The sequence below is a fragment of the Bilifractor sp. HCP3S3_D3 genome, assembly GCF_052063915.1.
Taxonomy (GTDB): Bacteria; Bacillota; Clostridia; order Lachnospirales; family Lachnospiraceae; genus Bilifractor.
The window spans coordinates 57,672-115,342 of the sequence record NZ_JBQHWP010000008.1 but is presented as its reverse complement, the minus strand read 5'-3'; the positions used below and the strand labels follow the sequence as shown (position 1 = coordinate 115,342).

General features: G+C 49.9%; 45 protein-coding genes (2 of these 45 cut by a window edge). 5 read left to right on the top strand and 40 right to left on the bottom strand.

Annotation, left to right across the window (positions count from 1 at the left end; translation table 11 throughout):
- Both ACTNDI_RS06630 and ACTNDI_RS06625 read right to left on the bottom strand, forming a co-directional pair.
- Nucleotides 1-469 carry the start of an NAD(P)H-hydrate dehydratase gene (locus ACTNDI_RS06630; RefSeq protein ID WP_441100082.1) on the bottom strand. It extends 1,052 nt beyond the left edge of the window, so 469 of the gene's 1,521 nt are visible here — the first part of the coding sequence; the start codon lies at nucleotides 467-469; the stop codon falls past the left edge of the window.
- Nucleotides 470-672: 203 nt separating this feature from the next.
- Nucleotides 673-1,314 carry a redox-sensing transcriptional repressor Rex gene (locus ACTNDI_RS06625; RefSeq protein ID WP_441100081.1) on the bottom strand — a complete coding sequence of 214 codons (642 nt, stop codon included), beginning with the start codon at nucleotides 1,312-1,314 and terminating at the stop codon, nucleotides 673-675.
- A gap of 186 nt (nucleotides 1,315-1,500) precedes the next feature.
- Between ACTNDI_RS06625 and ACTNDI_RS06620 the strand changes: the two genes are divergently transcribed.
- On the top strand, nucleotides 1,501-3,537 hold the full coding sequence (locus tag ACTNDI_RS06620) for an ABC-F family ATP-binding cassette domain-containing protein (protein ID WP_441100079.1): 2,037 nt from the start codon (nucleotides 1,501-1,503) through the stop codon (nucleotides 3,535-3,537).
- 107 nt (nucleotides 3,538-3,644) lie between these two features.
- Here the strand turns inward: ACTNDI_RS06620 and ACTNDI_RS06615 are convergent, their stop codons facing one another.
- From ACTNDI_RS06615 to ACTNDI_RS06560, 12 genes are all read right to left on the bottom strand, one after another.
- Entirely contained in the window at nucleotides 3,645-4,856 is a 1,212-nt protein-coding gene (locus ACTNDI_RS06615) for an NADP-dependent isocitrate dehydrogenase (protein ID WP_441100078.1), read from the bottom strand.
- 219 nt (nucleotides 4,857-5,075) lie between these two features.
- Nucleotides 5,076-6,290 carry an LL-diaminopimelate aminotransferase gene (locus ACTNDI_RS06610; protein WP_441100077.1) on the bottom strand — a complete coding sequence of 405 codons (1,215 nt, stop codon included), beginning with the start codon at nucleotides 6,288-6,290 and terminating at the stop codon, nucleotides 5,076-5,078.
- A gap of 3 nt (nucleotides 6,291-6,293) precedes the next feature.
- A complete protein-coding gene (locus ACTNDI_RS06605) occupies nucleotides 6,294-7,910 on the bottom strand; it encodes a CTP synthase (RefSeq protein WP_441100075.1) in 1,617 nt (538 codons plus the stop codon).
- 142 nt (nucleotides 7,911-8,052) lie between these two features.
- Nucleotides 8,053-9,486, bottom strand: coding sequence for an amidophosphoribosyltransferase (gene purF / locus ACTNDI_RS06600; RefSeq protein ID WP_441100073.1), 1,434 nt, complete (start codon nucleotides 9,484-9,486; stop codon nucleotides 8,053-8,055).
- A 202-nt stretch (nucleotides 9,487-9,688) separates the two neighbouring features.
- On the bottom strand, nucleotides 9,689-10,348 hold the full coding sequence (locus ACTNDI_RS06595) for a CinA family protein (RefSeq protein WP_441100072.1): 660 nt from the start codon (nucleotides 10,346-10,348) through the stop codon (nucleotides 9,689-9,691).
- A gap of 102 nt (nucleotides 10,349-10,450) precedes the next feature.
- On the bottom strand, nucleotides 10,451-10,981 hold the full coding sequence (gene pgsA, locus ACTNDI_RS06590; protein ID WP_441100070.1) for a CDP-diacylglycerol--glycerol-3-phosphate 3-phosphatidyltransferase: 531 nt from the start codon (nucleotides 10,979-10,981) through the stop codon (nucleotides 10,451-10,453).
- A gap of 14 nt (nucleotides 10,982-10,995) precedes the next feature.
- Entirely contained in the window at nucleotides 10,996-12,357 is a 1,362-nt protein-coding gene (rimO, locus tag ACTNDI_RS06585) for a 30S ribosomal protein S12 methylthiotransferase RimO (protein ID WP_441100068.1), read from the bottom strand.
- A gap of 4 nt (nucleotides 12,358-12,361) precedes the next feature.
- Nucleotides 12,362-12,631, bottom strand: a complete 270-nt coding sequence (gene rpoZ / locus ACTNDI_RS06580; protein ID WP_441100066.1) for a DNA-directed RNA polymerase subunit omega — start codon at nucleotides 12,629-12,631, stop codon at nucleotides 12,362-12,364.
- Entirely contained in the window at nucleotides 12,628-13,260 is a 633-nt protein-coding gene (gene gmk / locus ACTNDI_RS06575; protein ID WP_441100065.1) for a guanylate kinase, read from the bottom strand. The genes rpoZ and gmk overlap by 4 nt, the downstream gene beginning before the upstream one ends.
- Nucleotides 13,257-13,544, bottom strand: a complete 288-nt coding sequence (locus ACTNDI_RS06570) for a DUF370 domain-containing protein (protein WP_441100063.1) — start codon at nucleotides 13,542-13,544, stop codon at nucleotides 13,257-13,259. Before ACTNDI_RS06570 ends, gmk begins: the two co-directional genes overlap by 4 nt.
- Nucleotides 13,545-13,647: 103 nt before the next feature.
- Entirely contained in the window at nucleotides 13,648-14,535 is an 888-nt protein-coding gene (locus ACTNDI_RS06565) for a YicC/YloC family endoribonuclease (RefSeq protein WP_441100061.1), read from the bottom strand.
- 271 nt (nucleotides 14,536-14,806) lie between these two features.
- Nucleotides 14,807-15,706 (bottom strand): TIGR01212 family radical SAM protein, encoded by a 900-nt coding sequence (locus tag ACTNDI_RS06560; RefSeq protein ID WP_441100059.1) that lies wholly within the window; start codon nucleotides 15,704-15,706, stop codon nucleotides 14,807-14,809.
- Between the two features lie 380 nt (nucleotides 15,707-16,086).
- Between ACTNDI_RS06560 and ACTNDI_RS06555 the strand changes: the two genes are divergently transcribed.
- Complete coding sequence (locus tag ACTNDI_RS06555; RefSeq protein ID WP_441100058.1) at nucleotides 16,087-17,826, top strand: Rqc2 family fibronectin-binding protein; 1,740 nt, start codon at nucleotides 16,087-16,089, stop codon at nucleotides 17,824-17,826.
- A gap of 167 nt (nucleotides 17,827-17,993) precedes the next feature.
- On the top strand, nucleotides 17,994-20,480 hold the full coding sequence (locus ACTNDI_RS06550) for a cation-translocating P-type ATPase (protein WP_441100056.1): 2,487 nt from the start codon (nucleotides 17,994-17,996) through the stop codon (nucleotides 20,478-20,480).
- A 378-nt stretch (nucleotides 20,481-20,858) separates the two neighbouring features.
- On the opposite strand, the gene ACTNDI_RS06545 is transcribed toward ACTNDI_RS06550, so the two are convergent.
- From ACTNDI_RS06545 to ACTNDI_RS06425, 25 genes are all read right to left on the bottom strand, one after another.
- Nucleotides 20,859-22,274 (bottom strand): oxaloacetate decarboxylase subunit alpha, encoded by a 1,416-nt coding sequence (locus tag ACTNDI_RS06545; protein ID WP_441100054.1) that lies wholly within the window; start codon nucleotides 22,272-22,274, stop codon nucleotides 20,859-20,861.
- 276 nt (nucleotides 22,275-22,550) lie between these two features.
- On the bottom strand, nucleotides 22,551-23,705 hold the full coding sequence (locus tag ACTNDI_RS06540) for a sodium ion-translocating decarboxylase subunit beta (RefSeq protein WP_441100052.1): 1,155 nt from the start codon (nucleotides 23,703-23,705) through the stop codon (nucleotides 22,551-22,553).
- Nucleotides 23,706-23,745: 40 nt separating this feature from the next.
- On the bottom strand, nucleotides 23,746-24,150 hold the full coding sequence (locus tag ACTNDI_RS06535; protein ID WP_441100051.1) for a biotin/lipoyl-containing protein: 405 nt from the start codon (nucleotides 24,148-24,150) through the stop codon (nucleotides 23,746-23,748).
- 85 nt (nucleotides 24,151-24,235) lie between these two features.
- Nucleotides 24,236-25,057, bottom strand: coding sequence for an OadG family transporter subunit (locus ACTNDI_RS06530; protein ID WP_441100050.1), 822 nt, complete (start codon nucleotides 25,055-25,057; stop codon nucleotides 24,236-24,238).
- A gap of 14 nt (nucleotides 25,058-25,071) precedes the next feature.
- Complete coding sequence (locus ACTNDI_RS06525; RefSeq protein ID WP_441100048.1) at nucleotides 25,072-26,505, bottom strand: acyl-CoA carboxylase subunit beta; 1,434 nt, start codon at nucleotides 26,503-26,505, stop codon at nucleotides 25,072-25,074.
- A gap of 596 nt (nucleotides 26,506-27,101) precedes the next feature.
- A complete protein-coding gene (locus tag ACTNDI_RS06520; protein ID WP_441100047.1) occupies nucleotides 27,102-29,225 on the bottom strand; it encodes an S-layer homology domain-containing protein in 2,124 nt (707 codons plus the stop codon).
- A 26-nt stretch (nucleotides 29,226-29,251) separates the two neighbouring features.
- Entirely contained in the window at nucleotides 29,252-29,521 is a 270-nt protein-coding gene (locus tag ACTNDI_RS06515) for a kinase to dihydroxyacetone kinase (RefSeq protein ID WP_441100046.1), read from the bottom strand.
- A 506-nt stretch (nucleotides 29,522-30,027) separates the two neighbouring features.
- Nucleotides 30,028-31,596 carry an ABC transporter substrate-binding protein gene (locus ACTNDI_RS06510; protein ID WP_441100045.1) on the bottom strand — a complete coding sequence of 523 codons (1,569 nt, stop codon included), beginning with the start codon at nucleotides 31,594-31,596 and terminating at the stop codon, nucleotides 30,028-30,030.
- Nucleotides 31,593-32,354: an ABC transporter permease gene (locus tag ACTNDI_RS06505; protein ID WP_441100117.1), complete on the bottom strand. Its 762-nt coding sequence runs from the start codon at nucleotides 32,352-32,354 to the stop codon at nucleotides 31,593-31,595. The genes ACTNDI_RS06510 and ACTNDI_RS06505 overlap by 4 nt, the downstream gene beginning before the upstream one ends.
- A gap of 35 nt (nucleotides 32,355-32,389) precedes the next feature.
- Nucleotides 32,390-33,175, bottom strand: coding sequence for an ABC transporter permease (locus tag ACTNDI_RS06500; protein ID WP_441100043.1), 786 nt, complete (start codon nucleotides 33,173-33,175; stop codon nucleotides 32,390-32,392).
- 101 nt (nucleotides 33,176-33,276) lie between these two features.
- Entirely contained in the window at nucleotides 33,277-34,719 is a 1,443-nt protein-coding gene (potA, locus tag ACTNDI_RS06495) for a polyamine ABC transporter ATP-binding protein (protein ID WP_441100042.1), read from the bottom strand.
- Nucleotides 34,720-34,758: 39 nt separating this feature from the next.
- Nucleotides 34,759-35,316, bottom strand: coding sequence for a cupin domain-containing protein (locus ACTNDI_RS06490; protein WP_441100040.1), 558 nt, complete (start codon nucleotides 35,314-35,316; stop codon nucleotides 34,759-34,761).
- A 442-nt stretch (nucleotides 35,317-35,758) separates the two neighbouring features.
- Complete coding sequence (gene secA, locus ACTNDI_RS06485) at nucleotides 35,759-38,080, bottom strand: preprotein translocase subunit SecA (RefSeq protein ID WP_441100039.1); 2,322 nt, start codon at nucleotides 38,078-38,080, stop codon at nucleotides 35,759-35,761.
- Nucleotides 38,081-38,188: 108 nt separating this feature from the next.
- Nucleotides 38,189-38,665, bottom strand: a complete 477-nt coding sequence (gene asp3, locus ACTNDI_RS06480) for an accessory Sec system protein Asp3 (RefSeq protein ID WP_441100037.1) — start codon at nucleotides 38,663-38,665, stop codon at nucleotides 38,189-38,191.
- A gap of 3 nt (nucleotides 38,666-38,668) precedes the next feature.
- Nucleotides 38,669-40,168: an accessory Sec system protein Asp2 gene (asp2, locus tag ACTNDI_RS06475; RefSeq protein WP_441100035.1), complete on the bottom strand. Its 1,500-nt coding sequence runs from the start codon at nucleotides 40,166-40,168 to the stop codon at nucleotides 38,669-38,671.
- A complete protein-coding gene (gene asp1 / locus ACTNDI_RS06470; RefSeq protein ID WP_441100033.1) occupies nucleotides 40,158-41,765 on the bottom strand; it encodes an accessory Sec system protein Asp1 in 1,608 nt (535 codons plus the stop codon). The genes asp2 and asp1 overlap by 11 nt, the downstream gene beginning before the upstream one ends.
- A gap of 25 nt (nucleotides 41,766-41,790) precedes the next feature.
- Nucleotides 41,791-42,990, bottom strand: coding sequence for a hypothetical protein (locus ACTNDI_RS06465; RefSeq protein ID WP_441100031.1), 1,200 nt, complete (start codon nucleotides 42,988-42,990; stop codon nucleotides 41,791-41,793).
- A 93-nt stretch (nucleotides 42,991-43,083) separates the two neighbouring features.
- The gene (locus ACTNDI_RS06460) at nucleotides 43,084-47,379 is read right to left on the bottom strand and encodes a hypothetical protein (RefSeq protein WP_441100029.1); all 4,296 of its coding nucleotides are present in this window, start codon (nucleotides 47,377-47,379) and stop codon (nucleotides 43,084-43,086) included.
- A gap of 376 nt (nucleotides 47,380-47,755) precedes the next feature.
- Complete coding sequence (gene gtfB, locus ACTNDI_RS06455; protein ID WP_441100027.1) at nucleotides 47,756-49,393, bottom strand: accessory Sec system glycosylation chaperone GtfB; 1,638 nt, start codon at nucleotides 49,391-49,393, stop codon at nucleotides 47,756-47,758.
- A complete protein-coding gene (gtfA, locus tag ACTNDI_RS06450) occupies nucleotides 49,366-50,859 on the bottom strand; it encodes an accessory Sec system glycosyltransferase GtfA (RefSeq protein ID WP_441100025.1) in 1,494 nt (497 codons plus the stop codon). Before gtfA ends, gtfB begins: the two co-directional genes overlap by 28 nt.
- A gap of 21 nt (nucleotides 50,860-50,880) precedes the next feature.
- Entirely contained in the window at nucleotides 50,881-52,047 is a 1,167-nt protein-coding gene (locus tag ACTNDI_RS06445; RefSeq protein ID WP_441100024.1) for an acyltransferase family protein, read from the bottom strand.
- Between the two features lie 108 nt (nucleotides 52,048-52,155).
- Complete coding sequence (locus tag ACTNDI_RS06440) at nucleotides 52,156-53,541, bottom strand: APC family permease (protein ID WP_441100116.1); 1,386 nt, start codon at nucleotides 53,539-53,541, stop codon at nucleotides 52,156-52,158.
- Nucleotides 53,542-53,584: 43 nt separating this feature from the next.
- Nucleotides 53,585-54,181 (bottom strand): VanZ family protein, encoded by a 597-nt coding sequence (locus ACTNDI_RS06435; protein WP_441100022.1) that lies wholly within the window; start codon nucleotides 54,179-54,181, stop codon nucleotides 53,585-53,587.
- 107 nt (nucleotides 54,182-54,288) lie between these two features.
- The gene (locus ACTNDI_RS06430) at nucleotides 54,289-54,615 is read right to left on the bottom strand and encodes a type II toxin-antitoxin system RelB/DinJ family antitoxin (RefSeq protein ID WP_441100020.1); all 327 of its coding nucleotides are present in this window, start codon (nucleotides 54,613-54,615) and stop codon (nucleotides 54,289-54,291) included.
- Between the two features lie 66 nt (nucleotides 54,616-54,681).
- A complete protein-coding gene (locus tag ACTNDI_RS06425; RefSeq protein ID WP_441100018.1) occupies nucleotides 54,682-54,912 on the bottom strand; it encodes an HNH endonuclease signature motif containing protein in 231 nt (76 codons plus the stop codon).
- Here ACTNDI_RS06425 and ACTNDI_RS06420 point away from each other — a divergent pair.
- Both ACTNDI_RS06420 and ACTNDI_RS06415 read left to right on the top strand, forming a co-directional pair.
- Nucleotides 54,834-55,184 (top strand): S24 family peptidase, encoded by a 351-nt coding sequence (locus ACTNDI_RS06420; RefSeq protein ID WP_441100016.1) that lies wholly within the window; start codon nucleotides 54,834-54,836, stop codon nucleotides 55,182-55,184. The two genes, ACTNDI_RS06425 and ACTNDI_RS06420, sit on opposite strands and share 79 nt — an antisense overlap.
- 710 nt (nucleotides 55,185-55,894) lie before the next feature.
- Nucleotides 55,895-56,497 carry a hypothetical protein gene (locus tag ACTNDI_RS06415; protein ID WP_441100014.1) on the top strand — a complete coding sequence of 201 codons (603 nt, stop codon included), beginning with the start codon at nucleotides 55,895-55,897 and terminating at the stop codon, nucleotides 56,495-56,497.
- Nucleotides 56,498-56,541: 44 nt separating this feature from the next.
- On the opposite strand, the gene ACTNDI_RS06410 is transcribed toward ACTNDI_RS06415, so the two are convergent.
- A protein-coding gene (locus ACTNDI_RS06410) for a DNA/RNA helicase domain-containing protein (protein ID WP_441100012.1) crosses the window boundary here: on the bottom strand, nucleotides 56,542-57,671 show its 3' portion. It continues 748 nt past the right edge of the window; the window shows 1,130 of its 1,878 coding nt (coding positions 749-1,878); the start codon falls outside the window, past its right edge; it ends in the stop codon at nucleotides 56,542-56,544.

Genomic DNA, 57,671 nt, shown 5'->3' with positions numbered 1-57,671 from the left:
GAAGCTCGGAATGATTGATTCGGTCAATAAGTTCGGCATATATTCCGGTGATGTCCCGTTTCAGCCCGATCCCGAAAAGAGCGTCTATAATAAGAGAATAATCCTCCGGATGGAAATCCTCCAGTTCCGCGCCCGGTGTGCTGCGGGCGCGGATGACCGGGATCGGAAAACCCTCGATGATATGAAGCTGCTGTTTCAGCTGGTCACTGAATTTTTCCTCCGGTCCGGCAAGAAAAACCGTGCAGCTGTATCCTTCCTCGCAGAGAACGCGGGCCACAGCGACTCCGTCTCCGCCATTGTTTCCCGTTCCGCAGACGACGAGGATCCGATCCATGTCATACTGCCGTTTTTCAATTTCTGATGCACAGGCAAGTGCCGCCCGCTCCATGAGGACCATGGAAGGCATTCCAGCCGCGACAGCGCTTCGATCCGCGTCCTGATGCTGCCTTGCACTCAAGATCAGTTTCATTCTGTATCCTCCCTTTCTGCTGAAGAACAGCGCAATTCATGAGATCCGATAAACGTTCTCTTCACTGCTCCAATTCATGAGATCCGATAAACGTTCTCTTCTCTGCTCCAATTGATGAGATCCGATAACAATTTTCTTTTCCGTTCCAAAAAGAGCCCCCATCTACGCGAGGGGCTCTTATATCGTCTTGTATCGGCAGGTGTCTACTTCTCTTCGAGTGTCTTGAGGTTGTAGGACAGCCGCATCAGACTTTCGGACAGATGAACATTCTGAACAGCCACATTCTTCGGTACCACAAGGTTCAGATCGGTGTGCGCAAAATTCCAGATGGCGTGAATGCCGTTTTCGATCAGCATCTTGCTTACCTCAATGGCGTATTCCTTTGGGAGAGTCAGCGTCGCGATTTCGACATCATTCTCCCGGAGAAAGGATGGAATCTCGTCCGTCATACGGATTGGAACACCCCGGATGACCTTGCCCTTTAATTCGGGATTATTGTCGAAAAGTCCGATGATACGGAAACTGTTCTTCTCAAAGTTCGTATAATTCGCGAGAGCCTGTCCCAGATGTCCGACACCGATAATGATAATATTGTGTATGCGGTCCAGTCCGAGAATTTTGGCGATCTCCTCTCGAAGATACTGCACATTATAACCGTAGCCCTGCTGCCCGAAACCGCCGAAATTATTCAGATCCTGCCGGATCTGAGAGGCGGTCACCTTCATCTGCTGACTGAGTTCACCGGAAGAAATCCGCTCAACGCCGGCCTCCTGAAGTTCACCGAGATACCGGTAATAACGGGGCAGCCTCTTGATAACGGCTTTCGAAATTTCTTTCTGACTCATAATAAGAAAACCTCCTTGAAGCTACTACCATTATATGTAATTGTCTAATTTTTGTCAAAGTATTTCTCTTTTTCCCGGTGCCCTTGCTTTGTTGTTTTTTTTCGGTATAATTGGAAGGTAAATGCTCCGCCAGAGAAGCGGCGGGACGCAAACAGGAAAAGCTACGAATGTGTGAGGTGGACAGATATGATTCTCTCCTGTCAGAATATCAGCAAGACATTTGGATCAGAGGAAATCCTGAAGGATATTTCCTTTCATATTGAAGAAAGGGACAAGGCCGCTCTGATCGGCGTGAACGGAGCGGGCAAATCGACGCTCCTCCGGATCATTACCGGAGCTCTCAGCCCGGATACCGGAGAAGTCACCGTCACACACGGCAAGACCATGGGATATCTGGCACAGTACCAGGACATGGAATCCGATGAGACGATCTATCAGGAGGTCCGGAAGGCAAAGCAGGATATCCTCGATATGGAGCAGCGTCTGCGGGAAATGGAGCGCCGGATGGACACGGTCACGGGCGAAGAGGCCGTTTCGCTGATGAACCGCTATACAGAGCTGATGCATGAGTTTGAGCTCCAGAACGGATATGCGGCGGAGAGCGAGATCACAGGCGTCCTGAAGGGACTCGGATTTGAGGAAAAAGATTTTGACCGCCGTCTGCGCTCCCTCTCCGGCGGCCAGAAGACACGGGTCGTTCTGGGAAAGCTCCTGCTGACAAAGCCGGATATCCTGCTTCTCGATGAGCCGACCAACCACCTGGATCTCTCCTCCATCGAGTGGCTGGAGAATTTTCTTATCAATTATCCGGGAACTGTGCTCATTGTCTCTCATGACCGGTATTTCCTGAACCGCATCGTCACGCGGGTTATCGAGATCGAAAACGGAAGATCCATGAGCTTCGAGGGAAACTACAACGAATACAGCCGGAAGAAATCAATCGTGCGCAAGGCACAGTACAACGCATGGGCGAAGCAGCAGGCAGAAATCCGTCATCAGGAAGCGGTCATCACCAAGCTGAAGCAGTTTAACCGGGAGAAGTCAATCAAGCGCGCGGAATCCAGAGAAAAAATGCTCGATAAAATGGAGGTTCTGGAGAAGCCGCAGGAAGTCAGCGCGGATATGCGCATTGAGCTGAAGCCGAGGACGGAAAGCGGCAAGGATGTGCTCACCGTGGCCGGTCTGTCCAAGGCATTCCCGGGGCTTCTTCTCTTCCGTAATCAGTCCTTTGAGATCAAGCGTGGAGAGCGGGTCGCGATCATCGGTGACAACGGAACCGGAAAGTCCACCATACTGAAAATGATCAACGGTCTTCTGACGCCGGATGAGGGAAAAATCGTCCTCGGTTCCAAGGTCCATATCGGGTACTACGATCAGGAGCAGCAGCTGCTTGACCCGGAGAAAACAATCTTTCAGCAGATCGCCGACGACTATCCTACGCTGACCGAAACAGAGATCCGGAATGTTCTCGCTGCCTTTCTGTTTACCGGCGATGATGTATACAAAAAGATCTCTTCCATCAGCGGCGGCGAGCGCGGGCGTGTATCCCTGGCAAGACTGATGCTCTCGGAGGCAAATTTTCTGATCCTTGACGAGCCGACGAACCACCTGGACATCATCTCCAAGGAGATTCTGGAAGATGCCTTGAATGAGTATACCGGAACGGTGCTTTATGTGAGCCACGACCGTTATTTTATCAATCAGACGGCGACCCGCATTCTGGAGCTGACCAATCACACTCTGGTCAACTATATCGGCAACTACGATTATTACATGGAGAAAAAAGAAGAGCTGACGCGTGCCTATGCCTCCTCTCCCGCGTCTGACGGCGCGGGCGGAAAAGGCCCCGGCGGCGCAGGAACAGCTTCCCTCTCCTCTTCCGGCTCCGAATCAGGAGACTCCGGATCAGCGCCGGCCGGACAGACTGCCGCAGATGGAATTCCTGCGGCAGCCACGGATTCCTCCGGCTCCGGAAAACTGGACTGGAAAGCGCAGAAGGAGGAACAGGCGAGACTTCGGAAAAAGGAAAACCGGATCCGTAAAATTGAAGAGGAAATCGAGAAACTGGAGGCGAGGAACAAAGAGATCGACGAAGAATTTCTGAAACCGGAGACCGGAACGGACCTGCAGAAATGCCAGGAGCTCGCGAAGGAACAGAACGCGAACAACGACAGGCTTCAGGAACTCTATGAAGACTGGGAGACAGCTTCCGACGAGGAATGACCGGAATGAATTCTATAATGGCCCGAATGAAAAGATGATTGTGGAATACAGGAACAGCCGCTGTTCAGAACTCTGCACAGCGGCTGTTCCTGTTTCCGTGTAAGTATTTACAGCATGGAGTCCAGTGTGTCGCGGATGGCGAGGATGAAATCCTCGGAATTCAGCGTCTTCACATTCGGAAGTGTTGTGATTCTCGCGAGATCTCCGGTCATTTTTCCGGACTCAATGGTGGTGATGGTTGCCTTCTCAAGCTTATTCGCGAAATCGACAAGCTCCGGGAGCTTGTCCAGCTCTCCCCGTTTGCGAAGAGCGCCGCTCCATGCGAAAATAGTGGCCACAGAGTTCGTCGAAGTCTCCTCGCCGCGCAGATGCTTGTAATAATGTCTCTGAACGGTTCCGTGAGCAGCCTCGTACTCAAAATATCCGTGCGGGGATACCAGAACAGAGGTCATCATCGCGAGGGAACCGAAGGCGGAGGACAGCATATCACTCATGACATCTCCGTCGTAGTTTTTGCAGGCCCAGATGAATCCGCCCTCCGATTTCATGATCCGGGCAACCGCGTCATCGATCAATGTATAGAAGTAGGTGATGCCGCAGGACTCAAATTTTTCCTTGTAGTCGTTGTCATAGATCTCCTGGAAGATATCCTTGAAGCGGTGATCATAGGTCTTGGAAATCGTGTCCTTTGTGGCAAACCAGAGATCTTCCTTTCTGGAGAGCGCAAAATCAAAGCAGCTTCTGGCAAAGCTTGTGATGGAATCATCCAGGTTATGTGTGCCCTGTACGACACCCGGTCCGTCAAACTTGTGAACCAGCTCTGTCTTCGTGATTTCACCGTCGTCGGAGGTATACACCAGTTCAACCTTACCTGCCTTCGGAACACGGATCTCTACGTTGCGGTAGACATCTCCGTAAGCGTGACGGGCGATGGTGATCGGCTTTTTCCAGCAGCGGACTACCGGTTCAATTCCCTTTACGATAATCGGTGTGCGGAACACGGTGCCGTCCAGCATGGCACGGATGGTTCCGTTCGGGCTCTTCCACATCTCCTTGAGATTGTATTCCTTAACGCGCGCGGCATTCGGTGTGATGGTCGCGCACTTTACGGCGACGCCGTATTTTTTTGTCGCCTCGGCGGAATCTCTGGTGACCTGGTCGTTCGTCTCATCGCGGTGCTTCAGCCCGAGGTCATAGTACTCGGTCTTGAGATCAATATACGGAGTGAGCAGATCATCTTTGATCATCTGCCACAGGATCCGGGTCATCTCATCTCCGTCCATTTCAACGAGAGGCGTCTTCATCTGAATTTTTCCCATTATATTGTACCTGCCTTCTATTTCGGATTCTTTCGCGATATTCTGCGGGGTGCATCCTGCGCGTTCCGTTTACACGGCATGTCGCAGGATGCGTATTCTGTGCGTTCCGTTCATGCGGTATCCGGAGAGATGCGTGCGCTGAATCCGGTTTCGCATCCCTCTTGCCTGTGTCTGTCCCGGAATCATCGTCCGTGAAGATTCCTGACGGATCCTTCGTTATTACATGGACTTGATACGATCAATCGCCTCCACGGTCTTCTCATAGGTGCCGAATGCCGTCAGACGGAAGAAGTGTTCGCCGCTCGGACCGAATCCGGAACCTGGTGTTCCGACGACATGAACATCTTCGAGAAGATGATCGAAGAAATCCCAGGAGGTCATGTTGTCCGGTGTCTTAAGCCAGATATACGGAGCGTTCACTCCGCCGTATACAGTGTATCCGGCATCCTTCAGTCCGTCATAGATGACACGGGCGTTCTTCTGATAATAGCTCACCTGCTCGCGGATTTCCTTCTGCCCTTCCGGTGTGAAGACGACTGCGCCCGCCTTCTGAATGATGTAGGGAGCGCCGTTGTACTTGGTGCCGTGGCGTCTTGCCCAGAGATCGTGGAGAGAAACGCCGTCCGCATCACGGAGATCCTTCGGAACAACAGTGAAGCCGAGACGGACACCGGTGAAACCGGCATTTTTGGAGAAGCTGCGGATTTCGATGGCACAGGTCCTCGCTCCGTCACACTCATAGATCGAATGGGGAACATCCTTCTCTGTAATGTATGCCTCATAGGCGGCATCGTAGAGGATGACGGCTCCGATCCGGTTTGCGTAATCCACCCACTCCTGAAGCTGAGCCTTGCTGATGGTCATTCCGGTGGGGTTGTTCGGATAGCAGAGGTAGATGATATCCGGATTTTCCTTCGGAAATTCCGGTGTGAAATTGTTGGCTTCGGTACAGGGCATATAGATGAAATTGGAGTATCTCTGCTCGGAAGGAATCCACTCGCCGGAGCGGCCTGCCATGACGTTGGAATCCACATATACCGGGTAAACCGGATCGCAGACGGCAACCTTCGCGTCCTCACTGAAAATTTCCTGAATGTTGCCGGAATCGCTCTTGGCTCCGTCCGAAACAAAGATTTCATCTGCGCTGATCTCACAGCCTCTTCCCTTGTACTCACCTGCAATGGCGTCCCTGAGGAAAGCATATCCGAGATCCGGAGCGTAACCGTGGAAGGTCTCCTTCCTGCCCATCTCATCTACAGCCTTGTGAAGCTCGTCGATAATGACCGGAGCAAGCGGCTGTGTGACATCGCCGATCCCGAGACGGATGATATTCGCATCCGGGTTGGCCTCGGTATAAGCCGCGACCTTCTTCGCGATGGTGGAAAAAAGATAGCTTCCCTGAAGTCGGAGGTAATTCTGATTTGCTTTAAACATCGGTTATTTCTCCTCTCTGTATTTTAATGCGGCGGCTACAAATCCGCGGAACAGCGGATGCGGGCGGTTTGGACGGCTCTTGAACTCAGGATGTGCCTGGGTTCCGATATAGAACGGATGATCCTCTTTCTTAAGCTCGATCATTTCCACAATGTGGCCGTCCGGTGAAATACCGGAGAGCACCATGCCGGCGTCCGTGAGCGGCTTGCGGTAGTCGTTATTGACCTCATATCTGTGTCTGTGACGCTCGTGAATCAGGCTGGATCCATACAGCTCTCTCGCGATGGTGCCTTCCTTCAGCTCACAGGGGTAGGAACCGAGTCTTAAGGTGCCGCCAAGATCCGTGACATCATTCTGATCGGGCATAAGGGCGATCACCGGATGCATGGTGTCAGGATCAAGTTCAATGCTGTGGGCGTCGTGATATCCGCACATATTCCTTGCGTATTCGATGATTGCAACCTGCATTCCGAGACAGAGACCGAGGTAAGGAATCTTGTGTGTCCGTGCATACTCTGCGGCAGCAATCATTCCGTCAACGCCTCTGCCGCCGAAACCGCCGGGAACAATGACGCCATCTACATCACCAAGAACCTCAGCCACATTATCCCGATTCAGCTTCTCGGAGTCGACCCAGGTCAGATCTACCTCCGCGCTGTTCTTGATTCCGCCGTGCTTTAACGCCTCGACAACGCTCAGATAAGCGTCATGAAGGGCAATGTACTTCCCGACGAGGGCTATGGTGACATGGTGCTTCAGATTCCGGAGGGACTCTACCATATCGGTCCAGTCGGAGAGATCCGGCTCCGGGTCTGAGAGATGCAGACATTCAAGCACAACGTCGGCCAGATTCTCCTTCTCCATGGCAAGCGGCGCCTCATAGAGATATTCCACGTCCAGATTCTGAAGAACATGGCTGCTCGGAACATTACAGAACAGGGCAATCTTGTCCTTGAGCCCCTGACTGAGCGGGTACTCGGAACGGCATACCAGAATATCCGGCATGATTCCGATGCTCTGCAGAGCCTTTACAGAAGTCTGCGTCGGCTTGGTCTTCAGCTCTCCGGAAGCCTTCAGATAAGGAATCAGGGTGACATGGATCATGATGGCGTTTTCATGGCCGATATCATGCTGGAACTGACGGATCGCCTCAAGGAACGGCTGGCTCTCGATATCGCCGACCGTGCCGCCGACCTCGATGATGGCGATCTTCTCTTCATCCTCTGTCTTCGCGCGGTAGAACCGGCTTTTGATCTCATTGGTGATATGAGGAATAACCTGAACTGTACCGCCGCCGTAATCGCCGTGGCGTTCCTTCTGCAGAACGGTGGAATATACCTTACCGGTGGTCACGTTGGAATTGTGATCAAGGTTCTCGTCGATAAAGCGCTCATAATGCCCCAGATCAAGATCGGTTTCTGTTCCGTCGTCGGTGACGAAAACCTCACCGTGCTGGATCGGGTTCATGGTTCCCGGATCCACATTGATGTAGGGATCAAACTTCTGCATGGTGACACTGTAGCCTCTGGCCTTCAGAAGCCTTCCCAGTGAAGCAGCCGTAATTCCCTTTCCAAGGCCGGATACAACGCCGCCGGTTACAAAAACATATTTAACAGACATTCACTCCTCCTCCTGCCGGGCATGCGTGCCGCAGCGTATATATGGTTGCGCCCCTTTCCGCGAAGCCAGAAATATTTATGGCGCCGCCTGCAGCAGGGCTGTTTATTGATCAATTGGACGGTATCAGGCACCTCGCCGATGCTCAGCTGCCTTCAAAGGCATCGCGGATCTCATGGTCCGGAACCTCCATGGGATAGTTGCTGTCAAAACATGCCTTACAGATCGGAAGGTCGCCCACCATGTCCTGAAGCTCGCCGATCTGCATATACCCCAGCGAATCTGCGCCGATGCGCCGGCGGATTTCCTCTGTGGAATTCTGCGAAGCGATCAGCTGCTTGTTGGACGGCACGTCAACACCGAAATAGCAGGGATGAAGAAATGGCGGTGAACTGATCCGCACATGAACCTCCGTCGCTCCGCATTTCTTCATCGTGTGAATCAGATTGGTGATCGTGGTGCCACGGACAATCGAGTCATCTACAAGAACAACTCTCTTTCCCTTAATGACGGACTTTATGACACTCAGTTTGATCTTGACGCTGGATTCACGCTCATCCTGACTGGGCTTGATAAACGTCCGGCCAACATAGCTGTTCTTGTGAAAAGCAATGCCGAACGGTATGCCGGACTCCATCGCGTAGCCCTGTGCGGCTGCCAGTCCGGAATCGGGTACGCCGACAACGATATCTGCGTCTACGGGGTAGGTCTTTGCGAGAGATGCGCCCCCGCGGATTCTCGCGTCATAGACGGCGATGCCGTCAATCTTTGAATCGAGACGGGCAAAATAGATATACTCGAAGATGCAGCGCGCCTGCTTCTCTCTCGGAATGACGCAATCCATGAACTCGGAATGAATCTCTCCGTTCTTATCGATGGTGACGATCTCACCCGGCTTCACGTCGCGGATAAATTCCGCGTCAATGGAATGAAGAGCACAGCTTTCGGAGGCAAGAATGTAAGCCCTGTCTCTCTTTCCGATACACAGCGGACGCAGTCCCCACGGATCCCGGACACCGATCAGCTTGCGCGGGCTCATCATGACGAGTGCGTAAGCGCCTCTGAGCTGTGTCACAGCCCTTTTGACCGCAACCTCAATGCTCGGCGATTTGACCCGCTCCCGGGCAATGCAGTAGGCAATGACCTCGGAATCAATGGTCGTGTGAAAAATCGCGCCGGTGTTCTCCATCTGTTCCCGAAGCTCATAGGCATTGACAAGGTTTCCGTTATGCGCCAGAGCGAGCGAACCCTTGATGTAATTCAGGACAAGCGGCTGTGCGTTGTTCACGTTGAGCGCGCCGGAAGTGGAATAACGGACATGGCCGACACCGATGTTCCCCTTCAGGTTCTGAAGCTCATCCCCCTTAAACACCTCGTTCAGGAGCCCCAGTCCGCGGTAGGAATTCACACGTCCTTTCGGCCCGTTGGTATTGGACACCGCGATGCCGCAGGACTCCTGTCCGCGGTGCTGCAGAGCTTCCAGACCGAAATAGATGGTCCTGCTGACATCTCCGCCGTCCGGATCATAGATTCCGAACACGCCGCACTCCTCTTTTAAGCCTGATTCATAATTTGTCATCAGCTTCCTCCAGTTTCTGCTGTGTGAAAAGTGAATAGCAAAAATAAAACCACTCTATTATACTACATATTCTCTGCGGAGTAATCGCACAAGTTCGCTAAAATGCAAAAATGGATCAACCGAAAGAAAAGCATATTTTACAAACGAAAAACTCACCCTCCGCCGGGGAAGGAAAGATCCCCCGCAGACAGTGAGTCAGAACTTATGGAGCGACTCCCAGACAGGAAAGCGCGAGATTCAAGGATTCTCTCACCGCCTGTCTGCGTACCTCGTTTCTGGATCCTGTGAAATTGTATTTTCTGACCTCGCATCTGCCGTCAAACCAGCAGCCGAGATAGACAAGACCTGCCGGAAATTCCTCTGTTCCACCCGGACCGGCCACACCGGTGGCGGAAAGGCAGAGATCCGCTTTTGCCGTCCTGGCACCGCCCTTTGCCATCTGTCGGCAAACCTGAGGGGAAACTGCCGTGTATTTGCGCAGCGTCTTATTTTTCACTCCCACGAGCTTGTGCTTCGCCTCGTCGCAGTACGTGATAAAAGCCTCCTTCAGTACATCCGATGCGCCGGGCACATCGATGATTCCGGAAGCAATGCCTCCTCCGGTACAGGACTCCACCGTTGTGATCAGAAGCCTGCGCTCCCGGAGAACTGCCACCAGTCTCTCCGCAGCGGAAGAATATCCGGTATCATCCATATTATCTGTGGAAATACTATCTGTATTATCCGTCGAAACAGTGTCTGTATTGTCCATGGAAAGATTATCCGTATTATCCGCGGAAATACTATCTGTATTATCCGTCGAAACATTATCCATACCCCTAGAGGATTTTTTTTTCGCAACAGCATCATCAAGATGATTCATACCGGGATTTCTCAGGCCTCCTCTACAGTCCGCTCTTCTTTCAAAGAGACAGAATAATCTCTCATAAACGACACAGAATGATCTCTTATTAATGACACAGAATTATTTCTGATTGCCGAGTACCGCCTTGTTCTTGATCAGATAATCCAGAAGAGAAATGACAGTGAGCACAGTCGCGATGACAATCAATACGATCTCAAACATTCTCCACGAAGGAATGTTCAGCAGAATCACAATGATCATGACCATCTGTGAGATCGTCTTCGCCTTGCCCCAGTAGCTGGCGGCTATGACAATACCATTGTCCGCGGCGACCAGACGGAAACCGCTGATGATAAACTCCCTTGCGATGATGATGACCACGACAAATGCAGGGATCTCACCGGATCCGGCAAACAGAATAAGAGCCGTGCAGACCAGAAGCTTATCCGCCAGAGGATCCATGAACTTTCCAAAATCCGTGATCAGGTTATATTTTCTGGCAATGTAGCCGTCGGCAGTATCTGTCAGACTGGCCGCGATGAAAATAATCAAAGCGATATATCTGGCCCAGTTCTGAGGAAGATACATAAAGATCACGAAGAAAGGAATCATAACCATCCGAAGACAGGTCAGCTTGTTGGGTAAATTCATATCGTTTTCCTCCCTCATCCCTCTGATTTGCTCAGAAGATCCATGGTATCCTCGTCGATCAGTTCACCAATCAGATCATATTCGAGAGCGCCGGTCACGGTCGCCTTCACAAAATCCCCGGTATTAAGCGTTTCCGGAGTCTGAATGAAGATCAATCCGTCAATGTTCGGCGTATCCGCGTAGGTGCGGCCGACATAGGCATTTTCATCGCTCATGTAGCCCTCGATGAAGACATCCAGCGTGCGGCCGATCAGATTCTCATTCCGCTGCTTTGATACCTCCTGCTGCAGAGTAAGAAGACGGTCCTGTCTGTCTTTCCGGATTTCTTCGTCGATCTGACCGTCAAAAGATGCGGCAGGTGTTCCCTCTTCCTGAGAATACGTGAAAACACCGAGACGGTCAAACTTCATCTCGCGGATAAAATCACAGACCTCTTCATGCTGCTCCTCGGTCTCTCCCGGGAAACCGGTGATCAGAGTGGTTCTGAGCGCGATGTCCGGAATCTCGAGGCGAAGATTTTCAATGATCCGCACCAGATCATCATGGCTGGTTCTGCGCCCCATCCGCTTCAGGATCTCGTCATTGGAATGCTGAATCGGAAGATCCAGATAATGGCAGACCTTCGGAAGTGTCTTCATCGCCTGAATCATCTCCGGGTAGATCTCTTCCGGATAGCAGTACAGAATCCGGATCCATCGGATTCCGTCGATTTCAGAAAGCTTCTCTAGCAGGATATGAAGAGACTTCTTTCCATACAGATCGATTCCGTACCGGGTCGTCTCCTGCGCCACGAGAATCAGTTCCCTCACTCCGTCCTCCGCGAGCTGACGCGCCTCCCGGATCAGATCCTCCATGGGAACACTCCGGTAGGGACCCCGCATTCCCGGGATCGCGCAGTAGGTGCAGTGCTTGTCACAGCCCTCGGCGATTTTCAGGTATTCATAAAAGCCTCCGGTTGTCATGATCCGTTTATCCGCGTCTTCCGGAATCCCGTTCAGGGGCTCCAGAATCGACGGCCGTATCCCGTTTCCGACCTGAAGAATCGCATCCTCGATCTTGTTGTAGCTGTTCGTTCCGATGATCGCGTCAACCTCGGGGATCTCGTCCAGAACCTCCTGACGGTAGCGCTCCGCCATGCATCCGGTGACAATCAGCGCGGTGCAGCGACCCTCGGTCTTATACCGGGCCATATCCAGGATCGTCTGAATGCTCTCTTCCTTTGCGGAATCGATAAAACAGCAGGTATTGATAATGATAATATCCGCCTCGGTCTCGTCGTCCGTCATCTCGTAGCCATGACCGGCAAGCTTGCCGAGCATGCGCTCGGAATCCACAAGATTCTTGTCGCAGCCAAGAGAGATAAATAAAATCTTCATTGAATTATTCGGCTGCGTCATCATCTTCCTCTTCATGCGGGAGAATATTGACCTTTCCCTCATAGAGCTCATCCACAGCTATGGAGAGCGGCTTTCTCTCTTTTCCGTTCCGGTCAACAGCCGCAACCTTCGGCTCGGCACCGTCAATCAGCTGACGCGCGCGCTTGGAGGTCGCAAGGACGATGGAATAACGGCTTGTGACAAGCGGCGCTTCCTCCTGATCCTGACCCTTGTTAATCTTCTCAATCATTTCCACATAGGAAGGATGTATCATTTTCTGTGCTCCTCTCTCTCTTTCAGCTCTCCGCGGATCTCGCGGATAAAATCTCTCTGATGACTGGTCTGCAGATGCTGCGACTGAATCAGCAGATGCAGCTGATCGACACATTCCTCAACGGTATCATTCACCAGAATATAATCATAATGTTCCATGCTCTCAGCTTCCTCGACCGCCCGGGCCATCCGCTGCTGAATCACTTCCTGCGTTTCCGTCCCTCTGCCGGTGAGCCGTCTCTCCAGCTCTTCGGCGCTCGGAGGCGTTACGAAGATCAGCACGGTATCAGGCCGCTTTTTCTTGACCTTCAGAGCACCCTGAATCTCGATCTCCAGGATGACATCCTTTCCAAGGTTCAGCTGCTCATCCACATATGCCGCCGGTGTTCCATAGGAATGGTTTACATAGCGCGCATACTCCAGAAATTCATCATTTCTGATCATCCGGGAAAATTCTTCCTCGGTCTTATAGAAGTAGTCAACGCCGTCCCTCTCGCCCGGTCTCGGGCTTCTGGTTGTCGCCGACACAGAAAGCGCGTAATTATCATATTTCTCCAGGAGCCTCTTCATCAGAGTTCCCTTCCCGGATCCGGAAAAACCGGAAAGAATCACCAGTATTCCCTTGCTCATGACAGATCATCGGTCCTTTCATCAGATAAATCATTAGAAAAATCACTGCCGGCGTTGAAACGGCGCGTTATTGTTTCGGGCTGCAGAGCGGACAGAAGAATCCTGCCGTCCTCCAGGACCAGAACCGCCTTGGTTTTGCGTCCCTGACTCGCGTCAATCAGAAGCCCGTTATCCCGGGCGTGTGACACCATGCGCTTGATCGGCGCTGCCACCGGACTCGCGACGGCAAGAACCTTGTCGGTATTCACCGCGTTTCCAAAGCCGATATTGATCAAACGTGCCATAAAACACCTCCGTGCCCTGCACTTTCAGGCTTCTTGCATTATATCCTTGCAGTACAAAAAAAACAACAGAAAGATATAAGCACCCGCGCCATGTTCCGGGAGATCACTCCACGTTCTGCACCTGTTCGCGGATCTTTTCAATACCGGTCTTCAGATCCACACCAGTATTCGAGGTTTCCAGATCGTTTGCCTTCGAGAGAATGGTATTCGCCTCCCGGTTCATCTCCTGTGCCAGAAAATCGAGCTTTCTCCCGATTCCGGTTCCGAGGATAAGCGTGTCCCGCATATTCTGGATGTGACTCTTCAAACGGACCGTCTCCTCATCGGTGCAGATCTTATCCGCAAACAGAACCACTTCTGCCGCGATGCGGCTTTCATCGATCTGGGAATCCTCAAGCAGATCTCTGGTTTTCTCTTCCAGACGATTGCGGTATTCCGCGATAATCATGGGCTCCCGTTCAATGACCTTGTCCACATCCGCTTCCAGCTCATCGAGCTTGGACAGAAGATCTCTGCGGAGATTCTCCCCCTCCAGATTGCGGGAATGCCGGAAGTTCTCCGCTGCCTCGCGGATGACGTTCTCCAGATCCTTCCAGAGTTCATCCTCGTCCATCTCCTGCTCTTCCATTGTCAGAACATCGGGAAGATTCATCATCTTTGAAACCGTGAGATCATTCGGAATCGAGAAGTCTCTCTCGATCTCCTCCGCAAAGTTCATATACTGCTTTGCAAGCTCCGGGTGGTACTTCAGAGTTGCGTTGCCCTCTGTGAAATCCTCATAGGTGATAAAAATATCGATCTTGCCCCTCTGCGCGTATTCCTTGATCAGTGTGCGGATCTTCGATTCAAATGCGCTGAACTTTTTCGGGGCTTTGACATTCAGTTCGAGAAAGCGATGATTAACCGATTTCAGTTCAACGCTGATTTTCCATCGGTCATTCTGGGCTTCCGCCCGGCCAAAGCCGGTCATGCTGTAAATCTTTTCGGACATATCCTCTTTACCTTTCGGGTAATCTTCCTTGCACATATTTGTGCGCCGTTATATGCAAAAAACATGTATGCAATCTTCTCGCTCTTTTCCAGCGCACAAATTGTGTGCCGTCACATGCCAAAAACGGATGCGGGCGTTCCGGCTGCTGTCGCACAGATCTGTCCGTGCGGCCGCGTCCGTATCTGAACACACAAATACAGGTTAAGTATAAGTCAATTCCCGCTGTTGTGTCAAATTGTATTCGGATTACCGAAAATAGACAGGTGTATTGTCAGGCCTCTTCAATGAGACGGTTCATCATATTCAGAACCCGCTTCTTGTCGGCGCTCCACAGCGGCGCGAGGAGAAGCTTCTTCGGTCCGTCCCCGGTTAACCGGTGGATGACAATCTCCGGCGGAAGGATCTTCAGACATTTTACGACGAGCCTGCAGTATTCCTCCATATCCGGGAGCGGAAAGGGATGGATCCGATATTCCTCCGCCAGACGGGTGCCCTTCAGAATATGAAGAAGCTGCAGCTTCACTCCGTCCGGAAGCGGGCTGAGAGACGAAAGATACCGGACGGTCTGCAGCATCATCTCCTCCGTCTCTCCAGGAAGCCCCAATATGACATGAACGATTACCGTAAGTCCCGCATCCTTCAGGCGGCGGTAGGCATCCTCGAACACCGGGAGACTGTACCCACGGTGAATACGTTTTGCGGTTTCTTCATGTATGGTCTGAAGACCGAGCTCGACCCAGACCGGTTTCCGTTCGTTTAGTCTCTTCAGCATGGATATTTTGTCGTCCCCGAGGCAGTCCGGTCTTGTGCCGATTGACAGACCTGCAATTTCCGGCTGCTCCTCCGTCTCCGAGAAGATACGTTCAAGTCTTCGGGTATCTCCGTACGTATTGGTAAAGGACTGGAAGTAGCCGATAAACCTGCGGTCTTCCATTGCCAGAGTCTTCGGGAGCTTCGGATCAATTCTCTTCCTGGCCGCCGCAATCTGCTCTCTTACCGGAGCGGGATCCGCGGCAAAATCGCCGGAACCGCCTTCCGAACAGAACGTACAGCCTCCGAATCCAAGAGTCCCGTCCCGGTTCGGACAGGTGCATCCCGCCGAAAGGGACAGCTTGTAAATTTTCTGACCATAGGTCTTCTTTAATTCTTCAGATATTCTTCTTATCTTCATCTTTTCATCACACCCCTGCGATATTCTTTGAGTATGCGTGCGGGCTGACAAGACCAGCTGTCTGTGTGGATCCAACATTACCCGGAGATATTCTTTGCATATGCGCAAATTCTGACACATTAACGCGGGCGAGGCAGTTGGATTTCTTTCGTTTGTTGTGTATAATATGCTGTAAACCCTTACGTTCCGCAAGCTGGGCGCGGCAAACTGTGTATGTTGCGGATTGTCCTGCGGTTTGCAAGCGGGGCGCGGCAATCGTATAAACAGCGAAGTGCTCTGTGCTTTGCAATCAGAACACAACAACAGAAGAATGATGAGTACCCTGCGGTGCCCGTTGGTATAAAGCCTGCGCGTCGCTGACAGGAATTCGAGGAATCAATATGGCTTTAGACGGTATCACAATATCAAATATCCGCTCCGAGCTGGAGCATACGCTTGCGGGAGGACATATATCGAAGATCATTCAGCCCGAGCCGGATGAACTGATCTTCACGATAAAAAATAACGCGAAGACTTACCGGCTTCTTCTGTCGGCAAGTGCTTCTCTTCCGCTGGTCTATATCACGTCTTCCGGGAAGCAGGCGCCGATGAACGCGCCGAATTACTGCATGCTGCTGCGGAAGCATCTGGCCGGCGGACTTCTCGAATCGGTCACCCAGCCCGGACTGGAGCGTGTGCTCTCCCTGAATGTCCGGCACAGAGATGAGCTCGGAGATCTCCGGAGTTGGCGTCTGGTCATCGAGCTCATGGGAAAGCACAGCAACATCATCCTGATCAGCGATCAGAACAAGATTGTGGATTCTATAAAGCGGGTATCCTTCAATGTCAGTTCCGTCCGCGAGGTTCTTCCCGGAAGGGATTACTTCATTCCGGAGACACAGAACAAAAGAGATCCGCTCGACATCAGCGAAGAGGATTTCAGCAGAGTCGTTTTTTCAAAGGATGCGCCTGTCATGAAGGCGGTCTACGGCGGTCTGCGCGGCATCTCCCCCGTCATGGCTGAGGAAATCTGTTGCCGGGCCGGCATTGACAGCGACGCTTCCGCCTCGGAACTTCAGGATGCGGAACGGGTACATCTGTATCATACCTTCTCACGAATGATGGACGATGTAAAGAACGAAAAATTTGAGCCGGCAATCTATTATAAAGGAAAAGATCCCTTCGAGTATGCTTCTGTTCCGCTGACGCAGTACGGAAATCTCAGGAAGGAAGGCTTCGATACCATTTCATCACTGTTGGAACAATATTACGCGGAGAAGGAACTCAGAACCAGGATCCGGCAGCGTTCCATTGATCTGCGGAAGGTCGTTCAGACAAGTCTGGAGCGAAGCGGACGGACCCTGCAGCTTCAGGAAAAACAGATGCATGATACCGAAAAGCGGGAGAAATATCGCATATACGGAGAACTTCTGAATACCTATGGATACAGCCTGACGCCGGGAGCGAAGGAACTGAAGGCAGTCAATTATTATAACAACGAACCCACCACGGTTCCGCTGGATCCGACAATGACTGCTGCACAGAACGCGAAGAAATATTTTGACCGTTACAACAAGCTCAAGCGAACCGCAGAAGCACTGGAGCAGCGGATCAAGGGCACAGAAGCGGATGTGGAGCATCTCGAGAGCATTGCGACATCTCTGGAGATCGCCCGCGACGAAAAGGATCTGCAGGAAATCCGGCAGGAGCTGGAAGACTACGGCTATCTCCGCCATCACGGACCTTCGGGAAGAAAGAAAAAGCAGGAGGCCGCACAGCCTCTGCACTACCTTTCGTCTGACGGCTTTGATATGTACATTGGAAAAAATAACTTCCAGAACGAAATGGTTACCTTCAAAATCGCCTCCGGCAGCGACTGGTGGTTCCACGCGAACGACATTCCGGGCTCCCATGTGATTGTCAAAGCAAATGGAAAAGAGCTCCCGGACCGCACCTTTGAAGAGGCAGGCAGACTTGCCGCCTACTACTCCAAGGCAAAAAATGCGCCAAAGGTAGAAATCGATTACACGCTTCGGAAGAATCTTCACAAGCCCAACGGGGCAAGGCCGGGATTTGTTCTGTACCACACGAACTACTCGCTTATGGCCGAACCGGATATTTCCGATTTGAGGGAGGTATAGCGGTTCCTTTTTTCGAGCACGAAGCATTAACGTTTCCTTCGAGAGCATGTGGCTCGGAATCACAGCAGGATAACCTCCAGTTTGTGGCACTGGTTTTCAGATAACTGTTAATTGGGAAAGTATAATTATTCATTCAGATTTTCGAATCATTTGAATAAGGGGATATCATGGCAGATACAAAGAAATTGCTCTCTTCTTCCTCTAAGAGGGGACGAAAAAAGGGCAGATCGACGGCAAATATCGGCTTTGACCAGCCGGTCCGTACAAAACTGAAGCATCGATATATGGCGGACATCCAGACCGGACTGACGAAGGAACAGGTTGAGGAATATACCAGACACGGCTGGGACAACCGGTCGGTCGCACCGCCTTCGAAGACGGTAGGACAGATCATCAAGGGAAATACGCTGACTTATTTTAACGGAATATTTCTGCTGCTCTCCGTACTCCTGATTATCGCCGGCTCGTATCGTGACCTGTCCTTCCTGCCGATCATTATCGCGAATGCAATGATTGGTATCGTGCAGGAGATCGCAGCCAAAAATACGCTGGACAAACTGAACGTCCTGAACGCTCCAAAGGCAAAAGTCGTCCGTTCCGGCAAGATCAGAACAATTCCGGCGGAAAAGCTGGTCCTCGACGACATCGTTATTTTTTCCGCGGGAAATCAGATTCCCGCAGACGCCGTTATTGTGGACGGACAGGTGAAGGTCAACGAATCCCTGTTGACCGGTGAATCGGATGAGATTTCCAAGAAACCGGGCGACAAGCTGATGTCCGGTTCCTTCATTGTATCCGGAAGCTGCTATGCCCGACTGGAAAAAATCGGCGAGGACTCCTATATCAACAAGCTGACGACCCAGGCAAAGGCAGCCAGGGAGGGAGAACAGTCGGAAATGATCCGTTCGCTGAACCGGATCGTTATGATCGCCGGCATCAGTATCGTCCCGATCGGAATTCTCCTGTTCTATCAGTCCTACTGGCAGCAGGGGCTCGAGCTTCAGGAAAGCATCACTTCCATGGTAGCGGCCGTGATCGGAATGATTCCAGAAGGTCTCTATCTTCTCTCCAGCGTCACCCTTGCGGTCAGTACCGGAAGACTCGCGCTGAAAAAGGTTCTGGTGCACGATATGAAGTGCATCGAGACACTGGCAAGAGTTGATGTTCTCTGTGTCGATAAGACCGGAACAATCACCGAGAACAAAATGCTGATTAACGACGTGATCACACTCCCGCCGTATGAGGAGGACGCGACGATACCGGCCATCGAAGAGCTGTTGAGCGACTTTTCGGCAGCTCAGAAGGCGGACAACATCACGATGCAGGCGATGAAGGATCATTTCACCAGCACCTCGGGCGCACGTCCGCTCGCTGTGACCGGGTTCTCCTCCGCCTGGAAGTATTCCAGCGTCACCTTCCAGAGCGGCGCGTATGTGCTCGGCGCACCGGAGTTTGTCCTGAAGGAGGACTACCACCTGTATCAGGACACCATTGAGGAGCAGAGCCGGAAGGGCTATCGTGTGCTTGTGTTCGGAAAATATCAGGGAACGCCGGATGGAAACGAGCTGACCGGGAAGGTTACCGCGCTCTGTCTGGTTGTCGTGAAAAACAAGATCCGGAAGGATGCGGATAAGACCTTCCAGTTCTTCCACCGCCAGAATGTAGAGGTCAAGGTCATCTCCGGAGATAATCCGGTAACGGTATCCGAGGTTGCGAAGCAGGCGGGAATTGCGAACTCTGACCTGTACATCGACGCGACGACGCTAAAGACAAAGGAAGATATCTATGACGCGGTGACGCGGTATACGGTCTTCGGCCGTGTCACGCCGAACCAGAAGCGTGAATTTGTCCACGCGCTGAAGGCGCACGGACGCACCGTCGCGATGACCGGTGACGGTGTCAATGATGTTCTCGCTCTTAAGGACGCGGACTGCTCTGTCGCCATGGCCGCAGGATCTGACGCGGCGGCTCAGGCCTCCCAGCTCGTTCTTCTCGACAATGATTTTGCGCATATGCCGGAAATCGTTATGGAGGGACGGCAGGTTGTCAACAACATGGAGAGATCCGGAAGTCTCTTCCTTGTAAAAAACATTTTCTCCCTGCTGCTCGCGGTCTTCTCGATCATCGCCGGATTCACCTACCCGCTGAGGCCGTCCCAGATCTCCCTGATCAGTATGTTCACCATCGGCCTTCCCGGATTCCTGATGTCACAGATTCCGGATCACACATTGATCCACGGAAGATACATGAGTAATGTCCTTCTGAAGGCAATGCCGGCTGCGCTCACCGATTTTATTGTTGTTGCGAGCCTGGTTGTATTTGGAGAGGTCTTCGATGTAAGCTCGGTGGATATTTCGACAGCCTGCGCGATTCTGATGGCAATTGTCGGATTCATGATTCTGTTCCATATCATCAAGCCGATGGACCGGTACAAAACCGCGATCTGGCTGGTGTGTGTGGCGGGCATGACCTTGTTCCTCCTTCTCTTCCATTCCTTCTTTGGCATTACGGGAATGTCAATGCGCTGCATCATGCTGTTTGTGGTCTTCTCGATCACGACAGAGCCGATCCTCCGATATCTGATCCGGCTCATAAGACTTGTGAACATCGGATACAACCGGCTGAGGGACCGCTTTTCGGAGAGATTTTCCTGATTGAAAATAAGGAGCATACATTTTCAGGATGAATGCTTCTCAGGACGAATGCTTCTCACGGCGGATCCTTATTACAATTCACATAAATGAAGAGACTGCAGATAAACAGTCCATGATCATTCATGGCGGTTCATCTGCGGTCTCTTTATACTTATATGGATTTATACTTATATGGAAACGAGGACTGCTGCCCGGCTATGCGGGAAGCAGCCCTCGTCTCATCAATTTACGCGAACAGTGAGCCGCAGCCGAATGCGAAGTATTCGTGTGCGGCGAGCGTCGCGATAGCGAGATAAAACTCGCGCAGCGTGTTTTATCTCGTTTTCAGGTTCTGCCGGGATTGCCCTGCACGGGGCATCCGGGTATCTATCTGTCCTGTCAGACCGGGTAAGCCTTGTCTTCCTTGTCTCCCTTGGAAGCGTCAACGCCGGTCTTCTGCGCGTCTCTGTACTTGAAGAAGTCCATGGCAACCTGCGGGAACAGCGCATAGCTGAGGGTATCCTCAGGCTGCTCCTTGTATGCGGCAACCTCTTTCTCGAGCTTGTCCATCTCAGGAGCAATGTCATCTGCAGGACGATGCGTGATCGGCTTCGTATCGCCGAGTGCTTTCTTCTGCAGCTCCGGATTTACCGGATCCGTGGTCTTGCCGTATTTGCCGGCAAGGATATCCTTCGTCTCCTGTGTGATCATCTTATAGCGCTCTCCCATGATCACGTTGAATACTGCCTGCGTTCCGACAATCTGAGAAGAAGGAGTAACCAGCGGCGGATTTCCGAGATCCTTACGAACCTTCGGAACCTCTTCCAGAACATCGTAATATTTGTCCTCTGCGTGCTGCTGTTTCAGCTGACTGGTCAGGTTCGAAAGCATGCCGCCCGGTACCTGATATACGAGAGTCTTGATGTTAACGCCCATGTTCTTCGGATTCAGCAGTCCGTTGTCCAGGCACTCGTCTCTGTACGGACGGAAGTAATCGGCGATCTCCTCCAGAAGCTTCATGTCAAGGCCGGTATCATAGGGCGTGCCCTGGAAGGTCTTGACCATAACCTCTGTAGCCGGCTGAGAGGTTCCCATCGCAAACGGTGACATCGCAGTATCGATGATGTCAACGCCTGCCTCAACTGCCTTCAGATAGGTCATGGAAGCCACACCTGAGGTGTAATGGGTGTGAAGCTCGATCGGAAGGCTCGTCGCCTCCTTCAGAGCGGTTACAAGCTCTGTTGCCTCATAAGGAAGAAGCAGACCTGCCATATCCTTGATACAGATGGAATCCGCTCCCATCTCCTCGATTGCCTTTGCCTTGGAAGTCCAGTAATCCAGTGTGTAGGAATCTCCGAGAGTATAGGACAGGGCAATCTGTGCCTCCGCGCCCTTCTCCTTCTTCGCTGCCTTTACACAGGTTTCCAGGTTGCGGAGATCGTTCATGCAGTCAAAGATACGTATGATGTCGATTCCGTTCGCAACGGATTTCTGTACAAAATACTCGACCACATCGTCTGCATAGGGCTTGTATCCGAGGATATTCTGACCACGAAACAGCATCTGCAGCTTGGTGTGCTTGAAGCCGTCACGCAGCTTGCGGAGTCTGTCCCACGGATCCTCGTGAAGGAAACGCAGACAGGAATCAAAGGTCGCGCCGCCCCAGCACTCTACTGCGTGATAGCCGACCTGATCCATTTTATCTACGATTGGAAGCATCTCAGACGTGGGCATACGAGTCGCAATCAGTGACTGATGCGCATCACGAAGAATTGTCTCCATGATTTTAACCGGTTTTTTCTCAATTTCAGCCATTCTAAGCTCTCCTATTTGTTATGTCCCCGCGGAGCATGACGCGTAACCGGTCATGTTCTGCGGGTAAACTTATACAGTTTATAGTATTCATGTATACAATGTATCGTACGGCGACCATTTTCATATCACTGATGTTACTGCTCACCCCAACTATGCACGGCAGGGATTTTGCAGTCCTGTTGCCTTCGCAAACTGGCTGTATTCGTGATGCGTGAACAGTAACATCACATAGCCCGCCTGCGGGGCATGGCCGTCTTCTGTCTTCAGGATCCGGTATTACTTGACACCGTATACAGCCATGAAGGTACCGGCTGCTACCGCGGTACCGATAACACCTGCAACGTTCGGTCCCATCGCATGCATCAGCAGGAAGTTGGTCGGATCTGCCTCCGCGCCGACCTTTTGAGATACACGGGCTGCCATCGGAACGGCGGATACACCGGCGGATCCGATCAGCGGGTTGATCCTGCCGTGGGTCAGGAAGCACAGAAGTTTACCGAGAAGAACACCTCCGGCTGTACCGAAGATAAATGCCACGAGTCCGAGAACGACGATCTTCAGCGTATCCGCGTTCAGGAATGCTTCGGCACTTGTTGTCGCGCCGACTGAAGTACCCAGAAGGATAACGACGATATACATCAGTGCGTTGGAAGCGGTCTCTGTCAGCTGCTTAACCACTCCGCTCTCACGGAAGAGGTTTCCAAGCATCAGCATACCGACAAGCGGAGCGGTCGTCGGAAGAATCAGACATACGACTACGGTGATAACGATCGGGAACAGGATCTTCTCCAGTTTGGAAACCGGGCGAAGCTGTGCCATCTTGATCTTGCGCTCCTTCTCTGTGGTCAGAAGCTTCATGACCGGCGGCTGGATGATCGGAACCAGGGACATATAGGAATATGCCGCCACGGCGATCGGTCCCATCAGCGCGGTCTGTCCGAGCTTTCCGCACAGGAAGATGGAGGTAGGACCATCCGCACCGCCGATGATGGAGATGGCTGCCGCAGCTTTTCCGTTAAAGCCCATGAAGATGGCCAGGAAATATGCGACATAGATACCAAGCTGTGCCGCGGCGCCCATCAGGAAAGAAATCGGGTTTGCGATCAGCGGACCGAAGTCTGTCATTGCGCCGACACCCATGAAGATCAGGGACGGCAGAATTGACCATCCGTCGAGCTGGAAGAAGTACCAGAGCAGACCGCCGGCCTGGCTGGAGCCGGAAGCTGTTACCGTCGGCGCCGCCATGATGTCGGGATAGATGTTTACAAGGAGCATTCCGAATGCAATGGGAACCAGCAGAAGCGGTTCAAAATCATGAGCGATTGCAAGGTACAGAAATACAAACGCAACAACGATCATGATGACATTGCCCCAAGAAATATTAAAAAATGCAGTCTGATGAATCAGATTGTTCAGGGTTGTTGCTATCATTTTATTACCTCCGGGTGATATGTGCAGAATCTTGCGGGAATCAGTTCATTGTAGCGAGAACGTCACCGGATTCTACCGCATCACCAACGGCAACGTTAATGGACGCAACGGTGCCGTCCTTCGGAGCAACGACCGGGATCTCCATCTTCATTGCTTCCAGTGTTACAATCGCGTCGCCGGCGGATACAGATGAACCTACAGCAGAATCCACTCTGACGATTTTTCCGGGAACAGAAGCGGTAACCGGTGTAGATCCCTGTGCGCCGGAAGAAGCGGGAGCTGCTGCCGGTGCCGGTGCGGGAGCCGGTGCTGCAGCCGGAGCGGGAGCTGCTGCCGGTGCTGCAGCGGGAGCCGGTGCTGCCTGCTGAACCGCACCATTTGTAATGCCTTCCTCAACGGTAACCTGATAAACGGTACCATTCACTGTAATTGTGTAATTCTTCATAATTGGAATTTCCTCCTTAATTAACGTCAATGAAACGTCAGTAATTAAACGTCAGTCAAGCGTTCCTCTACGAGAACGAAATCTTTTATACACGCTTCCATCTTCTGGTACCGACCTTGCGTACCGAACGAACTACATATCCGCTTCCGGAAGGATTGTCCTCCATGGCAGCTGCAATTGCTGCAGCAATTACTGCGGCGATCTCGGGATCATTTGCGTCAAGTCTGGCTGCAGAATCTGCTGTGCTTTTTTTGCCAGCCGGAACGGCCGCAGATCTGGTTGCCGCCGGCTGTTCAGCTTTTTTTGAGGTTGCTGCCCCTGCGCTCTGTTTCGCTTTCTTGGCGTTTGAATCCGGGATAAAACGGAACAGGCTGATCACAACAATCAGGATAATCAGAATCGCAAATACGGTGATCAGACCGACGGCCATGTTCTCAGCTGCAGAAGCCATTTTCTCTCCGAGCGAGTACTGCGTCGTCATTTCATAATTGACAAGCCCTGACGGAACGATGTTTCCATTTACAACAGTCTCAGCGGTGTTGAAATACATCGTGACATCTGATTTGTAGTGTTCAAAGGAAACAACCGCGTTTACGACAATTGTCTGGTCACTGGAGTCGTTCTGATTTACGCTGACGGAGTCAACGCTCTTGAATGCTCCAAGCTCGTCTCTGTCTTCCATCCAGGCATCATACAGAACGGAGTATCCCTGACCATTCTGGTCAAGGCTCTTCAGATCATCGTCGCTCAGTGTGTATACCTGATTCAGGAAGGAGGTAACCGAATCCACATACTGGGAGGCGGTGTCCTCATCCACGCTCGCAAATACAGGCATCGCGCTGAACAGGAAGGTCATGCATAATGTCAGGAGAAGGAGCACAGATATTTTTTTCTTCATTGTTTTCATATCTTCAACCTCTCTTATACAGTGCCGTGTTTCTTGTCCGGGCGGAACTCTCTCTTCGTGAAGAGCATGTCGAACGCTCCGATCAGATACTTTCTCGTCTCGGAAGGATCAATCACAGTGTCCACATATCCCCGAGCCGCGGCGGATTTTACGCTGTTCTGAAGCTCATCGTACTTCGCGGCCTCTGCCTTGATGGTCTCACCGTCCTTGCCGTCATACATGATCTTTGCAGCTGCGAGAGAATCCATCATGCCGATTTTCGCGTCCTTCCAGGCATATACGAGATCCGCGCCGATGGACTTGCTGTTCATGGTCAGATATGCGCTGCCGAAAGCCTCGCCGGTGATGACATTGATCTTCGGGGTCGTTGCGTTCGCAAATGCGAAGGTAAGCTTTGCTACCGCGTCAGCCATGTTGTTCTCGGAGCATTTCACCGCCTTGAAGCCGGTAACATTTGTGAAGGTAACAAGAGGAATGGAGAAGGCGTCGCAGAAATTCACGAACTCCGCCGCTTTCTTCGCGCCGCGGGCGCTGATCACCTTTCCGTATTCTTCTTTGCTACCGTCTTCCGCGTATTTTGCGGACCGGTTCGCGACAACGCCGACGGTATAGCCGTTCAGCTTGATGAATGCCGTTGTCATATCCGGGCCAAAGGCAGGTTTGGATTCAAAAAATACACCGTCGTCACTGATGCGGGGAAGCATAAGCGCCGGATCCTCGATGCAGTTTGCGAGATCCGCGCTCACACGGTTCAGATCATCCGTCGTCTCTGCGTAGGACATATCATCTTCATTATTAGAAGGAAGCATATTCACCAGAGCGCGCATCTGTGCGATGATCTCCGCCTCTGTGCCGGTTCCGTCAACATTTCCGGTCTCGGAAGCCTGATAGTCTGCTGCGGAGGTATCACAGGAAGATTCGTTGTTGCCGGCAAGAGCGTTCGGAGAATTCACAAACAGCTTCGCTTTTCCGGACTCCATGAATGTGAAATCACCCATTGACGGAACTATAGCCATACCGCCGCCGCAGGTACCAAAGATACCGGTGATCTGCGGAACTACACCGGATGCGTCCGCCTGTGCCATGTAAATCTGACCGAAAGCGTTCAGGCCATCGGTTGCCTCTTCCAGTCGGAGACCTGCGCAATCGATCAGTCCGATTACCGGAGCGCCTGTCTTGACGGCAAGCTCATAGATCCTTACGATTTTCTTTGCGTGCATCTCACCGACAGTTCCCTTCAATACGGAAGCGTCCTGACTGTAGACGTATACAGGGTTATTGTCGATCAGACCGTAGCCCGTGATTACGCCGTCTGAAGGAGCTTTCTTCTCAGACATGCTGAAATCGGTACTTCTGGCGGTGACGCCGGCTCCGATCTCAACAAAGCTGCTCGGGTCAAGGAGGGAATTAATTCTCGTTCTTGCCGCGCTTTGCGTACTGTTGCTCATATCTTTACCTCCATAAATGATTAAAAAAACCAAATTTTTTCACAAATACTACTATAGCTTGTTTTTATTGTTATTTCAACAAAAATGGCCGGGATATATTCTGTTCACGGCATAGAAAAAGGCCCTGAAATCGTTTCACTTTTTGTTAGCTTTTTCACAAAAAAATCATTGACTTTTCATAAAAATATTATACGCATATCAAATCGAGCGGTTTTTGAACGTTTATAAATTGAGAACATATAAATAAACGAGACCTGGTGCGTAATAAACGCGCTTTTAAAGTCACTGTGTATAAAGGCGTTTTACTAAAGAGAAATATTCTGAGCGTTCATAAATGTCACTGAATATATGGACATATTCAAATACAACAGTAAGTGTGTCTTAAGATATCGTTTAAAATGAAAGTACATTAAATGGACATATTTGGATAATAGAAAAGAATCATAACAGAACTGGAAAGGAATCAAAACAGAGCAAAGAAAAGAGGCGAAGAAAGGAGAAAAAAATGAGAAAAAATAAGAAAAATGAGAGCAGAAAATCAGTCCGACCGTGTGACTGATCTTCTGCTCTCAGCAGATGATCGCTATATTTTATCTTTATCGTTCAGCAGCGTTGTACAGGAAGGTGATGCACTGTCCGCGTGTACAGGTGTTTTCCGGGCTGAAGGTTGAAGGGGAGGTACCGTTTGTGACCTTCTCAGCCGCTGCCCAGTTCACAGCATCGTAATAATAACTGCCCTTCTGTACGTCTGAGAATATAGATTCGTCAGGCAATGCAGAATCTGTATTCCCGAGTATCTTGTAAAGAAAAGTAACGATCTGCCCTCTTGTGCATGGACTATCCGGACTGAAAGTGGAGGCGGAGGTCCCGTTCGTAACACCGTGCGCCAGCGCCCATTTTACCGCATTATAATAATAATCTCCCGCGCTTACATCTGTGATAGCGCTGATTTCGGACGATTGAGGGATTTCACCGCTCCCATATTTCTTGTAGAGAAAGGTGATCACCTGCGCCCGGGTACATTTCTGGTCCGGTGAAAATCGCGTCGCTGAGGTACCTGAGGTAATCCCTGTCTCTTTTGCCCAGTACACAGGATAATAATAAAATTTTGAAGGACTGGAAACATCTGAAAACATAGAGGCGGAGCTGTTATCCGTGAATGCCTTGATCCGGATGTTGTTCAAGGATGTGGTGTACTGGTCTTTCCACACACCGTTTTCGAGAATAAAGCTCTCTCCCGGAGCAGATGATGAAGTCAGCCGGATGACCCGGTTTCCGTTTGCGTCAGTCACATATTTGGATTCCTCAGCCAGAAATCCGCAGTTACTTTCCTTCCCCGTCAGCGTGACGACGACGGAAAAAGTTCCTCCTTTTCCCAGAAGAACCGGACTGGAGAGCGGAACCTGAATCAGACCGGAACAGTCTGTATAACCTTCTGCCGTTGCTTCCTTAACCGGAATCCCACTGAGCGGATCCGAAGGATTTTTGAGCTGCCGGTAAACTTCTACCCTGTAGGAAGTATTTGTCGTACTGATCCCGATGGTAACCGCCTTCAGAATCTCCTGGCTGTTTCCAGCCTTCACGGTGAATACATTCGCTGCAGTTAAACCTCCCTCGGAACTTCTGGCGTTCAGGGAAGCACTGCCGAGACATCCGTCATACTGATAGTTATTGTCGAAGTCGTCTGCTGATGAAAAATCGGCGGAGTAGGCGGCGGCACTGATGGTCGGGTCTGAATAGGACAGCCAGAAGTATGCGGTCTTGTTGATATCAGAAGTTCCTCCCCAGCTGTTGCGCACCAGCCATGCACCGTTTGAGGACGGCTGACTTCCACTCTGAAATGCCGATGATGGAAAATTGTCATCCCATCCGACGATCAGAACCGAATGATTTGCTGCCGGGGCAGATCCGGGTGAAGCTGGATAATAATAGGCGCACTTGTCCGAATAATGATTGTTTATTGCGGCGCTGTCGTCATAATATGAAATCATGACACCGCCTTTTGCCTTCACATAGGATTTGACCGTCTGCCTGTTCTCGGAAATATTAATGCGGTAGATGTTCCTGACATGTGAGAGGTCATTCCTTGCCGACGAAGCACTCACACCGCGAAAAGATGCTGCATTTCCATAGGGCGCAAGGGATTCATCTGAGGCACCGTACCACTGCGAAAGTGTCAGAAGGGCAAGCCAAGGGTTCCCTCCGAGTGTCAGATAATTACCGCCTCCGACAATTTCGGAGGAATCTCCCTTCATTCCGCCGAGCGGGTCAGCCTGCGTATGATAAGTATTCCATGCAAGGGCAAGCTCACTGTAATCCACAGAAGAAGTTGCCAGATTCTTCATACACATGTTGATTTCCGCAAGTCCCAGCGTCGAAAAAGCCCAGCATGTCTGGTACGCTTTTTGATTTCCAACCGCAGGGTATGAATGAAGCGTTTCCGTAATGTTATCGGGATACGAGGTCTCATTCGCAGCGCCAAACAAGAGGGAACGGCTATTGCTTTCCGGATAGTTTTCTATAGCCGCAGGAACTTCTTCCCGGATATCCAGAAAGCCATTCGAAATATGTGATAAAACAGCAGAATCCTCCGCGTAAACAGCGATCGGGCACGCAAGCCCGATCGCTCCAGTCAGGATCAAAGTCCGCAGAAAAATCTTTCTGCGGCAGGATCTCCTGCGAAGAATTCTGCCTTTCCGATTAATAATCTTCCTTTTCATGTGACGGAAAATACTCCTTGAATCGTTCAGCCCTTTAGTCCACGTGTCTGACGATCCATATCTTCCACCACAATATCAAAAATCTCACCGAGAGATCTTCCGTATTTCAGGATATCCCAGGGCTCATTTGTGTGGAAATGGATCTTGATAAGATCCTCATCGCCCGCGGCAATCAGGCTGTCACCTTTGAAATGCTCTGTGATATATTCAGAGATCTCATCCTCATCCAGATCCTCACCTTCAATCAGGAGCTGGGTGTCATAGCGGAATTCAAGTGTCTGTTTTGGAAGTTTCATATACTGTCTCCTTACATATTTTTTGTCTATTACACGCGCTTCGCGACAGGTCGCCTGTCTGCGTTTTCGAAGAGCCTTTTGTATCTCGAACTGTATAAGCTACGGATTGCTCCGTGCTTCGCACTCCCGCAATCCTACAGGTATTCGCGTTTCCGCCGTGTTTCACACGGCTTCACGCTCATACCTGTTGCCTTCGAAATCGCATACAGTCTCTTACACACGCTTCGCGCGTGACGATCCTGTCTGCGTTTTCGAAGAGCTTTTTGTATCACGAACTGTATAAGTCCCCGCGTCACTTCGCTGCTTCGCAGCTTCCGTGCCGCTAACAGGTATGAGCATTCTCGCGCTGCTTCACACCGCTCCATGCTCATACCTGTTGTCGTCGCTAATGTTCTTGCCCACTGGTGAGCAAGCTCCCCGTGGGCCAAGAACATTGCGACTGGACTTATACAGTATTATACCATACTTCTTCGTGGGGGTGTAGGACTGAAAAAGGCGGACGGGTATCATTTGTCCATTTTTCTCTTTCGGATCCGGAGGGCGCTGAGCCAGGTGATTCCCGCTACTGCGGCGATGGTAAGTATCCATCCCCATACCGGCATCTTGCGGATATTGAAGCATCGGACATTGACCCACATCTGGTTGATTACACTGTTTTTCTGAGGATTAAAGTAGATCATGATTGAGGACCGGCTGATGGCATCGCTGCTCGGGTACTGCGCGGAGAGCTGCCGTTTCGTCTGCTCTTCCGGAACCTTCAGGACATAATCTCCCGTTCCGTCCGGAGAGAAGAAATAATTGACATCATAATCCACGGTGTCCTTTTCATCCGGTTCCGCTCCGTAATTCCATTTCAGATACTCAAAGATCCTCGGATCCGTACCTCCGGAGATGACTGAAGTATATCCGATATAATACATATTTCGGATGACATTGTCCGGCCGTGAGAGAAAGTTGATAAATGCTTCGGCAGCCTGCTGCTTCTGCGTATCTTTGCCGATTCCCCTCTTGAGCATCACCCAGCCGTCGAAGTAGATGTTGGTAGCCTCCCTGGGCACTGCAAAATTGAGGGTGTAATTATCTTCGTCTGCCTGATCCATCGTATAGACCGCGTCTCCGGACCACTGGTAATTCGCAAGCACCTTCCCGGTAATCATATCTGCCTTTCCGGCATCGGTCTCGAAGGAGTAAACATTATCCTTCACATTCTGAAGATAATCCTGAACTTCGGCGATCATCTCCGGAGAAGTGTCATTCATGACATCCTCCAGGTTCTGATGATAGTCCGGGTCATTCACAAAAGCTGCGGATGTAAGCTCTTTAGATTTCAGGGCACCGATCGCCATAAAGTAAGAGTCTCTTACATTGTCCTTGATCGTCAGCTTTCGTCTGAACTTTGGATTATCGAAAAGCGTCCACGTGGAAGCCTCATCCTCGGTTATGTATTTCGGATTATAGACAATACCGGTAATGCCCCACATGTATCCCGCCGCATATTTTCCCCATGTTTCTCCGTTGATTTCCTTTGACTGAAAAATATTGTTGATATAGGGGGATACGCCACGCGAATAGTAATTATTTGTATCACTGGTATCATAAAAATGATCGGAAAGCGGAAGAAGCTGGTCTTCGGACATCAGCTTCATGATCATGTATTCAGAGGGACAGATCAGATCGTACACATCTCCGAGCGTGAGCATGTTGTACAGATCCTCATTTGTACCGAAGGTTGAATACTCAACCCGGACTTTTTTGCCGTAGGTCTGATAGTACCAGGTTTCAAAATCATCAATCAGAGAGTTCTTCCCGAAGATATCTCCGCTGTCCAGATCAATTGTTTCATCCTCACTCCAGTCACCGGTGTCAATATACTCTTCCCAGTTGCAGACACGAAGCGTGATGACATCGTCCTTATCCTCTGCATCCGTTCCGGAGGATGAACCGCTTGTAACGACGGTATTTTTCTGAGTGGTCTTCTCTTTCGAAGCGGCTGTCTGGATCGCGTAGACAGGCGTTGGTATGTACATCGTACCTGCCAGAAGACCGGCGAGAAGAAATGCAGTTATTTTTTTCATGCTCTTTGCGCCTCCTCTTTTTTCGCGGTACGGATATTCACAATGGCAACAAAGAGAATCACGACGGCAAAAATAATCGTCGAGAGTGCCCACAGAGCCGTCTTGATCGTCGTCTGTGATCCCTTTGTGGCATTGACAACATAGGTGCTGATGGTATTGAAGGTAGCCGGCTTGGTGTATGTCGTGATGAAATAGTCATCCAGTGACAGCGTGATTGCAAGACCGAATCCGGATATGATGCCCGGAACGATCTGCGGGATGACCACCTGGGTCAGGGCGCCGAATGGAGTGGCTCCGAGATCCAGCGCTGCCTCATACAGCGCGGAGTCCATCTGCCGGATCTTCGGCATGACAGACAGGTAGACAAAGGGCGCGCAGAGGGTGACATGCCCGATCACAAGCGGAACAAAGGTGTCCTTGGAGACGCCGAGTACCACAACAAGCAGAATGCAGATGGAGAAACCCGTCACCACATCGGCGTTGATGACCGGGATCTGGTTGATTGTAGAAATCGCGGCATTCACCTTTCTTTTTGAATAGAAGGATCCGATCGCTCCGATCGTTCCGAGAAAAGTGGCAAGCACAGCGGAGCCGACTGCCAGAAGCAGCGTTCCGCCGATCATCTGCAGGAGCTCGGGTGTTGTGAACAGCGTTACATAGTTGTGCATGGAGAAACCACGGATGGAGCCGATATTTGTGGCATCTGTGAAGCTGTACACCGCGAGAATGAGGATCGGCAGATACAGAACCAGAAGCATGATGCACAGGAAAACAGACGTTCCGATCTTTTTTTTCACAGCAATGCTCCTCCTCTCTGATTATCTTCCTCGCCGGACCCCGAAAGCAGGGTGAACAGGCAGATCAGACCGAGCAGAATCAGCGCGATCATTGATCCCGCGTGCCAGTTGTAAGCGGCAAAATAGCTGCCGATCAGACTTCCCATGATGTAGGTACTGTTGTTCAGCATGTCCAGTACAACATAGTTGGTCATCGCCGGGAGAAAAACCATCGACACACCGCTGATGATTCCCGGAACAGAAAGCGGAAGCGTCACTGAGAGAAAAGTGCTGCGCTCATCCGCGCCGAGATCCATGGCAGCCTCCCGAAGCGCGCCGTCCAGCCTCGAAATCGTCGTATAGATCGGCAGGATCATAAACGGAAGAAAATCGTAGGTCATACCGATCACGGAATTCAGGAAGGGATACATGGAAAGATTCCCCTCCAGGAATGTCAGTATTTCCTTCATGGCGGTGATCCTCAGGGAAAAATTAATCCACATCGGCATCACAAAGATCATGACGATCACTGATTTGGATTTCAGTGAGCTCATAGCCAGGATGTACGCGGTCGGATAAGCCAGAAGCAGGCAGACGATGGTTGTCACCGCCGCTATGGCAAAACTGTATATTAATGTTCCGAGGGCATTCGGATCCGTAAAAAAGCCCGCCAGATTGGCGAAGGTGAAGTGCCCCTGCCCGTTCGTAAAAGCATAGAAAAACAGCACGACAAGAGGCAGCACAACAAACAGGATCAGAAATACCGAGTATGGAATACCAAGGGTTTTTCTGGAAAACTTCATAATAAAATCTCCTGTCAGGAAAAATCAAATATAATAAGTCCGGTCGCAATGTTTCCGGCACAACGGGGAGCTTGCTCACAAGTGGACCAGAACATTATCCTTCACTTCTTCCGGTCATAGACAAATTTTATCTTGTCGAGAGGCATGATCAGGCTGACCCGGTCTCCCATATTCCAGAGATCCTCATCGTACACGACAAAATCCTGCTCAAGATCAGTCTGGATGACATAGCTGTAGTGGTCGCCCTGATAAATGAGGTTGGAAATATTGCCCTGCACCAGACCGGCGTCCTGTTCGTCTGTCATCTCGATATCCTCCGGCTGAATCTCCACCCGGATCCGTGTGCGGTTCAGATCAATGACATCCCCCTGCGCGTCGACCAGAGAACCGTCCTCCAGACGACGGCTTCCGGTGATGATCTTCGTGACGCTGGTCTCAATCTTCTGACCGTTGTATTCCAGACGGAAATCTCTGTTGATATCCGCGTAAAAGACATTCGTATGATCCTCGGCAATCATGACGTGGATTCCGTCCGGCTCGACAAAGAGGCCGACACGGCTTCCGACAGACGCATTCTTTGTAGACTGGATCTCATACTCGTATTTGCCGGCGGTCACCGTGATCTCATAATGAATTCCCTTGAATATGACATTGGTTACGGTTCCCTGTACAATGCCCTTTTCCGGAGCGGTGATCTCGATATCCTCCGGGCGCACGACTGCCGTGATATGCGTTCCCTCCGCCACATCATCGACACAGTCAAATTCACCGCCGCCGAAGCGGACTCTGCGCTTCCCGGTCATGATGCCATTGAAGATATTGGACTCACCGATGAAGTCGGCGACAAAAGCATTGATCGGCTCGTTATAGATATCTTCCGGAGTCCCGATCTGCTGGACCTTCCCCTCATTCATGACCACAATCTTGTCCGACATAGTCAATGCCTCCTCCTGATCGTGGGTGACATAGATGAAGGTGATACCGAGCTTGTCATGCATATCTTTCAGCTCGTACTGCATCTCCTGCCTCATCTTCAGATCCAGCGCCCCAAGCGGTTCATCCAGAAGCAGAATCTCCGGCTCGTTCACCAGAGCGCGCGCGATGGCAATCCTCTGCTGCTGTCCGCCCGAAAGTGTCGATACATTCCGGCGCTCAAAGCCCTCCAGGTCCACGAGAGCGAGGACCTTTTTCACCTTCTTCTCGATGAGATCCTTCGGAGTCTTCTTCTGTTTCAGGCCATATGCGATGTTGTCGTGAATGTTCATGTGCGGAAAAAGCGCGTATCGCTGAAAGACCGTGTTGATCGGCCGGCGGTACGGCGGAAGATCCGTGATGGATCTTCCGTTCAGAAGGATCTCACCGGAAGTCGGAAGATCAAAACCCGCAATCATCCGGAGCGTCGTGGTTTTTCCGCAGCCGGAAGGACCCAGGAAGGTTACGAACTCCCCGCGCTTTACCTCCAGGTTAAAATCCGTCACTGCGCTGAAGCCGTCCTCGAAGGAGCGGGTGACATGTTTTAATTCGATAATATTTGTGCTCTCCATCGTACAAAAACCTCTCAAAATGATATAGAAAAACCTGATTCAGAACATCGGCGGCGTGCTGATCCAGATCAGCTTTGCAGGTCTGGCGGATTGATTCGCAATCCGGTGATCCTTCTCCGTCCTGTAGTAAAAGCTTTCGCCCGCTTTCACGTGATAGACCTTGTCTCCGAGATAGAGACTGATGCGTCCGCTGAGGACATAGCCGAACTCCTCCCCAGTATGAGGCTTGTCCTCATCCAGACTTTCATGCGGCTGAATGACGACCAGAAGCGGCTCCATCTGAAACTTCAGGGCACCCGGGATCAGCCATGTCCGGCTGTTTCCTGCATCATCCGTCTTGACAAAGTAATCTCCGGGGGAGAAAACGACCTGCTCCTTCTCTCCTTCCTTAAAAAAATCCGCCGGCGTCGTGCCGAGGATTTCAATCAGATTCATCAGCGTCTCCACGGAAGGCGACACCTGCCCGTTTTCCAGCTGCGAGATAAAGCCCTTGGTGAGCTCGGACCGGTCCGCCAGCTCCTGCTGCGTCAGATCATTCCGGTTTCGCAGATCCCGGATCCGTCTGCCGATGTTGGCATTAATTTCATCTGTATTCATTAAGATTAATCCTTTCGGTTGTCATAGGCGGAAGCCCACCGTCTTCAGGTCGTGAGCAGTTGATGTCACACGCTGCCTCAGATCGTGCCATACTCCGCAAGTAAACACAAAGTGTTCTGACGCTAAACCATTTATCCAGAGACGATTATACTAGCAATAAACAAAAAGTCAACTATTAATGATACAGTTAACATTGCAACGAGATAAAACACGCTGCGCGAGTTTTATCTCGCTATCGCGACGCTCGCCGCACACGAATACTTCGCATTCGGCTGCGGCTCACTGTTCGCGTAAAAAAACAGGTATGAGCATGCAGTGACGCATTAGCGGCACTTGAATGCTCATACCTGTTAGCGGCAATACTTGCAGCTATTCTGCGGCAAAATTTTCAGCCATTCTGCAGCAATATTTTGCGGTTCTTCTCCGCGTAATGAATATTACACTACGGAAATATAATATTCATCTCCCCGTTTGCGTCTGTTTCCGGATCACCCAGGAAGAAATTCCTCGTGATGTTCTTCTTCATGGCCTCCTTCATGTCCTCGAAGGAATGATAGGCTTCCCGGCTGTACTCAAAAACAGGGTTTCTCTGCGCCGTGCCGCGTGTCGTAATGGCGTACTGCAGCTGCTGCAGGTAATCCACCTCTTCCACCCATCCGTCGTCAAGCGCGCGGAGGATACATTGGCGCATGTAGTCCTGTGCCTGCTCCTGATGATCAAAAGTAGAGATTTTCCGGTCATAGAGCTTTGCGGCATACTGCTGCATTCGCCGGAGAAGCTCGTTCGGATCTTTATGAGGTGTCAGAATCTCCGGGTCCAGCTCGTAAGAAAGATTGTCCAGAACATACCGGGTAAGTTCATGTTCCTGCAAGTCCGGATGTGATTTTACAAAGGACGTCAGCGCATCGTTGATGATGCCCCACATTGTCTCTCTGTCGATCTGTGCCCGGTCAAGCAGCCGGTTTCTCGCACCGTAGAGAATTTCGCGCTGGCGGCGCAGAATCTTATCGTACCGCACCGCCTGTTCACGGGTAGAGATGCTCTGCTCCTCCCTCGTCTTCTGCGCACTGTTGATCAGATGTCTGAGCTTCCACGGAGAAACCGGACGGCTGCGATCCAGATATTCCTCGGCCTTTTCGGAATACATCGTCATGACAATGTCATCCTCCAGAGAAACAAAAAACTGGGAGGATCCGGGATCTCCCTGCCGCCCGGCACGTCCTCTCGCCTGCCGCTCCAGGCGGAGATTTTCCATTCGGCCGATACCGATGACAGCCAGCCCGCCGAGTACGTCTACTCCTTTCTCCAGTTTGATATCCGTGCCGCGGCCGGCCATACCGGTAGACACGGTCACGGCATTTCGCATGCCGGCAGCCGCGATGATCTCAGCCTCCCAGTAGGCATTGTCCGCGTTCAGGACGCTGTGCGGCACACTCTTGTCCACCAGCATATGTGAGAAAATCTGCGTATCCTGAATGGTGGCAGTCACAATAAGCACCGGCTGCCCCTTTCTGTGGCATTTCAATGTCTCCTCAAGTGCTGCCCGGAACTGTTCCTGCGCGGTTACAAAATAACGGTCCTTCCGGTCAACGCGGCGCAGTTTTTTGTGCGGCGGTACGACAACAACCCTCTTATGATAGACCGAGCGCAGCTCCTGCCGGGCGTTTGAAATCGTACCGCTCATTCCGCACATTTTGGGGAACATAAGAAACAGGTTCTGATATGTGATGGAGGCGACAGAGCGCTGCTCCTGCGTCAGGGGCACATGCTCCTTCTGCTCCAGAGCCTGGTGCTCGCCGCCGCGCAGCTTCATTCCCGGGAGACTTCGACCGGTGTCATTATCCAGAAGGACAATCTCATCCTGATCGGAAACCAGATAATCCTCCTGCCGCTTCAACAGCACATGCGCCCGGAGAGCCAGTGTGACATGACGGTTGATCTCGAAGTTTCTGTGATTATAATAGTCGCTGATGCCGAAAAAACGCTCGGCATAGGCAACTCCGTGATCCGTCAGCCACACCGCCTTATCCTCGGTCAGATAGTCGCGGTCTTCCTTTAAGGTGGATACAAAAAAATCTGTCATCTCATAGAGATTTGACTGCACACGGGGAGAACCCGAGATCACCAGCGGCATCTGCGCACCGTCCAGCAGCACAGAATCCGCCTCATCAATAATGATAAAATAAAAATCGCGCAGAAAACGATCCTCTGCGCGCCTCACCAGATTGTTCAGCAGGTAATCAAAGGCCAGAGCTCCATGCGTCGTATAGAGAATATCCGCGCTGTAATTTTTCCTTTTCTGGTCATTGGTCAGTGTCTGGCCGGGCTGCCGTGTTACACCTGCCCGCTCCGTCAGACCCATGAACGAAAATACAGGACGCATCTGGGCCGCGTCACGATAAGCCAGATATTCATTTGCCGTTACCAGAATGGTGCTTTTCCCCGTCAGGGCATGCAGATACAGGGGCATGGTCGCCGTCAGAGTCTTTCCCTCTCCGGTATTCATCTCCACGAGGCAGTCGTGATGCATCGCGACAGCGCCATATATCTGATTGTCATACGGATATTTACCGAGGACACGGCGGTCCGCTTCACAGATCGCCGCATAGGCTTCCGGAAGAATCTGATCCAGAGTCCTGCCGCTTCTCAGCTGTGATTTCAAATCAGTTGTCACCGCCTGAAGCTGTTCATCACTCAGGCCGGCCATCCTCCGGGCGCAGGCTTTGACCTTCCCTGTGATGTTCATAAAATATCTATTCGTCATAGTGATTACCGTTCTTTCCGACAGGCATAATTATTCTCATTCTTACCGAGAGACATAATGATGCCCGTTCTCACTGATAGACATAATTATTCTCATTCTTTCCGATCATCATCGTTGGTCCGTTTTTTCCGAGATTGTAAAAGAGTGAAAATGAAACGCATGTCCGCCTGCGCAGATCAGCTGTGCCTTGTAACTGTACGTCTTCAGCGGACACCTGAAATCCATCTCCGGCTGATCGACGATCAGGTTTCCTGCTTCTTCTCCGTTTTTTCCGAAAAATACCAGCTGAAGGAAGATGCCCCCGGGAACCTCACAATCCAGATCCACGGTAATGTGATACCTTCCCTCCCCATCGATAATCGGGAGGGAAGGTTCGATTCGGCCCGCCTGAAAATTTACCATGGAGTACCAGGTCTTGATGGCTGTCCCGGGCGGAATCAGCGCATTTCGGAAAAATACGTCATCCAGGGACAGAAATTCAATTTCCGATCCGTACAGATATGCGTCACTGGTATATTCCCTCCAGTACACGGTCCATATTTTTCCTTTATTATTCTTAGTATCCTTATTTATCTTATCTTCCATAATTCAGGACTCCCGCTCTCTGCCGAAAGCATCCCGGAGAACCCTCCGGAACTGCCTCAAAAACCAGAAGACAATACCGGAGGTATCATCATTATGACGCCCGTGCAGTCCCTTTCCGATCACCTTCGCACCCCTGCCCTGCATATGCGAGAGCAGATCCTGATAGGCAGCGGCGTCGTAGTCATCTTCGATCATATATGCGATGTAGAACGAACGCCCGGTCCAGTCGGTACGGTTAAAGGTATCCCAGAAGTGCTGATTCATCTGATCAGAAGCGGTCTGATCCAGATGATGATACTGCTTCCACAGCACATCCAGGGAAGTGGGAAAGCCACCCGGCCGTTGAATGCGTTCGGCCTTCGCCATGCTTCCCAGATTGACCAGAGGCTTTCCCACAATGATATAACCCGGGCGAATCATAGAGCCATAGTACAAGGCTCCGAATGTACCCATCGAGAGACCGGAGAAGATCACCTGTTCCGGGGAAAATCCCAGTTCCTGCATGGCCTGCTCAATAACCTTCTTCATGCATGTCTCGTATTCCTCATCTCCGAGATAAAAATCTCCGCCTTCCAGCCTGGCCTCACTGATCAGCAGAAAGGGTGTTCCCATCCGCCGCATCATATGATAACCCTCGAAGCCCTCCATGGTTTTGTACCCGGAAAAATATACACAGAGCGGAGGCTTGAAATCGCCCGGATCCAGATACGCAAAGATTTCCTCCCGGTTTCCGGTAACAATTCTCCTGCCGCCGGGCAGAAAACTACCGGCGCCGCGCCGTGAATAACGGTCATGCAGCGCAATGACATGAAGCGTACCTTTCCCCCGGGCGTTCAGAGATACAAACACCGGACCGTCCTTCTTCTTATTATCAATGGTCACCGGCTGCCGCAGTGCTGCCTCATCGAATTTCCAGATTTTCTGAATGGAAGCAACACTGCCCGCAGCAAACTGGACGATCTGCAGCTCGATCCCGACATCACCCTCCGTCTGATATTCAAGCCAGAAATCAATGGCCTGCCCTTCTTCTACGGGAATATTGCCCCGCCAATAGAGCGCCTGCTTCATGTGATCGCCGAAATCGCCCTCCATGACGGTTTCCGTGAATCCGTTCCAGTGTACCCTGCCCTGAAAACCGGGCGCAATTGCCATCGTATGCGGGTCATATTTCTCACCATAAGGCCGACCGAAATAATTCGGAAGCTGTTTTTCCAGAAACGACGGCAATTCATCTCGCGCGATTCTGCTTCCGCACCGGCTGCGCATCAGATATTTCATCCGGTCAGTCAGAGAGATATCATCCAGAACAAACAAACTGTATGCGCGCACAATTCTGGACAGAATATCCACTTCCGGATCTGCGAGAACACGATCAATGACCGCAACATCATATTCCGTGTCAGAAAGCTTCAGTTCGGGCTCATAATTCCAATCCGTATCCGGAGGCAGTGTAAAACGGCCGGAATAATTGATCCCTCCAAGCTGCAATGCTCTAATGTTCAACGTTCTCTAAAATCTCCTTCCAGGATTGAACAAGCTGTTCCGTCGAAAAACGGCTGCCCAGCTCGTACGAGGCAATCTGCGCCTGATTGACATGCGCGATGCTGCTCAGATAATAATCCAAAGCATCCGGCAGATCCGAAAGATTTCGGACAAGGATGCCGTTTTTGCCATCCGCGAAATAATCGGTTTCCTGACCGGCAATCTGTGGGATTCCCATGCTCATCGCTGAAATCTGAAGGAACTGGTCCGGAACCGGCTGCAGATCTACTACGATTCGCTGTTCCCGCAATTTCTGACTGACTGTCATCTCATCCACACACTGGGCCACCGAAAAAACACAGGCAGCCTGTTCCTGAAAGTCAATTCTGCTCTCACTGACCTTATCATCCTCTCTGGCCAGTTCCGGATTCATGCGGGCGGCACGAAGCGCCTTCCGTGCCTTATGCATCAGGCGGCTCTTTCTGTCGTATGCGGAAGAACGTGTGAACATGCAGACACGGGCACGATGATTCCGGGTCAGAATGTAGTTCGCAAGCAGAACGACAAGTGTGTTGAAATCTTCATCATTGATCTGATCCACAGCCAGCAGAATATTCTGCACGGGCAGATGAAGGCTGTTGCCGGATTCCTCACGCGAATCATAGGGTGTGATCACGCGGACCGGTTTCTGAAGCCCTGTTTGCTCCTGAATCCTCCGGGCCGTCACATTCTTATCCGCCACAATCGCATCGGCATCCTTCATCAGCTGCCGGTCCGTCTCCCCGATGCCGTTTTCATCCAGTCGGCGCGCAAAAAAGGAAAGAACGGTCTTTCGGTTTTTCATGACCTGCGCCAGAACAGGCGAATGAAGCCGATGTACCGCGATCACGAAAATATCCGCGTTCGATGTCAGTTTCAGGTTCTCCTGCAGAACCTCCGTGATCATCGCCTCTATATCGGGGTATTCCAGTCTCTGATAATTCACCTTCCTGGGAGATTCGTGCTTTTGATCATTCAGGTTCACGAAATACCAGCTGCTGTCCGGGTTGATCAGAACATGGCCGTCATCCAGAAAACGGGCGAACTTCCATACACCGTCTTCATTAAAATACTGCTCCCGGTAAGCGATCCCGTCGCGGTAGACGATCTGACAGGACATGAACCCCCGGTCATCATAATAATTGGAACAGATCCGGTCATCATTTTTGAACATGTCCACACGGAACATATTGCCGTCTTCCGCAAATTCGATCTGCGCGTATTTCTTCTGGTTTCGCCGGACAATCACCGCGAATGGCGAATAGATGAATTCCACATCACCCGGCCAGGAAAGATCATGGAAAGAGAAAAGGACGGTGCGGTCCGAAGCAATGCCCTGCATGGCATCAAAGCAGGACCAGTAAGGAGCATGATAGACACCCTGCCGGTGGAGAAAATGGCGGAAATTCGGCGAAAAGCCAAGCAGCATAATTTTAAAAGGAGCTGCTTTTTTCCGGAAAAACAGCTGAATCTGCTTGACCGTGTCATCGAACTCCGTCACGGTACGGGAACGATACCAGACCTGCTCATTCTCCTTCCAGTCACCATTTTGATACCAGGCAGGAATAAAATACTGCATAAATGATTCCTTTCACAAACTGTGCCTATAAGTATGAAAATCTATACGCGTCATAACGATAATAGGTCTGAATTTCCTGAATCAGACTGCAGATGATACTCACCAGGATCATGCCGGACGATGGAATCAGTGCCAGCGATGCAGGAATGTCATGATTCAGAGATAAAATCAAAGAGACTGACATACACCCTGCCTGGAGCAATCCGCTGATCATACTCCATTTCAGGACAATCTTCACCAGATACCGTTTCGTTTTTTCCCCGGCATAGACACCAATGATGCTGTCGCCGTTTTGCTGAAGCTGACGCGCGCTTTCCGCCGGATTCAGCATGATGAAAGAAAATGCGACCGACAGGCAGAAAATAATGATTAAATACAGCGTGGTTCCCGGCAGCTCAGTCATCAGCAAGTTCTGCAATACACCGGCAAACGCATGATCAGACGGTATCACATAGGTCAAAAACAGAATCACGTATCGAATAATGACCAGAAAAGAAGACGCAAACATCACGGGCATGATACCTACAGGGTTGCGCTTGTATGCAATATAGTTCTGGTCGGCGTGAATATTGTGAATGGATACGCGCTGAAGAGGCACTTTAATAATAGAATTCTCCATAAAGATGGTGACGACGACGATGCCCGCAGTCGTCAGAATCAGTACAGGATATCGGAAAAAATGATACATCGTCAGATTGGAAGCCAGTGACGTGATCACATTTAACAAAATAATGGGCATAGATGCACCGATTCCATGCTTCTCATTTGTCTTGCACAAGAAATATGTGACCATGGCACCGGCTATCATTTCCAGGATCACAAGCAGCCGGACCATAGATGCAGGTCCAGCGTCTTCACGAAACGTCAGATTCAGCGACTGAATAACAGACATGAAAACCGAGAAGATAACGGCCGTGATCAGCATCCATCGATCCTGCTTCTGCTTGGAAATTTTCGTCCGGCTGTTTATATTTTTCAAAGAACTAATTATCTGTACCAGCAGAGAAGCGTTGATGAAGGGCATGATGCCCAGCGACATAAGCGTCCGCTGATATCGATCACCGCTGAGCATCGTTGTTACAATGGACTGGACATTTCCGGGAGAATCATCAAAAGCGGTCACGACTCCATAAAGAGTAATGCTTCTGCCTGCTAAATATATGAGTAATACCAGAACCGAAAAAAGGATTCTCTTACACAATTCATGTGTTCTTGTAGTTTCCATAAAGCTGTATTTTCTCTCTGTCTATATATCAGGAAGACTAAACGATATGTAATCTTTCCATAATTGTTGATAGCCTCTCCAAATACCATATTATCAGGGCTTTATAACCTGTAGTGGGATTACTTCATTTAACGTCTCAATCTCCGATGTTGACGCAGCATCACTTTGCGCGCCGCCTCCGGCAGGTGCTGCAGTTGACGCGGCGCTCATATCGGTTCCGGAAGCTGCAGCATCAGCTGCTGGTGTGTTGCTGGATAATGCGCTGAGCGAATCCTCCAGAGAGACACTTAAACTGTTGGATATACTGTTGCTGTTCTCCGTTTCGGATTCCGACGCCGCAGTCGATGCTGAAGCAGACTTGCTTTCACTTGCCGCAGCACTCGCACTGTCACTGGAACTTGCGCGCTGACTGGCTCTTGCTGATTCATCTGTTGAGGTGGAAGACGATTCACTGAAAGAAACAGAACCTGACTCATTCGTTAAACCATCTGCAGAAGCAGACACAGCGTCACGGCCTGAAACTGACACACTCTCAGATGTAAACATATTCACTGTTGCGGCACTCGCCGTCGCTGTACCTGCTGTTATAGCAGTTGTCGCTGCTGCACTTGTCAAAGCCGCACTCGCTGATATCGGAGCCGACTCAGAAATCGATACATAGGCTGATACACTAGTACTATCACTAACGCTTCTGACTGCCGATTCACTTGTGGAAGCGCTCCAGGACGTACTCTCACTCTCAAATGCACTTTCTGACTCGTATTCGCTTTCACTCTTAGAGGTACTTTCTGATTCAGATACGCGCTCACTCTCCGATGTGCTTACCGATTCGAAATCACTCTCGGATGTACTTGTACTTGATGAGATACTTGCACTGATCGAAGTACTTGTACTACCAGAAGCACTTACACTATCGGAAGTACTTGCACTGGTCAAAGCGCTCAAACTGTCTGACATACTCAGCGAGTTTGAAGTTCTCTGACTCTCACTGTTCGACAAAGAAGCAGACCGGCTGATGCTTTCAGATTGAGATACGGACGTGCTTTCCTTTGTCGAAGCACTTACACTACCGAAAGCACTTGCACTACCGGAAGCACTTGCACTATCGGAAGCACTTACACTGGTAGAAGCACTCAAACTGTCTGACATACTCAACGAGTTTGATATTCTCTGACTCTCACTGCTCGACAAAGAAGCAGACCGGCTGATGCTTTCAGATTGAGATGCGGACGTGCTTTCCCTTGTCGAAGCACTTACACTATCGGAAACACTTGCACTACCAGAAGCACTGACACTATCGGAAGCACTTGCACTGGTCAAAGCGCTCAAACTGTCTGACCTACTCAACGAATTTGATATTCTCTGACTCTCAATGTTCGACAATGAAGCAGACCGGCTGATGCTTTCAGATTGAGATGCGGACGTGCTTTCCTTTGTCGAAGCACTTGCACTATCGGCAACACTTGCACTACCAGAAGCACTTACACTACCGGAAGCACTTGCACTGGTCGAAGCACTCAAACTGTCTGACATACTCAGCGAGTTTGAAGTTCTCTGACTCTCACTGCTCGACAAAGAAGCAGACCGGCTGATGCTTTCAGATTGAGATGCGGACGTGCTTTCTCTTGTCGAAGCACTTGCACTATCGGAAGCACTTGCACTACCAGAAGCACTTACACTATCGGAAACACTTGCACTACCAGAAGCACTTGCACTGGTCGAAGCACTCAAACTGTCTGACATACTCAACGAGTTTGATATTCTCTGACTCTCACTGCTCGACAAAGAAGCAGATCGGCTGATGCTTTCAGATTGAGATACGGACGTGCTTTCCTTTGTCGAAGCACTTGCACTATCGGAAGCACTTGCACTACCAGAAGCACTTACACTACCGGAAGCACTTGCACTGGTCAAAGCACTCAAACTGTCTGACATACTCAGCGAGTTTGATATTCTCTGACTCTCACTGTTCGACAAAGAAGCAGACCGGCTGATGCTTTCAGATTGAGATGCGGACGTGCTTTCCCTTGTCGAAGCACTTACACTACCGGAAGCACTTGCACTACCAGAAGCACTTACACTATTGGAAGTACTTGCACTGGTCAAAGCACTCAAACTGTCTGACATACTCAGCGAGTTTGATATTATCTGACTTTCACTGTTCGACAATGAAGCGGACCGGCTGATACTTTCAGATTTTCTTTCGGAATCCCGTTCGGACGCACTTGCGCTTATACTGTTTGCTGCGTTGGAGTTTGAAATACTTTCTGAACCAATACTGTTGCTCACGCTTTGTGAACTCGATAAACTTGTCGATTTGCTTGTACTTGCGCTCGTCGATTCACTCTCTAAACTGCTGCTCTGCGATGCAGATTCCGATGCTGCGCCTGCAGACTGAGAACTTACCGATGACAGGCTTACGGATGCAGAACCGCTGGCACTATCTGACTGCGATTTTTCCTCAGACATGCTTGCGGATGCATTCTCGTTGCTGGCTATACTATGGGACTCACTTACACTTGCAGATACAGAAGCGCTTTCCTGCTCCGATTGCTTCATCGACTGCGATTCATGGATTGAAGCAGACCTGGAGAACTGATTGGAAATGCTTTGAGATAATGACTGGCTCGTACTCTCCGAACTACGTTTGATACTCTGACTTTGCGAAGCGGATGTACTCGTACTGTGACTTGCAGATTCGCTATCCTTCTGCGAAAGTAACTCGCTCGAACGTGATGACGCCGATTCACTTTGTCTGCTTGAAACAGACTCTGATGTCGACTGGGACATAGATGCCAGTTCACTGACACTCCTCGCATCATTTGTGTAGTCCTTTTCCGGTGTGATAGTAACCACGCCTCTATTAGTTGTTTCCGCTCCCTTATCGCTCTCCTTTACTGTGGGATGAATCGTAAATCCACGTGCCGTATCACTCCGGTAATATGCACTGCTACTTGAGGTTGCCTGTACGCTGACCACAACATTTGCAATGGCCTTTCCCCATTCTTCATAGTCACCAAGGGACGTATCAAAGGAGACAGTAACAGTGCCATTTACATTGATCTTTTCTGTTGTGGAATAGCTGTCGCCCCAGTATCTACCCTTATAATCAATGGTTGTAATATTAGAACCGAGTGCCTCTTTTTTATATCTATTTGGTTTATCAGCTCGACTATATGAATCATTATTGTTGTAAAAACCATTTTCTAATGTATAGGTGTTTCCACCCGCATCTTTCACTGAGATGTTTTGAGGTGCCCGGGCGCCGCCGACAACATTTAAATAAAATCCAAAATACTGCCGAGAATTATTTACGGCATTCTTTGCCTGATATTCAAACTCCCAATGAATGTTGCCAGTATCAAGATTCAGCGTTCCCGTTACATTCTTGATAGTATTAGCCAACGGCTGGATATATCTTGTGCCGTTATACTCAAAGACCTTGACTTCTGTTACTTTCTGGATACCGGCTATTTCACTCGCAGACGCGGAGGTGCTGGTACTGAGAGATGCCGATTCAGAAGAGGATGCAGATACAATCTGACTTTCAGAACCCGAAGTACTGTTCGAGAGACTCTGACTGTCTGATAATGATACAGAAGTCTCGACGGAAATGCTTCCACTCTGGCTGTTCGCAGCAGAATCAGAAACGCTTTCCGAAACCAGCTGACTCTGCTGTTCGGAACCTGCTGCAGATTCCGACACAAAAGCACTTGTCTGTGCAGATGCCACCTGTGAAATTGACGTTGACTGACTTGCCGATTCTGACACAGCGCTGTTGAGCATACGTCTGCTTTCTGAGGCTGAAGCAGATTCACTTACACTCTCACTTGCTGAAGCAGATTGTGTTTGAGAAGCCATTGTGCTGCCGGAAACCGAATCCTGCAGACTATCACTTTCCCGGAGGCTTGCCGACGCAGAAAGTGAATCGCTGTCAGAGGCAGACTGACTCGATAGATCATTTGAGGCTCCTTCAGAAGCAAGTCTGCTGGCTGTTTCGGACAGACTTTCAGAATCCGCCTGATCCTGATTGCTGTTGACGGCAGACATCGACTGACTGGCTTTCTGAGATTGTGCGGCAGCCTCCCCGGCAGAAACCTTACTGTCTGCTGAACCTGTCAGTCCTTCATTGGATGTTTCCGATCCGGTATCAGATTCCGAGACGGATAATGCCTTTGATTCCGAAGCAGTTGCCTGTTCCAGTACACTTTCGCTCGCCCATCCGGATTCGGAAAGATTTTCAGCCTCAGCAGCATATACCTTATTCCCCTGGCCGAAAATCGCGGTTCCGCCCAGAAGAGCGCCTGTCGCTGCGACTCCTTTTAGAAGAGTATGTTTTCTCTTTCGATTAACAATCTTTGTTAAGCTTTTTTTCTTTCTCTTTTTCATCGTTGATACACCTGCCTAAAGTCATCTATCGCTGTCATGCCTGTTGAAGTTGTTGGACTTCTGCAATCGTATAACCAGAACGATATTAGATACTTTTAATTTTGTTTTTTGATTATAGCACCTCTCCTGTAAAAATGTGTGAAGAAACTGTATCCATCGTCCATACGATCCGGATCGCCGGAAATCCGGCATCGGGATACTGAGACCCCTTAATATTGAAATTTGGAAAAATGAACCTGGAATGACAGAATGCCGGAATCAGAGTCACAAAATTTTGAGACGCCGTGATCCACCTGTATCACTGCGACTAGACAGTTATAAATTGCGGCGTAAAACCCACAGGCTTGCCCGTGGGAGCAGTCAGAAGCTCAACGCCTTACGTGGAGGGCATCTGACGTTCGAACAATTCCCGGTACGTGTCTGTTCTCTCGCTCATGGCAGCCTGATGCTGCAGCGACAGTTCAGCGGGCAGACGGTCCGGATCAGCGGCAAATGAGCAGAGATCCGCCGCGTCGTGGAAAATATGCTCCTTCGCGACGTACCGGCTCCGATGGATCGTTTTCTCAAAACCCAGAATAAGCTGATTATTCAAAAAAGCCCGCCTTACGCTGGAGAGAATTTCACCGCCATGATTGATGTCGAAATAATAATCACATCTGCGGAACAGTTCGTTCACTGTATTCTCCTTCACCACAGGATACAGCCTTACATTCGGATAGCGTCCGAATGCCAGAAGATGGGCCGACATTTCCGTGACCGCCGCAATGTGGAACACCATCTGCGGCAGACGCTTCACAATCGTCTCAAGCTCTTCGATCTGATCGGAATTGGTGCAGATCAAAATATCGGGGCGGCAATGATTTTCCCTTTCAAAGGGATAGACAAAGCCCAAAGGCCGTACCCATTCCTCCGGAGCACCAAGCTTGATCAGTTTCTGCCGGCTGGCCTGATTCTGTACATAGATCCTGCGGGTGTGCGAATGTCCGCTCAGGATCATCTGCATATTTCCGGGAATATCTTCGCGCGGACCCTCCTGCCAGAAGAGAAAACTGTCTGATGGAAAACGCTCGCTGACAAAGAGCGGCGTTGACAGTGAATTATAAAAGATGCGCTGCCCGTCCGCCTTTAACTCACGGAGCATTTCCATGACGAGCTCCGTCCGGTTTTTATAGATATACGTTTTTTGATTGCGCGTGACGATAATGTCTCCGGTCACATCGTTCTCTACCACGCATTCCTGGCCGTCATCATTAAACCACGAACGGCAGAACCGCTTCCCGCTTCGATTAAAGACCGTTCTCGCATACAGGAGTCCGTGACAATCGTAATGGTCGGTGCAGCGGACAATGCCCTGATCGTCCAGCCAGTCCACCTCACTGACCAGCCGGCGATGCGCCGGCTGCGCATAAAAAATACGGCCGCGGAGATGATGAAGATCATGGATCTCGCCGCCACTGCCTGTACCGCTGATTTCCCAGTAATCCGGCAGCTCGATCTGATTGAAATAACGCGGACTCCCTTCCTTCCAACCGGCATGCAGGATACGATATGTCTTTGCCGCCTTTGTATCGCCCCGATCATTTGTGCTGAAAACGTTCAAACCGTCAGCCTTCTCACCTGATTTCTCTTTTTCCGGATCCGTGCAAAACCACCGGAAGACAGAAAGAACATCCGGCGGCAGAAAGCCCTTGTCCTCAATCACGACAACAGGTCCGGCAAAACCCGCACAGCGGAAAGACTGTTTCAGCATATCAGCCATCTCATCGTAACAATCAAGCAGCAGGATGCCGTCAGTCACTCTTACACCGACAGAGGCATTTCCATCGACCGGATCATTTGGTGACATACCGGTACAAGCATTTCTTTTTTCCAGATTAAATTTTCTTGTATCCGTTCCAGTATTATTTTTTACCGGAACGATTCTTTTCATATCGGTTCCGGCATCTCTTTCTACCAGATCATTTATTCCTACATCGGTATGAGCATTTATTTTAACCGGATCACTTTTTTCCATTTCCGCATCACCTTTTCTGTCAAATAAGATTGTGCAACCGCATACGAATGTTTATGAAAGGAGGCACGGTCGGCCATCTGAAAGTATTTCACCACAGCCGCGGAAAGGCCCTCCACATGCTCCGGTATGGACATATCCTCGTCCACGGGAATCAGATAGCCATTTCTGCCGTCGTCGATAAAAGTCGGATTTCCATACGGGACATCAAAGCCGATAATGGGCAGACCGCTGCCGACGGCTTCCATCAGGCTCAGGCCAAAGCCCTCACTGGTCGACCCGGACAGATAGAGTTCATAATTTCGATAGACATCGGTCATATCGTACTGCCCCATCAAACGGATATAGCCATCCGCCTGATTCTCCCGGATCAGCTGCAGGAGCCGCTGCTGTTCGCTGCCTTCACCGTAGATGTCCAGCGTAAGCTCCGGGATCTCCCTCTTCGCCTTCACACAGGCCTCAATGACCCAGTCCACATGCTTCTCCGATGCCAGCCGGCTGGCAGTCACAATAGAAAAAGGCTTCCGTGCGGTATCCGGATAGCGGAGATGTTCCAGACTGCCCACCGGAATCGTGCGGATCTCAGGTACCTCTCCCGTGTACTTCTCGAACTGGGCGCGCATGAGATCCCGCTGTGCATTGGTAGAAGTAATAAAAAAAGAAATATGCCGCGACATATCAAAGGAATACTCATAATAATTGTTCCAGAGAATATTCCGGTCATCAGTACTTCCGACGCTGTAATGATCCGCATGCACAACGATGCCGACCCTGGCAGGTGCACAGTTCTGCAGAATCGCCTGCCCGATGCCAGTCGTCCGGTCAATGATGACGACATCCCTGTGGTTCAGATGCAGACACCGGACCATATACCCGACCAGCTCCTCCTTGGAATATAAGATCTGATCGGGAAAACGATACATGACATCGCCGTCATCAGTGATTTCCTCATACGCGACAGAACCGTCTGTATTGAAAAAACGGCGCAGATACAGATGAGCCTTATTGTCAAGCGGAGCATAATATTCCGAATAGATCCGTCCGTAGGTAAAATAATCCTTGCGGATCAGACGGCCGCCGGACACATATTCCACTCGGTGCAGCAGGTTCTCCTGCTCGTTAACAAAATAAAGCGTGCAGAAATCATGATCCGAAAAAAAGAGACGGCCGATTTTTCCTGTCCGCTGCACACGGTAATCGACATCCGCGAGAGTTTCCTGAAAATCTTCCAGCGTATAAGTGACCGGCGCCGTATGAAAATCCGTAAAATAAGTATAGAGCCACAGGATTTCCTTATCCTTGAAGCCCATCTTCTTCGTATAATGTTCGATGTTCTCCCGCGGAAACATATCCGTGAAGATAAAACGGGCAGGCTCATCAATGGCGCGCAGCATGCGCGCCCGATACAGCTGGGCATACTCCACGCCACTGGAAGCCCTGCCGATGCCCAGGTTGAAATTGTAGATCATCGCTCTCCTCCTGCCTTACATTCATGTCTGATGTCTTCCACTTACTGCTGCTTTGATCCTCGCTGCCAGGCTGTGTATCCAGAGATAGATTCCTGTTCCGGCGGTGCTGAGCAGAATCCGCCAGATTGATATTACAAGATGCTCTGCTTCCGGGTTCTTCGGGAAGGACAGAAAAGCGTCAAGATATGCCCTTGGGATGCAGTCAAGGGCATGAAAACAAAGAATCTGATTGCTGTATCTCCCATACCAGGAAAGAGTCCCCCGCAGAAATCGGGTATGAGCTTCTATCCACGCGCTGAAACGGAATACCACCATGCATCCGCAGATCGCTGTAATAAAAGAGAAAATGCCCATGGGATATAAACGGGAAGCAAGTTCAATCGGGCAGTAATAAATTCCCGATATCCATATGACTCCTTCTGCCAGCATCGCAATATGCCCGGATGTGCAAGGATTGGACAAGGAACCGCGTCGTTTTGATCCTGTCTGTCGTATTTTTATATCATCTGCCTGTCTCCGATCTGTCATCGTAGTATCTGCCTGTCTCCGGTCTGTCACCGTAGTATCTGTCTGTCTCCTGTCTGTCCAAGGTTTTAAACGATCCGTCCATCCGCTTTGCTGCAGGAAAAAGCCAAAACAATAAAATCCGACAGACGCCATTGCAACATCGAGATTCAGCGGCAGCCAATGCCGTCCCTGCATTCCCCATGCGATTCCGACAAGGCACACAGCCAGAGATAAAACAGCGAGCCGGAACAGTCTGCCTCCGGATACGTGATATAACAAACGGAAAATCCATCTGGTCAGGAAAAATGCCGGAAAAAACCACAAGGCCCAGACCATTCCAAGATCCGCAGGATACATATTCAGATTCTGCCAGGAAGCTGCCCAGAACATCTGACGCAGATAATATACAAGATTCAGGCTCCCGGACCACAAATCCAACACAAAAAGAACTAGCGCATATGGGAGAATTATTTTTCTTAAATCCGTGAGCAGCGCTGATTTCACAGACTTCTGCCGGAAACACATACCCCCGGTTATGAAAAACAGCGGCATGTGAAAGGAAAAAATAAAATCTCTCACATGTCCTCTGCTTACCACATGCCCTATGATCATCAACAAAATCGCAATTCCTCTCGCGACATCGATAAAAGGAATACGATTCCCCTTTCGTACTTTGTTCATCTTAAATGTATCGTGCAAAACGAATAACCCTGAAATACCTTTCTTTCATTATGATCTTTATAAAATAACCGTTATAAACGGAAGGGATAAGCGGAAGAAGATTGAGCGCTAATTCTCCGGAGATTTACCAAATAACGCATTTTCTCTGATCCGGGTATTTTCCTTCATGTGTGGAAGACTCAATAAATAGAATAACATACCTGAGCCAACCCAGACTCCTACGATCACCCATTCTACACCGGACAGCGAACTGCTTCCGACCGGCAGGTATAAAGACACAAAGAACAGCGAGATCATGACAGCGATCATTCCTACGATCATTCCATGCTTTACCCTAAAGGGTCTGGGCAGGTCTTTACAGGTTCTTCTGAGAATCACAAAGGAAATGGCGACCATTAAATAGGCGATTACGGTACCGAATGCGCTTGCGTCAACAAACCATCCGAGTGAATTTTTTCCCAGAAGCGGTGTGAGGATCGTAATGATACCGATGAAGACAATCGCATTTCCCGGTGTATGATATTTCTTGTGAAGCTTCCCGAAGAAGTCCGGAAGCATCTTAGCCCGGCCCATGGAATAAAGTACTCTGGTTGCGCCGATAATAAAGCCATTCCAGCTGGACAGGATTCCCATAATCGCTGTAACAACAATCAGTTTACCTGCAATCGGATTATTCGCCGCATAATTCACAGCGTTTACCACAGACAATCCCTCTCTGCCAAGGATCTCATTCGGTGCCGCAAAGGAACTGGCAAGAATAATCATGATATACCATCCTGCAGCTAAAAGGATCGATGCCACAATGGCAGCAGGTATCTTTTTTAGCGGAAGATTCATTTCCTCCGCCACCTGAGGAATAACATCAAAGCCGACAAACATAGCCGGAACAGCCAGAACCACAGAAAACATCCCGTTCGTTGACGTAAACAGCGGTTTCATATTCTCCATCGAACCATTCATGCCGCTGATAATCGCGAAGCCAATGCCGCCGACAGCCAGAATTGTTGTGACCACCGCCTGAAAAATTGTGGAGATCTTAATCCCCTTTGTATTGATCACGCACAATAATGATCCGACGCATACAGGGATTAACAGCCAGGTCGCATACACATCAAATCCGGCGATGGTCCAAAGATAACCATATCTCGGGATCGTAATGAGGTAGTCAATCGCTGTAACCAGCGCCGGTCCCTCCCATGCAGCGACACCGATATATGCAAAAGCAATCATCCACCCGGAGAACCATGCCCCGTGGTAGCCCAATGCCTTATACGTAAAAACGAGTTCCCCTCCGGAATATGGCAATGCGGGAGTAAGCTCACAATAGGTCAGGCCGACAAAAATACAGAGAACGGCACCAATGACAAACGCAAGCACCGCACCAATCGTCCCGCCCCGGTCAACCCAATTTCCGGTAAGCGCTACCCATCCCCAACCAATCATCGTGCTGAAGGCGAGGACAAGAACATCCTTAAATTTTAAATTCCTGTTCAGGGTTTCTATGAATCTGTCCTCCTAATAAACTCCTACCCAACTCCTACTCAACCATCGGATTGACTGACTTACAAACTGACAACAGGGAAATTATCACTGTTCCGCAGAATGCTCCGGACACATCCAGCCAGACATCTGCGATCTGTGGACCTCTCCCACTGAAAATCTGGATGGTCTCATCGATGAACGCAATGTAAAAAGCATATCTTACAGAAGTCAGCGTCCTGCCGTGCAGCAGCCGAGAAAACCTCTTCATGAGACTTTCACTTTTTGGGGAAGCCGTTCCGCAAGCTGCCCCGGCATCAGAAGTTGCCGTACATGCTGCCGCAGTGTCAGAAGTTGTCGCACACGCTGCCGCAGTGTCAGAAATTGTCGTACATGCTGCCGCAGTGTCAGAGAATCGGACATTCTGATACAGCCTGAGTTCTGTTCCAAGTATGAAATACTCGGTAAAGTGGGCCATTTTTCTGATCAGGTGGTTCGTCACCCGGTCCCTGCCTACGATAACCGATAAAACCGGATATAGAATCTTCAGAAAAAAACCACTCTCATCGGCCGAGGCTGGCCTTGGCACCATAGAATGGCCCCAGATAAATGCAAGGGTAAGGAATATAATAATCGTGATGACTTTTCGTTTCATAATGTGTGATTTATGTACTACTTAACAGACTTAGCAAAGATTATCCTTTAAACTGCTAGTTCATATTTCTCTTTTAAATCATTTAATATGTAATGATGACTTTGTATTCATTCATTGACAGTCTCTTTCTCTTTATGCCCTTCGAGCAACTGATCAAATGCTTCGTCCACAGAGACTCCTCTTCCAGCCTTTGCATCCGCAAGCCCCGCCGCCATTCGAGAATCAAATTCTTCTTTGGTCATCTTGCTTAATGCACGAGGGCCGTTCTCAGGGACATACGGTCTGAACGGAAGTCCATGGCAATATATAATCTGCCTGTAGAACATATTTATTCCAACAGATGCAGGAATTCCCATAGCCGAAAGAATGTCTTCTGCTTTTGTCTTCACATTTTCTTCAACACGTGCATTAACGTTTGCTGTTTTATTCGCCATAAGTGCCACCACCTTTCTACTACGAATATAGCGCTTAATGATGCTTATAGCAAGCTAATGTGTTGCTTAACGCTTATATTTTGGCTGAGAATCATACTTTCTCGTCTTCTTATCGTGGCACCTCTTACACAGTGCCTGCCAGTTCGATCTGTCCCAGAAGAGCTTCGGATCTCCTCGGTGCGGAACGATGTGATCCACAACCGTCGCGGGGTGTAGCGATGCCATGTCGCAGGCACTCCTCGCAGAGTGGATGGATCTCCAGGAACTTCTTGCTCTCCCGTCTCCATCTTGAACCATACCCTCTTGTTGCTGCAGACCGGTTCAACGCCGAGGCCGACACGTTAATTCGTGTGAGCGGCCACAGCATGGAACCGGTCTATCATGACGGAGATATGGTCTATGTAAAATATACAAAAGATGTAGAAAACAACGACATCGTAATCTGCACCACGGCGTACGGTGCTGGAAAGATCAAGCCCACCGTAACATTCTCTTCCCCGGAGACTGTCGAGATCGATCGGCGCATTGCCCTAGTCAAAGACCTGCTCCGGAATGAAGGCGGTCGTTGAAGATACCACATGTTGAATCGGAGTTGCTTAAACACCGTCTCACCCGCCTCGTTTTTCTTTTTAGTTGCTAAAAAATTCATTGAATTCGTCCTAGAATTTATCTATAATCAAAATACCAAGGAGGTACTCATTATAATTATTGACACAGACAAAACGGTCTCGATGACAGAAGCTAATCAGAACTTCTTGCTCTCCCGTCTCCATCGGCTGTTATATCCTCATGCAGCCGCCGACCGTATTTCTTCCGGATGCATCCTCTTGTATTTCTCACAGTACCTTTGTCCCGGCGCTACCAGTTCTGCACAGCCGGGATGCCTGCAGGGTACCTTTGGTTTCATCGGCACGTCCTTCACCTCCTTCACTTCACACGATTCTTAGTTTTCCCCTTTTGTTTTATTATGCAACAAACGCCCTGCGTTCCGGTACTCCTCATTTCTCTCTTATAAGCATCATTTTCTATTAAAGGCGAGATATTCGTCCCATCAAAATCGAACAGTGCTGTTGGAGAATCGGAAATTACGTTGACACTCTCTGCCGCATTCATCAAATGATCTTCTTCCGGCGGTTCGAGATGATATCTCTTTCCATTCTCATCACGTATGGAAAAGCTCATGTTCTGTGTGCAAACTGCCTGCCGTATCAAAGCCAGCGCTGCGGATGACATGCTTTGAAAATCCATTTAATTTATCCTAACTCAAGGAGAAACCACTATGGCACCTTCCAATCTTTCTAATATTGAATATTCCGAAAAAATCATCAGTGAAATCGCAGGTGATGATCTGACTCCGATAGGATTCATGGGAAGTGACCTTCGCGACAATATAAAGTTCTTTATCAATGACAGACATCTGGATGTAAAAAAAGATATTCATCAGATCCAGGAAGCTCTCGGGAAGAATCTGATTATTCGTCAAAAAGCGGGAGGAGTCTGCATCCGAACATCGTTGACGCCATGCGCCAGGGATACGCAAACAAATGAATTTATGTGTGCAAATAGCCCCTGTCCAAATTTTTTTCAGTTCTACTACATGGCGGATTTATCCTATCTGGACTTTCAGACACTGCAGAAAACCTATGCGGAAAATCTTTCCAATGGACGTACAAGGGCTGCACAGAAGGCGCTTCAGAAAATCAAAGATCTTTTGCGTAGAAGGTTAACGCCAGAGTTGGATGAATTAGACCGGGAAATAGCGCGTATGGGCAAGGGACATGTAATTATACGCAATCCATCACTGAGTACAATTATTGATCATGAAACAGAAATCAGGGAGGAAATTGCTCTATGGATGGAGAAGCGGTCAGATCGTTTCTGATCGCTCCTATATCTTTTACAGTAAACCTCATACGATAAGTCGTGTCACAAACTGTATAAGTCCAGACGTTTTCTGATATATTCCCTCATTCCGGGATCGGTACAGTAAATATAGCATCCTTTCATTCCCCGGGTCATAAGCGTGCGATATGTATTTTTTATGATTTCATCTGCACGATCGACTGCATCTTCCGGATGTTCTTTGTAAAGCTTCTTTATCCCTCGCAAAGACTGATCCGTTTTTGCTCTTTTTTTAAAATCAGTAACTACATGACCATTTTCATATCGGATATCATCTCCCATAATGACACCAACATAATCAAACTCCAGACCCTGTGTGGTATGGATGCAGCCCGCCTCATTAACAGAGTATTCACCGATAGCGAATGCCTCTCCACCATCCAGATTCCAGCTAATTTCAAAATCTCCGATTTTAATGTCATGAAAATCAGTATCATTTCTTGTCTTCTTGGGCCAATCCCAGCAGTATCCAGCCAAGATTCTGGATCGATTATTCACCTTATTTTTCTCTAAAATGAGCTTTCTCATATCTTCCGGATTATCGAAAACCCTTACATCATAATTGAGTCCATATAGATTATAATTCGCAGTCTCACGGATCTCGAGAAGATCATCAACCCATGCAAGATATCCATTTGATCCATTACATCTGAACTGAGAAAGAAGCTCCAGTTCTGTTACCTCTGATCCCTCTTCTTTTGCCCATTTCAAGATTTCGTCTACCGAACCAATATCAGACATAGTGACTCGTTGACTTTCATCAATAAAAAATACAGAGCATGCAGCCGCATGGATGATTTCTTTGATCTGATTTTCTCCCTTATTATGAAACATTCCGGATTTTTCACTTAACCGGTGTGCCTCATCTACAAGCAGTGTATGAATCATATTATTGCCGACTTCTGTGTAAGTACCAGAGTTCTTAAACATATTATCAACGCTGCTCTTCTTGACTTTTCCTTTTAGCTTTGCAGCATAAACCTGTCTCGGAGCACTATTATGGGTAACATATTGAACAAATTGTCCTCTTTGGGTCAGTTCAGCCAATAACCTTACAGCAATTACACTCTTACCTGTTCCGGGACCACCTTTGCAGATAATGGTCCGTTTTGTATGATCTCGCTGGCACTTTGTTGATAGCTTTATGATTTCTT

Bases quoted from the DNA above. Each gene is read 5' to 3' on its own strand.
- ACTNDI_RS06625 (WP_441100081.1), bottom strand. From the start codon at position 1,314: ATGAGTCAGAAAGAAATTTCGAAAGCCGTTATCAAGAGGCTGCCCCGT.
- ACTNDI_RS06620 (WP_441100079.1), top strand. From the start codon at position 1,501: ATGATTCTCTCCTGTCAGAATATCAGCAAGACATTTGGATCAGAGGAA.
- ACTNDI_RS06615 (WP_441100078.1), bottom strand. From the start codon at position 4,856: ATGGGAAAAATTCAGATGAAGACGCCTCTCGTTGAAATGGACGGAGAT.
- ACTNDI_RS06610 (WP_441100077.1), bottom strand. From the start codon at position 6,290: ATGTTTAAAGCAAATCAGAATTACCTCCGACTTCAGGGAAGCTATCTT.
- ACTNDI_RS06605 (WP_441100075.1), bottom strand. From the start codon at position 7,910: ATGTCTGTTAAATATGTTTTTGTAACCGGCGGCGTTGTATCCGGCCTT.
- purF (WP_441100073.1), bottom strand. From the start codon at position 9,486: ATGACAAATTATGAATCAGGCTTAAAAGAGGAGTGCGGCGTGTTCGGA.
- ACTNDI_RS06595 (WP_441100072.1), bottom strand. From the start codon at position 10,348: ATGAATCATCTTGATGATGCTGTTGCGAAAAAAAAATCCTCTAGGGGT.
- pgsA (WP_441100070.1), bottom strand. From the start codon at position 10,981: ATGAATTTACCCAACAAGCTGACCTGTCTTCGGATGGTTATGATTCCT.
- rimO (WP_441100068.1), bottom strand. From the start codon at position 12,357: ATGAAGATTTTATTTATCTCTCTTGGCTGCGACAAGAATCTTGTGGAT.
- rpoZ (WP_441100066.1), bottom strand. From the start codon at position 12,631: ATGATACATCCTTCCTATGTGGAAATGATTGAGAAGATTAACAAGGGT.
- gmk (WP_441100065.1), bottom strand. From the start codon at position 13,260: ATGAGCAAGGGAATACTGGTGATTCTTTCCGGTTTTTCCGGATCCGGG.
- ACTNDI_RS06570 (WP_441100063.1), bottom strand. From the start codon at position 13,544: ATGGCACGTTTGATCAATATCGGCTTTGGAAACGCGGTGAATACCGAC.
- ACTNDI_RS06565 (WP_441100061.1), bottom strand. From the start codon at position 14,535: ATGTCCGAAAAGATTTACAGCATGACCGGCTTTGGCCGGGCGGAAGCC.
- ACTNDI_RS06560 (WP_441100059.1), bottom strand. From the start codon at position 15,706: ATGAAGATAAGAAGAATATCTGAAGAATTAAAGAAGACCTATGGTCAG.
- ACTNDI_RS06555 (WP_441100058.1), top strand. From the start codon at position 16,087: ATGGCTTTAGACGGTATCACAATATCAAATATCCGCTCCGAGCTGGAG.
- ACTNDI_RS06550 (WP_441100056.1), top strand. From the start codon at position 17,994: ATGGCAGATACAAAGAAATTGCTCTCTTCTTCCTCTAAGAGGGGACGA.
- ACTNDI_RS06545 (WP_441100054.1), bottom strand. From the start codon at position 22,274: ATGGCTGAAATTGAGAAAAAACCGGTTAAAATCATGGAGACAATTCTT.
- ACTNDI_RS06540 (WP_441100052.1), bottom strand. From the start codon at position 23,705: ATGATAGCAACAACCCTGAACAATCTGATTCATCAGACTGCATTTTTT.
- ACTNDI_RS06535 (WP_441100051.1), bottom strand. From the start codon at position 24,150: ATGAAGAATTACACAATTACAGTGAATGGTACCGTTTATCAGGTTACC.
- ACTNDI_RS06530 (WP_441100050.1), bottom strand. From the start codon at position 25,057: ATGAAAACAATGAAGAAAAAAATATCTGTGCTCCTTCTCCTGACATTA.
- ACTNDI_RS06525 (WP_441100048.1), bottom strand. From the start codon at position 26,505: ATGAGCAACAGTACGCAAAGCGCGGCAAGAACGAGAATTAATTCCCTC.
- ACTNDI_RS06520 (WP_441100047.1), bottom strand. From the start codon at position 29,225: ATGAAAAGGAAGATTATTAATCGGAAAGGCAGAATTCTTCGCAGGAGA.
- ACTNDI_RS06515 (WP_441100046.1), bottom strand. From the start codon at position 29,521: ATGAAACTTCCAAAACAGACACTTGAATTCCGCTATGACACCCAGCTC.
- ACTNDI_RS06510 (WP_441100045.1), bottom strand. From the start codon at position 31,596: ATGAAAAAAATAACTGCATTTCTTCTCGCCGGTCTTCTGGCAGGTACG.
- ACTNDI_RS06505 (WP_441100117.1), bottom strand. From the start codon at position 32,354: ATGCTTCTGGTTCTGTATCTGCCGATCCTCATTCTCGCGGTGTACAGC.
- ACTNDI_RS06500 (WP_441100043.1), bottom strand. From the start codon at position 33,175: ATGAAGTTTTCCAGAAAAACCCTTGGTATTCCATACTCGGTATTTCTG.
- potA (WP_441100042.1), bottom strand. From the start codon at position 34,719: ATGGAGAGCACAAATATTATCGAATTAAAACATGTCACCCGCTCCTTC.
- ACTNDI_RS06490 (WP_441100040.1), bottom strand. From the start codon at position 35,316: ATGAATACAGATGAAATTAATGCCAACATCGGCAGACGGATCCGGGAT.
- secA (WP_441100039.1), bottom strand. From the start codon at position 38,080: ATGACGAATAGATATTTTATGAACATCACAGGGAAGGTCAAAGCCTGC.
- asp3 (WP_441100037.1), bottom strand. From the start codon at position 38,665: ATGGAAGATAAGATAAATAAGGATACTAAGAATAATAAAGGAAAAATA.
- asp1 (WP_441100033.1), bottom strand. From the start codon at position 41,765: ATGCAGTATTTTATTCCTGCCTGGTATCAAAATGGTGACTGGAAGGAG.
- ACTNDI_RS06465 (WP_441100031.1), bottom strand. From the start codon at position 42,990: ATGGAAACTACAAGAACACATGAATTGTGTAAGAGAATCCTTTTTTCG.
- ACTNDI_RS06460 (WP_441100029.1), bottom strand. From the start codon at position 47,379: ATGAAAAAGAGAAAGAAAAAAAGCTTAACAAAGATTGTTAATCGAAAG.
- gtfB (WP_441100027.1), bottom strand. From the start codon at position 49,393: ATGGAAAAAAGTGATCCGGTTAAAATAAATGCTCATACCGATGTAGGA.
- gtfA (WP_441100025.1), bottom strand. From the start codon at position 50,859: ATGATCTACAATTTCAACCTGGGCATCGGCAGGGCTTCCAGTGGCGTG.
- ACTNDI_RS06445 (WP_441100024.1), bottom strand. From the start codon at position 52,047: ATGAACAAAGTACGAAAGGGGAATCGTATTCCTTTTATCGATGTCGCG.
- ACTNDI_RS06435 (WP_441100022.1), bottom strand. From the start codon at position 54,181: ATGAAACGAAAAGTCATCACGATTATTATATTCCTTACCCTTGCATTT.
- ACTNDI_RS06430 (WP_441100020.1), bottom strand. From the start codon at position 54,615: ATGGCGAATAAAACAGCAAACGTTAATGCACGTGTTGAAGAAAATGTG.
- ACTNDI_RS06420 (WP_441100016.1), top strand. From the start codon at position 54,834: ATGCCATGTCGCAGGCACTCCTCGCAGAGTGGATGGATCTCCAGGAAC.
- ACTNDI_RS06425 (WP_441100018.1), bottom strand. From the start codon at position 54,912: ATGGTTCAAGATGGAGACGGGAGAGCAAGAAGTTCCTGGAGATCCATC.
- ACTNDI_RS06415 (WP_441100014.1), top strand. From the start codon at position 55,895: ATGGCACCTTCCAATCTTTCTAATATTGAATATTCCGAAAAAATCATC.